The following is a 56108-nucleotide window of genomic DNA, read 5'->3' as shown; positions in this document are numbered from 1 at the left end:
CCCAAAGATTCAGCACGACCGGGCGGCCATTGCCTTTCGAGAGCGGCTGTCGCACGCCTTCCATGTTTAGCAATGAAACAACCGGGATCGTTCCCGATGAACGGACAACGCCCATCGCAACGGTAGCGCCACCCCACACGAACGAGCCCGAAATGACCGCCGCCAACAAAGGCACGCGCATCGCGCGTCGACGCGCCGCGAAAAAAATCACCAGGCACGCTCCGGCCATCAGCCCCGGAACAGAATCGAATCCCTGGTCGCGGTAGTCGAGAATTTTCCACAAGTCGTCTTTGTACGCGGGCAAATAACGCCACGCGAATGACAATCGCGCCACGATCAGTGCAATGAAAACGCTCGTGAAAATCGCGCCATCCACATCCGTGTGGCCTTTGCGAAAAATCCATCCGGCGAGAAGTGCAACAACCACGCTGACAAGGAAAACAAGCGGTGCAATGGGCAAGGTGAAAAGACCGACGTTCATCTGAATGCTGCCTGCTGTTCTGGAAACGACTCAATGAAACGGTGCGGGGAGACCGGACCGGCTCGCATGTGCAAGGCGGCAGTCTACGCGAGCTTATTACCGGCTAATCCCTTGCGCTCGATCATTCACCGCGACGCAGGCGAGATATAGTATTGCCGGTTCAATTTTCATATTTGTTATGGATGACAAAACAATGACATCAGGCGCTTGCAGATTTTTCAATGTAGCCGCGCTATGCGTGCTCATGGCGTTGCCCGCGACGTCCTTGAACGCAGCGCCTTTGATAGTCGCTCATCGTGGCGGCACGGGCGACACGCCGGAAAACACGTTGCAGGCATTCCGTACGGCGCTCGATAACGGCGCCGACGCGCTCTGGATGACGGTTCAAGTGACCAAGGATGGTGTTCCTGTGCTTTATCGCCCGGGTGATCTTGATGCGCTGACTGAAGGGCATGGCCGTATCGACGACATCACGCTAAGCGACATTAAGAAGCTCAATGCGGGATATTCATTCGAAGTGAAGGACGCATCGGGACAAGTCACGTTCCCGTATCGCGGCAAGCCGCTGCGCATTCCCACGCTGAGCGAGGCGTTGCAAGCCGTGCCCTCCAATGTGCCCATCATGCTGGATATGAAACAAACGCCGGCAGCACCGCTCGTGGCTGCCGTTGCTCGCGTTCTAGACGACTCGAATGCATGGTCGCGGGTGCGCCTGTATTCCACCGATGCCGAAGCCATCCACTTGATAGCGTCCTACCCGAAGGCGCAAGTGTTTGAAACCCGCGACGCCACGCGCGACCGCCTGGTGGATTTATCGCTTGGAGGCGCATGCGAAAACCCGCCGCCCGCTGGAAGCTGGGTCGGCATCGAGTTGCATCGTCAGGTCGAGGTTATTGAACGCTTCACGCTCGGGACAGGCGTATCGAAAGTGGATGCACGATGGTGGACGCCCGCCGCCGTGAAATGCTTCAAGACAAACGGGGACGTGAAGATCGTCGCGTTCGGCGTGGATTCCGCCGAAGCCTACGCAAGCGCGGCAAGGCTCGGAATCGATGCTGTCATGACTGACTCGCCGCGCGCGATGCGTATGGAAAAGACGCCATCGCCATAACAACGTCAAAAGAAGATGAAGTCGTCGTTGCTGTCGGGAATGGAGTCGATCGTGCGTTGCAGCGCACGGCCTCCGATCCATCCGGCAAGCAACAAGACAATGGTGAGGGATATGCGCGCAGGCACGGATTGCGTACGCATTCAACGCTCCGCCGTTGCATTCGATGGCAGCATCGACGCCAGCACCTCGGACAACTGCGTCGTGCCGAAGCGCCGTTCGCCAAACACCTGAGCGTCGATGAGACCTGCATTGTGCGTGTCGTAAAGATCCGTGATGAGCTTCGCATGCTCCGCGCTCAGGCCCGCGCGCAACAGCGTGGGCGCCCATGCATCACGCGGCAGCGCATGCGCCGCGATCTCGCGGCCGCTGAGTTCGCTCAAGGTGCGGGCGACATCGGGCGCACTCACGCGTTGTGGGCCTTCCACGCTGACCGTGCGCAGCGCATTGGCGTGACCGCTGTCGAGCAGCAGTTCGGCTGCAACCCGGCCGACATCTTGCGCGGCGACGGTAGGAAAGCGTTTGCTCAGCGGATGATGCAGGCTAGGCAAAATCCCGGTCGATAACGCCGCCGGCAGTACCCGCGCCCAGTTCTGCATATGCTCGGCGGCACGCAACAGCGTCAGGTTTTGCACCGCCGGCTTCAGTTGCATTTCGAGCGCATGAAAAAGCATGGTGATGCCCGTGCCGCTTTCCAGCTCCGCGCCATAGTCGGACAACGCGAGGACCCGCGCAGGCGGATTGGCGCGCAAGGCCGCGACAGTCACGTCGATCATGCGATGCATCGTGTTCGCCGGATGTGCGTCGGCTATGGGCACCGGGCAGAGGATCTGAACCGCGTCGGCACCGCGCATGGCGCTCGCCACCGAAGCTTCGTCCAGCAAATCGGCGATGGCCATTTCGCATCCCAGTTGCATCAAACCGGAACCCTGCTGCGCGTTCCTGACCACCGCACGGACAGCCTGACCGCTGCTGCGCAAGGCAGCCGCCGTTGCCCTTCCCACTTTTCCTGAAGCGCCGAATATCACGATCATGTTCCGCTCCTTTGTATCGATTGAATGTCGACATCGTAGGAAAGAACGCGGCTCACGGCGCGCAGGCGTGGATAACAATGCGCAGATCCGGATGATGGTTTTGTGCCTTGCGTCACGGCTCCGATCCATCAAGCAAGCCCGCGAAAAACCCCGCACAATGCACGCTGCTGCCGACCTTGCGAGGAACCGCCATGAACGCCGTTACGCCTTTACCGCCGCCCGCCTCCGGATCACGCGTCAATCTGCGCTCGAGCAAGGGCCGTGGCTGGAATGGCTTCGGCGCAGCGCTGCTTGGCGTATCCGCGGGCGTGCACCGGATTCCCGCAATGCCGCATCACGTGGTCGGCGTGCACGTCGGGCCGCCAGTCATGGCGCGCTGCGTGACGAGCGAGTACCGGCTCTCGCGCATCCAGGCGCATGGCGACGCCGATGTCATACCGGCAGGGCTCGAAGGCCAGTGGACCGATGAATCCGACTGCACGATCCTGAGCATCTGGATAAGCGAACCGTTCGCGAGCGAGACGCTCGAGCAACTCGACGTTCGGCCGGGTCATGCACGGATCCGTCCACAGCTTCAGATGCGCGATCCCCGCTTCCAGCATCTCGCCTGGGCGTTGCGCGCGGAACTCGAATCCGACGATATCTCGGACCCGTTGTACGCCGAAAGCCTTTGCACCGCGATGGTCGTGCGGCTTATCGATGGCGGCGCGACCAGCGCCGCGCTGGAAAGCCGTCGCCGCAAACTGGCACCGAGAACGACAGCGAGGCTTGTCGAGTTCATCGAGGGCAATCTGGATCAGCGCCTGACGCTCGATGAACTCGCGGCGCTCGCACAACTCAGCGTGCCGCACTTCAAGGTGCTGTTTCGCGAAACGCTCGGCATGCCGGTGCATCGATACGTGGTGCAGCGGCGCGTGGAACGTGCGAAGGCGCTGCTCCTGCAGGGCAAGCTCAGCACGAGCCAGGTCGCGCTCGAAACAGGTTTCTCGCATCAAAGCCACATGGCGCACTGGATGAACCGGCTGCTTGGACTCACGCCACGCGAGATTGCGAAAGCGCGTGGAGACGATGCAATGCGCATCGGCGTCTGACGTTTTTTCAGTGACCGATATCCTGGAGACATCGCCCGCATCGGCTCGCCCGCGCAGCGCGGACTTCGGCTTGTGGGCGCTCACTTTCAGCTATGTGTTAAGCCAGTTCTTTCGCAGCTACGTGGCAGTGATATCGACCCAGCTCATTGGCGATTTCCATTTTACGCCGCAGATGTTCGGCTGGTTTTCGGGCGCATTCTTTCTCGTCTTCGCCGCTGCGCAAATCCCGGTCGGCGTGCTCTTTGACCGCTTCGGCGTGCGTTATCCCACAGCCGTGCTCATGAGCATTGGCACGGTGAGCGCGGGACTGTTATCGATGACGACAGTCCCCGCATTGGCAATCATCGCGCAGGCGGGAATCGGACTGGGATGCGCACCGGTGTTCATGGGCCTGCTCAACCATGTGCTGCGCGAGACCGATGGCGGCAGTCCGCGCAGTGTCCGGTCCATCACTACGGCGAGCGCTATTGGCATGATCGGCGGCTTGCTGGCGGCGTTCCCGCTTAGCCGGGCGACATCCGTTTTCGGCTGGCGGCCGGTGCTTGGGCTATCGGGCGCGTTCATGCTGATCGCGACGCTCGGCATTGTGTTTTTCGTGCGCCGTCGCAACGATAACCCTTCCCACGAGGCGCATCACGCGGCAGTGGAAGCGTCGCCGGGGCGGCGTGGCATGTGGACCTTGATGCCCGTCTGCCTCGCCATGTCGGTGGGCGGAACGTTTCGCACGTCGTGGGGCGGCCCTTATCTCGCCGATGTATTCGGCTTCGATGTCATCGCGCGCGGCAATGCAATGACCGTCACGAGCATCGCGGGGATCGCAGCGTCATTCGTCATTCCGTTGCTCGTGCGGCGCTGGGCGCCGAAAGCCCTCGCGCTCGGCTGGCTCGCCAGCGGCATCCTCGCTGCATTCGTGCTCGCGCTGAGCCCGGCGGGGAGCCCGGTTGTGAGCATCGGCGCGATCTGCCTGCTGCTGTCGGTCGGCGCGATTCACCCGCTCGTGATGTCACAGGCGCGCGCCATCATCGCGCCTGCGAAGCTCGGACTTGGACTCGGGCTGCTCAATAGCCTCGTGTTTCTTGGTATCGCGCTCGCAAGCAGCGTCTTCGGCTTGATCGCAGAGCATGCCCGTTATGCGGGTGTCCCGAATGCGGAGCTTTATTCGCGCTTGTTCCTCGTGACCGCAGCGCCGCTCATGATCGGCGCGGTTGCCTACTGTTTCAGCCCTGCGGGCGTGATGCAAAAGTGACCCTGCGGCGCAGCTTTGCTAACTCCCCTCGCGCGCCATCGCAGCGTTCCGGCCCAGGCCGCTCGCGACCACGGTCATCGCGGCCAGCACGACGAGCGAAATGCCGTACACGTCAGTGGTCAACCGCAGGCCGACCGCATGCGCCATCGTTCCCGCGAGGATCGCCGGGATGCTGAATGCGAGATAGCTCAGCACGTACAGCGCCGCCATCAGCCCTGCCCGTTCATGCGCTTGTGCGAGCGGCAGGACCGAGCGCAGTGCGCCCTGGAACGCCGAGCCAAAACCCATCCCCGCGATAACCGTCCCGGCGAAAAAAATTCCCGCGCTGCCCGCATGCACGCCGGCAAGCGTGATCAGCAAGCCGACTGCGAGCACGATCGCGCCGGTCAGAAGCAGGCGCAATGTGCTCAACGCACGCAACAGCAGAACGGCGACGAGACCGCCAGTCGTCAGCGCGAAAACGACCCAGCCGCCCATGGTGGCGTTGTTGGTGCCGGTGACGGCGCGCGCAAGCGAAGGCCCGAGCGACAGATAGAAACCGCCCAACGCCCACACCGCGACGTTGACCGGCGCGATGCGCAACAATGCGCCGCGCGCCGCCACGGGAACGCGTACGCGCGGAACCAGCGAGGCGAGCGTACCGGGAAGCCGGCTCACGGTTTCGGGCAGCGCCATGACCCAGACGGCCTGCAGCACGAACAAGGCAATCAACACCAGATACACGAGACGCATGGGCGCGGGCGCATATTCCACCAGCATGCTCGATCCAAGCGCGCCCACGCCCATGCCGAATAGCGGCGAAAGCGTATTGACCAGGGAACCCCGTGTGCGGCTTGTATCGAGGATCGCGGCGCCCAATGCACTGGTCGCCGCGCCGGTCGCAAAACCCTGCAGCACGCGCGCCGCGATCAGGACGCCGACGCTGTTTGCATCGGCGAAAACGAGCATGGCGACGACCTCCAGCACGATTGCGCCCACAATCGCCGGACGCCGCCCAATGTGATCGGAAAGCGAGCCGGTCGTCAGCAGCGCCACCAGCAAACTGAACGCGTAGCTCGCGAACACGAGCGTCACCATGGCCGACGAAAATCCCCACGCATCCTGATACACGCGATAAAGCGGCGTAGGCGCGCTGGACGCCGCGAAGAACGTCGACGCGGCAAGCGCATAAAGCCAGAGCGCCTGCGAAGAACGCGGGCGGGACGAACTGGTATTGGTATCGATAGCCATTGCACACTCCGGCGATTAAACGCAAAATAATTGCTTTAGCGGATTGTGCGCGTTATTTAGCGTTAACGCAACTTTTTAGCTTTAGTGGTTTTGATTCGGTATGGCGCAGTACGGCAGGGAAAACGGGCAGGAGTGAAACATATGGCAGCACGAGAAGGTTTGCGGCCCGGTGGCAGAAGCGCGCGGGTTCAGGAGTCGGTCCATCAGGCGGTCAATGGCTTGCTGGCCGAAATGCCGCGCGACGCGATCACCGTGCCGCAGGTCGCGGCGCGGGCAGGCGTGACGCCATCGACGATTTACCGGCGTTGGGGCGATCTGCAGACCCTTCTCGCCGATGTCGCCGTGCAGCGGTTTTATCCGGATAACGGCCCCGCCGACACCGGATCGCTGCAAGGCGATCTGGCGACCTGGGCGCAGGGTTACCAGGATGAAATGTCGTCGGCGCCCGGCCGCGCGCTGACACGCGACGTGCTCGCGGGCATGAATGCCGACGGCAGCGGACCCGCCTGCCAGTGCGCGGCGATTACGCGTTCGCAGGTGCGCATGATCCTGGAACGCGCCGCGGAGCGCGGTGAATCGCCGCCGGATCTGCACGATGTGATGGACTGCGTGGTTGCGCCGATCATGTATCGCCTGCTTTTTGACGACGAACCCATCGATCCCGCCTTCGCCCGCACGCGCGTTTCATTGCTGCTGGACGCGCGCGCCGAGGCTTGAGCCCTTAAAACAAGGGACTTTGGAGGACGTCCGGGCTTATTCCGGCATCTTGCGAAACGCGATTGCAAAACGGTTCCAGCTATTGATCGACGTCACGAGCAGTGTCAGATCGGTCAATTCCTTGTCGTCGAAATGTGGGCGGACGGCTTCCCAGACCGAATCCGGCACGTGCCCTTGCGAGACCAGCGTCAGCGCTTCGGTCCATTCCAGCGCAGCGCGTTCGCGCTCGCTGAAAAAAGGCGTTTCGCGCCATGCGGACACTGTCGCGAGACGCCGTTCCGTGTCGCCGGCCTTGCGTGCGTCGGCCACGTGCATGTCGAGGCAAAACGCGCAGCCGTTGATCTGCGAGGCGCGCAGCCTGACGAGTTCCTTCAGGATCTGATCGAGCGGGCTTTTGCTGATCTGCTCCTCAACGCCCATCATGGCCTTCACGACAGCGGGATTGGCTTTGAGAAAATCAAGGCGTTTTTTCATGAAAAGCTCCTTACAGGGTCGGTGGTGAGTTGGCGTCGGGTTTCGAGCCACGCAAGCAGTATGCGAAAATCATGGCCTGCCCAGAAGAGCCAAGAATCATCACAATGACTGGTCCATGAAGCCTGCCTTGCCGAATATCGATCTGGGTATCGACCGTGCGCTTTCCGTGCCGGTTTATCTGCAGATATGCCAGCGCTTCAAGACGGCGATTGCGCAAGGGCATTTGCGCTCAGGCGATCGCGTGCCGGCGGTGCGCGGCCTTGCCATGGAACTGAGCGTGGCGCGTGGAACGGTTGAGATGGCTTATCGCATCCTCACCGACGAAGGGTATCTGCAGGTTCGTGGCGCGGCGGGAACAATCGTGTCGCCCGCGCTTCCGGTCTCGGTAAGCGGAGTCACGCGGGCGGGACAAGCCAGGCCGGGAACACCGGGCGCACCAGGCGCGCCCGCTTCGCCGCAGCACGGCGGCGGCACGCCGAAGCCGTTTCAACTGGGCCTGCCCGCAATCGATGCATTCCCGCGCAAGGTCTGGAACCGGCTGGTCGCGCACCGGTTGCGCAGCGGCGACGCCAGCGCGTTCGCCTATCCGGATCCCGCTGGCTACTGGCCATTGCGCGAGCGGATCGCGACCTACCTTGGCTTGTCCCGCGGCGTGGAGTGCGTGCCCGAGCAGGTATTTGTCACGACAGGTTATCGCGCGACGCTCGAGCTCGTGCTGCGCAGCCTCGCCACGCCCGACGATGCCTTCTGGTTCGAGGACCCCGGCTACATCCTCGCCCGGCGTTTCCTGCTCGAAGTGAACGCGCGGCTGGTGCCCGTTCCCATCGATAAACATGGCATCTGCGTCGAACACGGACTCGCGCTGAAGGCGGACGCACGCTTCGCGGTCGTTACGCCATCGCATCAGAGTCCGATGGGCGTGACCTTGTCGCTTGAACGCCGGATGGCCCTGCTCCACTGGGCGGCGGCGAACGGCAGTTGGGTTATCGAGGACGACTACGACAGCGAGTTCCGCTATGCAGGGCGTCCTCTCCCCGCGCTCAAAAGCCTGGACCGGCACGACCGCGTGATCTACAGCGGCACATTCAGCAAGGTGATGTTTCCGGGATTGCGGCTTGCTTACGTGGTCGCGCCGGTCAACGCAACGCAGCGCTTTCACGAGGTCTGCGCCAGCATGAACGCGGGGTCGCCCTATTTGCTGCAGGCAAGCGTGACGGACTTCATGGCGGAAGGCCACTTCGCGCGGCATCTCAAGAAGATGCGTCTGCTTTACGCACAACGGCGCGACGTGACCGCGCGTGCGCTCGCCGAGGTATTTGGTGAGCGTCTCGCGATCGACCTTCCGCCCGGCGGCTTGCAGATGGCGGCGCGATTTGTCGATGGCACGGATGACACTGCCGTTGCGGACCACGCCCGCGCGAGCGGCTTTGGCGAGCAGGCGTTATCGCGCTGGTATATGAACGCGCCGCCGCAAAGCGGATTGGTGCTGGGCTTTGCAAACGTAGCCAGCGAAGATCAGGCAATGCGCCGCGCGCTCGAACTCAGGCGTGCGGCCGATGCATAGGGCAACCCATAGGACTACGCGGAAACCGTGGTGAAAGGAGCATGCATCGACAGCGCGTTGCGTGCCTCCAGCAACGCAGCGGACACTGCGGCATCGCCGCCGACCAGCCCTTGCATCAGCACGAAATGCACGTTCAGTATGCCTATGGATTCGAGTGCGTAGCGAAGATACGGCGTCAGGAAATCGGGCTGCCGCGCTCGCTCGCCGCTGTGAAAACCACCCGATCCAACCAGCACGAAGGTTGGCCGGTCCTGCATCATGCCGACCTTGCCGCCCGGCGTGGACTTGAAGGTTCGATCGATCCGCAGGACGTGATCTATCCAGAGTTTCAGCGCGGCAGGGACCGTGAAGTTGTGCATCGGCGTGGCGATGATCAGCAGATCCGTGTCCTCGACTTCCCGAATCAACCGTTCTGACCAGCCAAAGGCATCGGCTTGCGGGTTTCCCGAGGTCACCGCCGCCGCATAGCCGCGGCTGATCGGCGGCAGCGGATCGGCGGCCAGATCCCGCTCGATGACTTCTGCATCGAGCGCCCCGGTCATGTTCCGCGCTAACCGGTACGCGTGGCTCGCTTCGCCATGTGGGCTGCTGTTCAACAAGAGAGCGCGCATCAGGTTTTCCTTGCGTTCGATGATGACAATGCCGGCGACAACGACTCGACGAAATGCATGCCTTTCGCCAACAAGCCTTGTCGATAATAAAAGCGCTGGGCAAGCGCCATGTGCAGGCCGGTGTCGAGCACGAAATGATCGCAACCCGCTTCCTGTGCGATCCGGCGAACCTGCGCGAGCAGTTCGCCGCCAACGCCCGAGCGCTGCAGACGCGCGGTCACGACGAGGTCATCGACGTACACAAAGCGGCCATAGATCAGGTTTTCCAGGAAGCGATAACCGCCCAACCCGATTGGCGCATCACCGGAGGCATTCCCTTCGCAAGCCGCCAGGAGCCGATACCCCTGCGCAAACTGACGATGAACCTGCCGGGCGAAAGCGTCGGCTGTGGTGAGATGCGGACGCAATTCGCGCATCACGCCGAAGGCCGTCGCAATCCCGGCGGGATCTTCGAGGTGCCTGAAGACAGTGCTTGGGTTCATGTGATTCCTTCCTGAAGAAGGAGCCACGATAGCGCGTCGCGACGAAGCCTTACAGAGCCAAGAAGCCGCAAAGGCACTAGGCCATCAGCGAACGGCTCAAGCTCGGCTCGCCCAGCGCACTAATGCGCCGGTTCGTGCGCCGCGCCGCCCAAATGCATCCGCACAAAACCGACGTGCTCTCGCAGCACATAGAACGCATCGGCATAAGCGAGCGGCATTCGTAGCGTGTTGAGCGACGCTTCGATTTCATCGAGTTCCGCCAGCAGCGCATGGCGCTGCTCCTCGGTCGATGCAGCCAGCGCGCCGCGTTCGATCGCAATCAACGCGCCATAATATCGATAGATCCGCGAGCGCACGCGCCAGCCGTAAAGCGCCGGGATTAATCGCAACGCCGGAAACAGCAGCACGGCCACGGGCAGCAACAGCACGAGAATCCGGTCCGTAATGCTCGCGACCCAGAACGGCAACACGCGATAAAGAAAGCTCTTCCCCGACTTGTAGTAGCGCGTGGCGTCTTCACTGATCCTGTATTCGCGGGCCGTGGTGTTCGGAAAATCCCCCGCGCGCTGCAACAGACCGGCCGCGCCATGCATCTCCTGCGCCGCCTCGATCAGCAGGTCCGATATGGCCGGATGCAAATTCGGCCGCGCCACTATTTCAACTGTCGGACCAATCATGTGCAAGGTTTCGCGCGGCACCTTTCTTCGAAGATCGAGAACGCCGGGTGGCAAGTCGATTTCATCAAGGTAGGGAAACAGGCGCGTATAGGCGCTCGCTTCCGCGAAATCCATAACGGAGATTCCCGGTATGCCGAGAAGCCGCAGCATCAGCGAACGCGTGGTCGAGTCGCCGCTGAGCATGGCGGCATCGATATTGCCCGCCACCAGTTGCTCCGCCGCCTGCATGCCGTCGAAGGGCATGAGTTGCGTGTCGCCGCCCGTGGAAATGCCGTTTGCCTCCAGCAGGTTGAGTGACAGCCTGCGCGTTCCGCTGCCTTCGCGTCCTATCGCAATGCGCTTGCCCTCGAGTTGCGAAAGCTGCGTCAATCCCTTGCCGCGATAAAACACCACGATGGGAATATAAAAGATGCTCCCGAGCGACATCAGCGAAGCCCTCGCCGCTTCGTTCGACACACCGCCCTGAACCAGCGCGATATCGACATGCTGCTTGGGATCCATCAAGCGCTGCAGGTTCTGCACGGACCCATCGGATTCCAGCACCTTGAGCGTGATGCCGTTGCGCGCCAGGATCTTTTTATAAGCGTTGGCGGTGTTGAGCAGCGAACTATCCTGCGGCCCTGCGCTGATGGTGATGATCTTCGGCGGCGCGGGATCGGCCAGCCAGACGACCAAGCCGACCAACGCGACAAACACGAGCGCAATGGGTAACGACGTCAGCGAAAGCTCACGCCATGCCACATGCGAATGGTCTTGCGGAAGACGCGGGCGATATTTTTTCATGAGAACCCATCAGGGATGCTTCTGCTTTACTGTGTTCGCCGGGACTTTCGTTTGTGACCGCCTGATGGCAGCTACGCACGATTCTCACTGAATTCGTTCGCGGAAAGCAATCGTGCTTTCCAGTGCAACCGAATGGGCATCGGTCTGGGAAGAGAGTTCGGCGCATGCTCTTGCCGTATGTTCAAAATCCCGGCACAATGCATTGCAATTGCGATGCATGGAGCAGATCATGAAAACAGCGACTTTTCCGTCGGTGCGAGTTGAACCCGAATTACGTGAAGCAGCGGAAAGCGTCTTGCAGGAAGGCGAAAGCCTGTCCGGCTTCGTGGAACAGGCGATCCGTGAAAATATCGTGCGCCGCCAGAATCACAGTGAATTCGTGGCGCGCGGACTCGTTTCGCGTGCCCAGGCAAAACAAAGCGGCGACTATGTTCCGGCTGAAGAAGTGCTGGCCCGGTTAAGCAAGCGGCTCGACGCCGCAAAGGCGCGAGGCAAGACGCGCCGATGACGTTCGAAATACGCTTTACCGGTAGCGCCGCAGACGATCTTGACCGACTTTACGATTTTCTCCTCACTCGCGATCCCCAGGACCTTGCATTAGCCGAGCGCGCACTTCGCGCAGTGCGCGCTGGTATCGCAACCCTGCGTACCTCTCCCTTCACCTGCCGCAAGGCGCAATCGCATCTCCCATTCTTGCGTGAGCTGATCATTCCTTTTGGCAGTTCAGGATATGTGGCGCTTTTCGAAATCGACGACGCCGATACCGTGACAATCTTGGCGGTGCGTCATCAACGTGAAGACGACTACCACTGACCAAAGCGAACGGCAGAAAGTACGTAATCTGATAGCGCTTACGCTGCCCTTACCATTGTCCAGAAATCGTCGACATCGGAACGCTTATTGCTCTTCTGCTTCCGGGAAACATCGAATCAAAGGAGAAAGCGATGCGTAAGGAAACGTTATCCTCGTCGACGGATACACTCGACACGGTGCCTGACACATCGAGTCCCGCCTATGCGGCAAGCAACCCCATCACCCGTACCTTCGATATCTTTGCAAGCGCGGTCACCCGATGGGCGGGTTCGCCCGTCGCCTTTGGCCTGGCTGTCATCAGCATTGTTGTGTGGGCCGTGACCGGTCCCGTCTTTCACTATTCAGAAGACTGGCAACTAGTCATCAATACGGGAACGACCATCGTGACGTTCGTCATGGTGTTCCTGATTCAGCAAAGTCAGAACAAGGACAGCGTGGCGCTGCATCTCAAGCTCAATGAGTTGCTGGCTTCTCATCGGCCGGCCGACAATCATCTGATCGGGATCGAGGATGCATCGGAAGACGAGCTCAGACGTCTCGCGGCGGTCTACCTGAAAATGACCGCCGAAAAAAACGGTGAGGCCGTGGCAGGTACGTCGTCCAAGGCAGCTTAGGGTTCGGTCATTCAACGCACGCCGCCGCGATCACGCCATCGCTCGGATTTTGAAGCGCTGTCCGGCGTTGCGCCCTGACCCGGCGATGACTCTTGATGGATGTTTGAATCAGGTGGCGCTCCACTCGCCGTCTGCACCGCGCGTGGAGCGCCCTCTTTCGACGCCTGAGCGACAACGCTTGTCTTGGGTCTTTGTTTGACACGCGGCTCACGCGTCGCAACATGCGCTTTTTTGCTCGCCGCTGATTTTCGCGCGCCGGCCTTTGACGCCGTCACTTTCCCCTTCGATACCTTCGTGTTCGCGACAACCGCCGCCTTTGCCGAAGTTCGCCCCGCATGTCCATGCGCGCCCTGCTTGCCTGTCTGCTTGCGCGGGGTTGCAACCACGACGGCCGATGTTCGCCGCGTGTCAGCCGCACGCGTGGGCGTAACCGGCGTATCCGGCGTATCCGTCGAAGCAGGCGTAACCACCTTGTCTTGACGCTCGTTCGCCTTCACTTCGTCGCGCAATGCGAGTGCATCAGGATTGTCCCGATGCAATGCAAGGATGGCCGCAAGCAGCACCTTCGCGGACTGCATGTCGTGACGCTGGATGCTTTCGCGTACCGCGTCGAGCGCAGCGGACGTGCTTGCATCGCTACGGCTGTCCGATACCACTTCGCGAGGCCGGCTGCGCTCGGCCTCCACTGCGCGGGCAACGTCGCTGGCGTTCGTATCGGCGGGAGCGCTGTGCATTGAGCCCGGCGTCAACGTGTAACCCGCCAGGCCCAGCACACAGACAAACGCGATTGCGATCAGCCCCTTGGTCGTGCCGGACATGGTCGAATACGCGGACGTGCGTATGGCCGTAGGCGAGGAAATCGACCCGCAAGACGGGCAGATTCCGGCATCCGGATCGACCGGCTCGCCGCAGCGGCGGCACATCGGGCTTATATTCACGCTTGCGTTCATGGCACCTTCCCGGACGATGTTCCGAGAGGCTACGTGGAGAACGATAGCGTCGACGCGCCTAAGTATCAGCTTTATCCGCCAAAATCTGGCGGCTTTAGCAGGATAGGCTCACAAATGGCAAACCTTCTCTAAGGAGGGTGTACTGAACATGAAAGACGGCCGAAAGCGCTGCGGCAATGGCCGAGGTCAGCCTCATAGTTCAGCGGCGAGTTCCCGGAATCGATCCCTCTAATCAGACTTCCTGAGCCGCCGCAAGATTGCTTCAATGCTGACCGTATCGTAGGGCTTGGTCAGGAACATGGCGCCTGGCACGCTGGACACATGATTATGGTCGCCGGTCGCGAAAATCACATCCAGTTCACTTCGCATCGCACGCACGCGCAACGCAAGTTCCTCGCCGGACATACCCGGAAGTCCTACATCCGTGATCAGCAAGTCGACATGTTCCTTCTGCAGCAACGCGAGAGCGGCCGTCCCGTCACCCGCTTGGTGAACGACGTGTCCGAGCGCCTCGAACAGTTCGCCGGTGATCGAGCGAACGAGTTCGTCGTCTTCAACGAACAGGATATGGCGCACGCGCACGGGCTGCGAACTTGCGTCAGCCGTCAGACCCGTCGTCGACAGCGCCCGGGGCAATCCCGGCGCATGCGCCGCAGCGCTGGATACACGCTGCCGTTGATTCGACAACACATGCCGGAGCTTTCTCGCCAGTGCCTCGCGCGTATAAGGCTTGCTCAGCAATTCGACACCCGCATCCAGCCGGCCGCCATGCACGATGGCATTCTCCGTGTAGCCGGAGGTAAACAGCACGGCGATACCGGGCACGCGCTCACGCGCTTTGCGTGCGAGTTCCGGACTGCGCAGCGGGCCGGGCATGACTACGTCGGTGAACAACAGGTCGATAGGCATGCCGCTATCGATGATGGCGAGGGCGCTGCTGGCGTCGTTGGCCTTGAGCACGCGATACCCAAGCTCCGAAAGCATCTCCACGACCGTCGCGCGGACCTGTTCGTCGTCCTCGGCGACGAGGATGGTCTCTTCGCCTCCAAGCACCGGCGCCATCTCCGCGGTGATGCCTACGTCCACCTTGTCGTGCGTGCGCGGCAAATAGAGCTTCACTGTCGTGCCATGGCCGGGTTCGCTGTAGATCTTCACATGGCCGCCGGACTGCTTGACGAAGCCATAGACCATCGAAAGTCCGAGTCCCGATCCCTTGCCTTCAGGTTTCGTCGAGAAGAAAGGTTCGTAGGCTTGCGACAGGACTTCAGGCGTCATGCCACAACCGGTATCGGTGACGGCGAGCATCACATACTGGCCCGGCGTCACTTCGGCGTGATCCCGGGCGTAGGCGTCGTCGAGCAGCGCGTTGCCGACTTCAAGCGTCAGCTTGCCCGAATTGTCCATGGCGTCGCGCGCGTTGATCGCAAGATTGAGAAGCGCGTTTTCGACTTGCGCAGGATCGACGAACGTATTCCATAGCCCTGCCGAAACCACCGTTTCTATTTCGATCGCTTCGCCAAGGCTGCGCCGCAGCATGTCCTCCATTCCCGCGATCAGCCGCCCGATCTTGATCGTCCTGGGTTCAAGCGCCTGGCGCCGTCCGAACGCCAGCAGATGGCTTGCGAGCTTCGCTCCGCGATTCACGCCCGCGATCGCGTTGGACAAGCGCCGTTCGGCCCTTTCGCTGCCCGCGACATCCGCTGCAAGCAACTGGAGATTGCCGGAAATGACCTGCAGCAAGTTGTTGAAGTCGTGCGCCACGCCACCCGTCAGCTTGCCGATGGTCTCCATTTTCTGCGATTGCTGGAGCGCGAGTTCGGTGCGTCGCAGCGCTTCTGCCGCCTCGCGATCCGCGGTGATATCGCGGCCGACCGCATGAATGAAACGCTCGTCCGGCACGGCCGTCCACGAAAGCGTGACGTACGAGCCATCGTGCCGCTGGTATCGGTTGACGAACTTGAATGTGCGCACTCCCTCGCTCAACTCGGCCACTTCCCTGAGCGTGCCGGCCCGGTCCTCGGGATGCACGAAGTCGAGGAACGAACGGCCAAGCATGGCCTTTTCGTCCCAGCCGAGAAGCTGCGTCCATGCGGGATTCACGGAGACAATGTTCGCCTCGAAATCCGCGACGAGCATGATGTCGGTCGAGAGCCGCCACATGCGGTCGCGATCTGCGATGCTTTCCGCCACTTGCTGCTCGAGCGCCTTGTTCAGGCGCTCGAGCGCGCGGGCCGCGGATTTCTGGTCTTCGATATCCGTGTTCGTCCCGACCCAGCGCGCAATATAGCCGGCGTTGTCGTGAATGGGCAGCGCTCGGGCGAGATGCCACCGGTACACGCCGTCAGCCTGACGGATGCGGAACTCGCACTCGTAGGTCGTGCCCGACGCCACCGCCTCGCGCCACTGGCCCGCGGCGGCCCGCAGGTCGTCGGGATGGATGATCGCCGTCCACGCCTCCCCGTCCAGGCTGTTGCGCGCTACGCCGCTGTATTCGTAGACGCGGTCGTTGAACCACTCGAATTCGCCATTGCTGCGAGCCGCCCAGACCTGGTTGGGCATTGCCTGTGCAAAGGTGCGGAATTTCTCTTCGCTTTCATGGACCGCGCGTTCCGCGATCAGCCGGTCCGTGACATCGGTTCCCTGAATGAAGATACCGATCACCTCGCCCGCTTCGTTGCGTACCGGCTGATAAACAAAGTCGACGTAACGCTGTTCGGCAGGCGCCTGGGGCAGCCGGTTCAGCATGATGGCTTGCGCCGTACCCGAGATCGGACTGCCGGAGGCATAGACCCGATCCAGTATCTCGACGAAACCCTGCTTCTCGAGTTCCGGCAATCCTTCCTGGACGGCTTTCCCGAGGATAGTCCGATCGCCCACCAGTTGCGTGAAGGCGGCGTTCGTCAGCTCGAAGACGTGAGCCGGCCCCGTCAACATGGCCATGAAACCGGGTGCCTGCTCGAACATCCGGCGCAGGCGTTCACGCTCGCCGCTAAGCCAGCGCTCCGCGCGCACCTTCGCGGTTGTCTCCACCACGATTGCGATCACGCCGGCCGGAACACCGTCTTCCCCAAGTATGGGCGAGTAGTCCAGGTTCATCCACACCTGTTCGCCACGGCCATGCCGGTGCAGCGTAAGTTCCTGGTCCTCGTAGCGCAGCGTCCGGCCGGACAGTCCGACTTTCATGACGTTGTCGTTGAAATCCGCGATCTCCGACCAGCCTTCACGCACGTTCGACCCAAGCAGTTGCGGATGACGGCCGCCGGCGAACACGGAATACGCGTCGTTATAGAGCATGACGCCTTCTTCGCCCCACAAGGTCACGATAGGCACAGGCGATTGCAGAATCAGCGAGACGGTGCTCGTGAGCGTCTTCGACCAAGCGGAGATAGGGCCCAGCGGGGAATGCGTCCAATCCTTCGATGCAATGATTCTTGCAACTTCGCCGCCTCCGGCGAGGAAGGTGTGAAGGGGGCTGTCGGTGGATTGTCTGTCGTTCATGAGGCGGCGTGTTTAGTAACGGAGCAGTGTTGGTCACGGAGCAAGTTACTGAATTCGAAAGGTCTGAAGGACCGTTATCGCGCCTCATTCTACCTGCGCCAATCTCAGCGTTCCTATTGTCGCGCGGCTGTAAAAATGCCCGACTCGCCGTAATGCAGAGACTAAATCAGCAACGCCAGCAAGTCCATGAATTGTGCCGGGAGCGGCCTGACGATTGCTATAGCAAGACTGCCACGCGACTGGATCCCGCATTGTAATGTCAGACAAAAACTGCTGGAAACGAAGCTACCACGATGAAGAAACCGAAACTCGTTTTATCAGTGAACCAGCTCAGGAGCAGACCTCCGGGCGCCGCCATGAGCGCCGAGGATTTTGCCATTTATGCGTCGTATCAGATCAATGCGGGGGGCTTGTTCGTCGGCACGCTGAAGGTCATCCGGAAGACCGACGGCCGCATGCTGTTTCCGTTTCAGGGCGCGCCTGTTCTTGGGCCTTATCCTTCCCGGCAGGAAGCGCGGGAGGCAGCGGTTCGTCATGGCGAACTTATTGTGAGGAGCGATATTGCCAATCCGGAGTCCTGAGCACAGGTAATAAAAAAAGCCGGGCGAACCCGGCAAGTTTGATCAGGCGATGGCCTGCGTCGCGACTTCGTCTACCGCCTGTCTTACGATCCCCACGATCTCATCGACATCCGCCCGCGTGGTGACCAACGGCGGCGCAAAGCCGAGAATGTCGCCGTGCGGCATCGCGCGTGCAATCACGCCACGCTTCAAAGCGGCCGCGGATACTTTCGGGCCGATTTTCAGCGCTGCATCGAAAGGCTTGCAGCCTTCCTTGTCCGCCATGAATTCCAGCGCCGCCAGCATGCCGGTATTGCGCACTTCGCCAACCAGCGGATGCTGGTCGAACGCCGCATGCAACTGAGCACCGAGATACGCGCCGACGTCCGCCGCATTCTTCGTCAGGTTTTCCCGCTCCAGGATGTTCAGGTTCGCAATTGCCGCCGCCGCGCAGATGGGGTGGCCCGAATAAGTCCAGCCATGTCCCATCGGACCATGTTCCTGTGAGCCCTTGTCGATCACATCCCATACGCGCTCGCCCACGATCACACCCGAGAGCGGTGCATACGCGCTCGTCAAACCCTTGGCGATGGTAATCAGATCCGGCTCCATGCCGTAGTGCTGCGCGCCCATCTTCGAGCCCAGCCGGCCGAAGCCGCATACCACTTCGTCGGAGATCAGCAGGATGTCATGCTTCTTCAGCACCTGCTGGATCGCGGCCCAATACCCTTCTGGCGGTGTAATGATCCCGCCTGTTCCCATGACCGGCTCACCGATAAACGCCGCAATGGTGTCCGCGCCTTCACGCGCGATCAGCTTTTCAAGTTCATCGGCGCAATACGCAACGAACTGCGTTTCGCTCATGCCCGCAGGCGCTTGACGATACCAATGCGGACACACGGTATGTTTCACACGGTCGATGGGGAGGTCGAAATGCTGGTGGAAGCTCGGCAAGCCGGTAAGGCTGCCCGTGACGATGCCCGAACCATGATAGCCACGCTCGCGCGAGATGATCTTCTTCTTGTTCGGACGCCCGAGTACGTTGTTGTAATACCAGACAATCTTGATCTGCGTTTCGTTCGCGTCCGAACCGGACATGCCGTAGTAGACCTTCTTCATGCCCGCCGGCGACCAGTCGATAATCCGCGACGACAACTCGATGATCGTGTCGGTCGAATGACCTACGTAGGTATGGTAATAGGCGAGCTTTTTCGCCTGTTCGTAGATGGCGTCCGCCACCTCCGTGCGCCCGTAGCCAATGTTCACGCAGTAGAGACCGGCGAAGGCGTCGATGTAGCTTTTGCCCTCGTGGTCCTCGATTCGAATACCGTTAGCACCCTTGATGATCTTGCCCGGAAGCGCGCCGCTTGCGTGATCGTGCGCGTGGGTCGAAGGGTGCATGAAGTGCGCGCGGTCTTCGGTGAAAAGTTGTTCTAGTTGCTGCATGGGAATACTCCTTTTCTGTTGATTCAATCAAGCCGTTGCCGCGGCTGTAACCGGCAGCCCGAGATTGCCCAGGCAAAAATATTTGGTTTCCACAAAAGGCTCGAAACCTTCCGCGCCACCTTCACGGCCGAGCCCTGATGCCTTCATCCCGCCGAAGGGAACGGGCGCGCCCGTGAATTTCACGCCGTTCACCGAGACCATTGCAAAGTCAAGCCGGCGCACCAGTTGAAAGATGGTGTCCATACGCGTCGCGCAAATGTAGGCGGCAAGGCCATGCTCGGTATCGTTGGCTTTCGCGACTACTTCATCAAGCGTGTCGAAGGAGCAGACCGCCGATATGGGCGCGAAGTTTTCTTCGTCGTAAATGCGCATGCCCGGCGCCGCGTCCGCAATGACCGTGGGTTCATAAAACCAGCCGCCCCGCGCATGAGCGTAACCACCCGCCGTTACGCGCGCGCCTTTGGATACGGCGTCGGCTACGCGCTCGGCAGTGGCATTGAAGGCAGCCTGATGCATGAGCGGACCGACCTGTACGTCCGCGTCAAAAGCCGCGCCGACTTTCAGCGCGCGCACGGCGTTGCTGTACTGATCGATAAAGCGCTCATACAGCGGCGCGGCCACGAAAATACGGTTCGCCGCGCAGCAGTCCTGCCCCGAAGTCTGGAACTTCGCACCGGTCGCCACGCGAACAGCCTGGTCCAGATCGGCATCTTCCGTCACGATAAACGGCGCGTTGCCGCCCAGTTCCAGCGCAAGTTTCTTTATGCCGGACTCGGTGGCCGCCCGCGCGACCAGCCCACCAACGCGTGTCGATCCAGTGAAACTCACGGCGCGCACGCGGACATCGCGTACCAGGGTTTCCATCGCCATTTGCGGTTCGCCCAGCACAACGTTGAAAACGCCTGCGGGGAAGCCCGCTTCTTCCGCGAGTTGTGCGAGCGCAAGTGCCGAGTAAGGCGTCTCGTGCGCAGGCTTGACGATCGCCGTGCATCCCGCGGCAAGGGCGGCGGCGGCCTTGCGCGTGATCATCGCGACCGGGAAATTCCACGGCGTGATCAGCGCCGCGACACCGACAGGTTCCATGACGGTGCCGAGGAACGCGCCGTTGATATGCGATGGAATCGTGCGGCCGGCGAGCCGTTTGGCATCGTTCGCATACCATTCCACAAAACTCGCCGCATACGCGATTTCACCCTTCGATTCCGCCAGCGGCTTGCCCTGCTCCAGCGACAAGATGCCTGCAAGGTCGTTCTGGTGGCGCAGGATCAGCTCATGCCAGCGCAGCAGGATTGCACTGCGTCGCTCTTGCGGCACCCATCGCCAGGATTCGAACGCGCGCTGCGCAGCGGCCACAGCGGCTTCTATTTGCGGGCGATCAAGCATGGGCACATGGCCGATCACTTCCTGATCCGCGGAATTTTGCACGGCCACGGTCGACGCGCTGTCGCTGTGGACCCAGCGGCCATCGACATAGCACAGCGATTTGAAAAGTACCGGATGACCCAGCATCATGAAAAGCTCCTGATTGCACTGAACTGCCTTCATTGTCACTCCCGCCGCCATAGGATTTTTTTGAGTGCGCGACTTCCGGTTGGTGTTTTTTCTGTTCTTCAATGCGTTGCCGCGAGATTTTCCTGTCGCTGTTTTTTGACCGCTTTCGAGACGCTAGACACCTGCAGGAATATTCTCTTCGATGACATCCGCCACCACGGCCACCGTATCGCCAATTTGCACGAGTCCGGGAAAATGCCTTGCGGCCAGCAAGCCACAACGGCGCGCGATGTATTCGACGGGCGCCGCGCCGGTACGCGTGGCATCGTAGACACGCGCGAGCACGTCGCCTTCTTTCACAAAATCCCCTAATTCATGGCACATTTCGAGCAAACCGCTGTGTTCGCTGGTGGTGTAGCACGTGCCGTCGGGCATATCGAGCAGTGTCGTCGTGCGGCGAACGTTCCCGGAATCACCATGAGCGATCACCCCGGCATGCGCGAGAAAGCCATGCACGCCGCGCTCGGCAATCGCGATACTCGCCGCCGTCGCCGTACCGCCGCCGCCGAGTTCGGTCGAAACAAATACCTTGCCCGCTTCCTCCACCGCCGAGTCGAACAAGCCAACGCTGTCCAGTTCGAGCATGTGCATGGAATACGGTGCGCCGAATGCACGCATGGCGGCTTCGCAACGCGACTGCTGCTGGGCGTCGGGCAAGACGTGAATGGCGGCGAACGGCAGGAAATCGAGCGTGCGGCCACCGGCGTGAATATCGAGCACGTAGTCGGCGAGCGGCAGCAAGTGACGCTGAAAATAGTCGGCGATCTTCTCTGTCACAGTGCCATCGGGCTTGCCGGGGAAGCTCCGGTTCAGGTTCCCGGAATCCACCGATGACGTGCGCTTGCCTGCCGCAAACGCCGGATAGTTCATGAAGGGCACAATGATCACGCGTCCTGTCACATCGCTATCCTTGAGCGTGGATGCAAGCTTGGACAGCGCAATCGGGCCTTCGTATTCATCGCCATGATTGCCGCCGGTCAGCAGTACGGTCGGCCCCTCGCCGCGCTTGACGACCGTCATTGGAATCATGATCGCGCCCCACGCGGAGTCATCGCGGGAATACGGCAGCTTGAGAAAACCGTGCTGCTCGCCATCAGCGGAAAGATCCACGGTCGGCGTAATGGGTGACGCACGCATTGCTACTCCTTCACGAACAATTGACGAGGCGTATTGCAGAAGGTCTCGACGCCCGAGTGCGTAATCAGGATGCTTTCCGTGATTTCCAGCCCCCAGTCGTCGAGCCACAACCCGGGCATGAAGTGAAATGTCATGCCCGGTTCGAGGACCGTCTTGTCCCCCGGACGCAGGCTCATGGTGCGCTCGCCCCAGTCCGGCGGATAACTTGCGCCGATGGGATAACCGCAGCGGCTGTCCTTCTCGATTCCCGATTTACGCAACACCGCAAAAAACGCATGGGCGATGTCTTCACAAAGGTTGCCGGGCTTCGCCGCCGCAAGGCCCGCTTCAATGCCTTCGACCACGGCCTTCTCAGCTTCAATGAAGTGCCGTGGCGGCCGCCCGAGATAGACTGTGCGCGACTGGGGACAGTGATAGCGCCTGAAGCAGCCGGCAATCTCGAAGAACGTGCCTGCGTTCGTGGTGAACTTCGAATCGTCCCACGTAAGATGCGGCGCGGCGGCGTCGGAACCGGTCGGCAGCAAGGGCACGATGGCGGGATAATCACCGCCATGTCCTTCTATTCCCGTAATGCCCGCCGAATAGATCTCCGCAACCAGATCGCTCTTGCGCATGCCTGGCTCGACCTTGTCCAGAATACGCGCATGCATTTTCTCGACAATCCGCGCGGCCACGCGCATGTACTCGATTTCCCGCGACGACTTGACCGCGCGTTGCCAGTTCACAAGTCCCGTTGCATCGACCCAGTTCGCGTGAGGCAAGTGCCGCACGAGCGATGCATAAGCGGCCGCGCTGAAATAGTAGTTGTCCAGTTCCACGCCAATACGGCGGTTCTCCCAACCGCGCGCCCTGATCACTTCGCTCGCAAGAAAGTCCATTGGATGACGGACTTGCGACTGAACGTAATGGTCAGGATATCCAACTATCTGGTCGTGCTGCATGAACGTGGTGCGCTTCGCTCCATTCGCGTCCTGTCCGCGCCCGAACCACACAGGCTCGCCTTCCATTGCAAGCAGCACACATTGGTGCACGTAGAACGACCAGCCGTCGTAACCCGTGAGCCAGCCCATGTTGGTCGGGTCGGAAACGATCAGAAGATCGACCCCGGCCTTTTGCATTGCGTGCCGCGTCTTGGCAATGCGTGCGTCATATTCGCTTCGCTCGAACGACAGGCGAGGGGTAACCTCTCGTGTCGGTTCTTGCACGTTCGTCGTTGTTGACATCGTCCTCTTCCTTCTCAGAGCGCCAAATCGTTGCCAAAGATGGTTCCTGCATTCAACGCACGGGCGCGTTGCAGCGCCAGGACCGCGATGGCGGTGTCCTGCGCGCCCGTGCCGGTAAGGTCGCAGACGGTGATCTGCGCATCGTGCGTACGTCCTTCATGCGTACCCGCGATGACTTGTCCCAGTTCGGCAAAAACCGCGTCGCCGCTAACAACGCCCGTCTCGATTGCGTGATGCAGTTCGCCAAGCACACGCGTCTGCCGCAGCCGGTCGCAAACGTAGGTAGCGGCCGCAATGACGCCGGGCGTGAGCTCGTTCTTGTGCTCGGCGTCCGATCCCATCGCGGTGATGTGCAGACCTGGATGCAGGTCCTCGGCGCCAATGAGCGGCGTGCGGCTCGGCGTAGTGGTGATCGCTATATCCGCTTGCGCGAGTGCTTCGTGCACAGTCGCCGAGACCTCGCAAGGAACGTCTCGAACCGCTTCAGCAAGGCTTCGTGCACGCGACGGATCTCTTGCCCAGACATTCACATGATTGATGTCGCGCACCATCCGCAGCGCCTGTAACTGAAGGCGCGCCTGTTCGCCTGCCCCGATGATGGCGACGCGCCGTGCGTCCTTGCGGGCAAGCCAGCGGGCAGCGACCGCCCCTGCCGCCGCCGTTCTCACAGCGGTGAGATAACCGTTGTCGAGCAGCACAGCCTCGGTCAATCCGGTACGCGCCGACAACACCAGCATCAGGCCGTTAAGACTCGGCAAACCAAGCGACGGATTGTTGAAAAAGCCGGGACTGACCTTGATCGCGAAACTGTCGAAGCGTGGCAGCCAGGCAGTCTTCACGTCCACTTCGCCGGCGTGCGCGGGCAGGTCGAGACGCAGCACCGGCGGCATTGCCACAGCTTCGGTTGCAAGCGAAAGAAACGCGGCTTCGATCTGGTCGACAGCAGCAAGATCCAGCGGCACGAGCGTGCGCAACTGCGCTTCGCCAAGCAGCGTGATGGCGGACATTCAAGCCTCCTGGATCAACCGGCGATGCAGGTTCATATCGATGTTCGCCCCGCTGATGACCAGCACAACGGGGCCGCGTTTAACATCGATACGTCCGTCGAGCATCGCCGCAATGCCAACCGCCGCCGCGCCTTCCATCACCAGACGCTCCTCGCGATACGCAAATACAATGCCCCGCGCAATGGATGCTTCGTCGAGCAGCACGACGTTGTCCGCGAGCGATTGCGTCAATGCAAACGTGTGCCGGTTGTCCAGGCCAATACCGCCGCCCAGCGAGTCAGCGAGGGTCTCGACTTCATCGACGAGAACCGGGCGGCCCGCTGCAAGACTTGCATGCATCGTGGCGCCCCGTTCCATGGTGACGCCGATCATCGCAATGTCGTCGCGGATTCGCTTGGCGGCAAACGCGACGCCGCTGAACAGACCGCCACCCGACAACGGCACGACGATAGCCGCGGTATCCGGCAGCGATTCCATGATCTCCACGCCAATGGTCGCCTGTCCCGCGATGACGTCCATGTCATCGAAAGGCGGCACGAACACGAACCCTTCTTCGCGAACCAGACGCAGTGCCTCGACCTGCGCGTCGTCCTGACTGTTGCCCACAATGACAACGCGTGCGCCGAGTGCATCGATCGCCTCGACCTTGTTGCGTGGCACCAGCGCGGACATGCACACCACCGCCTGCATTCCGAGTGCGCGCGCGGCATGCGCCACGGCGCGGCCGTGGTTTCCAGTCGATGCAGTCACAACCCGGCCGTGGCCGCGCTCAGCAAGTCCGACCAATGCATTGGTCGCGCCGCGCAGCTTGAAGCTGCCGGTCGGCTGCATGGTTTCGAGTTTCAAATAAACGGAGGTGCCCGCGATTCGGGAAAGCGCCGCCGACTCGATGAGCGGCGTGCGCGTTACCCGGCCTTCAATGCGGCGGCGTGCGGCATAGACATCGGCAAGCGTGAGAGAAGACATATGAACGAACGCATCCGGAAGTTGATGCGACCGAGTCTAATGTCCTAAAAATGCGTTTTTAATGTCCTAGTTCAATGCACGGAAAAGCCGCGCGTCTAGCTGAAATCATGCACATGCGGATACTGCTCGAAGACCTCGCCGATGGTTTCAAGCGCGGTGCGGAACGTGTGATCGCTCACCTCCGCGCCCACGCACAGGCGCACCGCGTTCGGCCGGTCCGCGCCGCGAACCAGAAACGGATCCGGCGTCGTCACCGCTATCTCGCGCTTGCGCAACTCCCGCGTCACGCGATCGGCCTGCCAGTAGTCAGGCACCTTGAGCCATGCCGACAATGCCTGCGGATGACTGCCCAGCAAATAGGCGCCCAGCACTTCACGCACCATGGCCTGGCGTGTGCCCAGACGCTCGCGCTGCACGGCCACCAGATGCTGCGCCGTACCGTCCATGATCCAGCGCGTGGCGACTTCGGCCATGGGCGACGTCGCCATCCAGCTACTCACGCGCAGCACGCTTTCCGCGCGTAGCGCGAGCCGCCGCGGCATGGTGAGATAACCGATACGCAGGCCGGTCAGCACGGACTTGGTCATGCTCGTGCAATAGAACGACAGCTCAGGAATCAGGCTGGAAATAGGTGTCTGCGTCTTCGCGGGCAGCGCGCCATAGACATCGTCCTCGATAACGTACACGCCGTAGCGCTCGGCAATGCGCGCAATCGCGCGACGCCGCGAGTCGGGCATCATGGCGACCGTCGGATTGTTCAATGTGGGCGTGCAGACCAGCGCGCTCACGCGCTCGCTGTCGCACATTTCTTCGAAATGTTCGGGACGTATGCCGTGTTCATCGTTTTCGAGCCCTTTCAGCGTGAAGCCGAGCACGTTCGCCGAGCCGATCACGCCGTGATCCGTCAAGCTCTCGCAGAGCACAGTGTCGCCGGGTCCCACGAACGACGCAAGCGCGAGGAAGATACCGTGCGCGGCGCCATTAGTGACCAGGAGTGTCTCCGGATTCGCCGGCATGCCAAGCGACGCGAGCCACGCGGCACCGGCCTGCCTGTGATGCTCAAAGCCCGCAATCGGCCTGAACGCGCGAATCCACGGCTGGTCCTCGACCGTGGCGAGCGTTGCGCATACCTTGCGCCACATGGCGTCATGCTCGGGCGTATGCACGATCCGCGCGATGGAAAAATCGATCACCTCGCGCTCGGCGGTGTCGAGCATGTAGTTCGACATGGTCTCGGTCACGCGTGCCGCGACAAAGCTGCCCCGTCCGACCTCGCAGCGGATCAGTCCTTGCCGCTCCAGTTCCTTGTAGGCGTTCGTCACGGTCTGCACGCTGATGGCAAGATCCGCCGCCACCTCTCGCTGCGGCGGCAGCCGCGTACCGGAAACCAGCACCGCGCTTTCTATATCCGTCGCGATTGCCTTGACCAGACGTTTGTATTTCGACTCGACGCCATGCACCGTGCGCACCGCGTCACGCCATCGCTCATTCACGTTTCGCCCTCCTCCAATGCACTACATGGTGGCGCAAAAGCGGCCGCGAAAATTATTGTCCTAGAGCAATTCGAACAAAAATATGGCTTTGTATGCTGCGTTCATGGCGGTGCGGCGAGACCCGGTCTTTCATTTGGGACCAAGGGTTTAGGAGCATCCTCTCAACCACGCGAGCACAACGGGAAACCATCGACATGAAACTCAGAAGAATGTCAGCAATGCTGGGAGCGCTGTCCCTCGTGGCGGCGGGTCTGGCCGCTCACGCCTCCAACGCCAGCGCCGAAACAACGTTGCAGCGCATTCAGCGCACGGGCGAAGTGCGCATTGGGTATGCCAACGAAACACCATTCGCCTATACGACGCCGGACGGCACGGTCACGGGTGAATCGCCGGAGATCGCGAAGAAGATCTTCGCCAAGCTCGGCGTGAAGAAAGTCGATGCCGTCCTGACCGAGTGGGGTTCGCTCATTCCCGGCCTGCGCGCGGGACGCTTCGACGTGATTGCAGCGGGCATGTACGTCACGCCCGAACGCTGCAAGCAGGTCGCGTTCGCCGATCCGCAATATCAGATCCAGGATACGCTGCTGACCACGAAGGGAAACCCCAAGAAGCTGCAAAGTTATGCGGACATCGGCAAGAACCCTGATACGAAACTCGCCGTGATGGCTGGATCGGTGGAACTCGGTTATGCCCGTGACTCGGGCGTAAAGGACACACAGTTGCTGCAGGTACCCGACACAACCGCGCAACTGCAGGCTGTGCACGCCGGCCGTGCCGACGCCGCAGCGGGCACCGCGTTGACCATGAAGGGACTTGCTGCGAAGGCGGGACCCAGCGTCGAGGCCATTCCCAAATTCACCGACGACCCCAAGCACACGGGTTACGGCGCGCTCGCGTTTCGCCCCGACGATACGGATCTGCGCGACGCCGTCAACAAGCAGCTGCACGCATGGCTCGGTACGCCCGATCATTTGAAAACCGTCGAGCCATTCGGTTTCGACAAGAGCAACCTGCCGGACAAGACGACCGCGCAGTTGTGCGGCGGCTGATTGCCTGAACCATGCAGGATGGATCCTCTGACTGAAACTGTTTGCTTCTGATCGACGGGCCGGCACGCGCCGGCTCGCACCGCTTTCAAGCCTAGCGAGGTACACCATGGGCGATTTGCACGAACTGCTGCCGCTGCTGATGAAAGGCACGCTCGTCACCATCCGGATTGCCGTCTTTGCCATCCTGCTGGCGATCCTGATGGCGGGTGTCGCCACCATCTTCCGGACATCGGCATGGCGGGTCTTGCGCTGGATCGGGAACGCCTACGTGGAAGTGTTTCGCGGCACTTCCTTGCTCGTGCAGCTTTTCTGGTTGTTCTTCGTGTTGCCGCTGCCGCCGTTCAATCTTGCGTTGACGCCCTTCACCGTGGCCATAGTCGGACTCGGACTGCATTACGGCGCCTACGGCTCCGAGATCCTGCGCGGCGCCCTGCGCTCCGTGCCCGGCGGTCAATTCGAAGCGGCAATCGCATTGAACATGACGGCCGTCACCCGGATGCGCCGCATTGTCCTGCCACAAGCCATGATCAATGCGCTGCCGCCCGCGACCAACCTGATGATCGAGCTGTTGAAGGGCACGTCGCTGGTTTCGCTGATCACGCTTTCCGACCTCACCTTCCGCGCGCGGCAACTCGATGAAGCCACCTTCAAGACCGCGGAAATCTTTGCGCTGACGCTCGTGATCTATTTCGTCATGGCGCAAGTGGTCGTAGCCATCATGCGGCATTTCGAACGGCGGGTCAGTCATGGCATTGCGCTGAGGACGGCGAAATGAACTCATTCTTCGACGTCAACTATGCGCTGCATATCCTGCCTGAACTACTGCGCGCGTCGATGTACACCATCGGCATCACACTCGTGGGATTCGCCATTGCACTGGTGCTCGGGCTCGTGCTTGCCATACTGAGGCGCAGTCCCGTCGCAACCGTCTCGCGGGTGACCGGGTTTATTGTCGAGTTCATTCGCAGCACGCCGCTCCTGATCCAGGTCTACGTCCTCTTCTATGTCGCGCCGCTTTACGGCTTCACCATGTCGGCGCTCACCGCGGGCACCATCGGCATAGCGATCCACTACGCGTGCTATGTGTCCGAGGTGTATCGCGCGGGGTTGAATGGCGTCGCGCGCGGACAGTGGGAGGCGGCGTGCGCGTTATCGTTGTCGCCATGGCGCACGTATGGCGGCGTGATCCTGCCGCAAGCCATTCGTCCTGTGATACCCGCGCTGGGCAATTATCTGGTCGCGATGTTCAAGGACACGCCCGTGCTCTCGGCCATCGCAGTGGTCGAACTCATGCAGCAGGCGAAGAACATCGGCTCGGAAACGTTCAGGTATCTCGAACCGATCACCATGACCGGCCTGTTCTTTTTATTGATCAGCGTGACATTCGCCTCGGGCGTGCGTCATCTCGAACGCCGGGTGAGACTGCCATGACGTGCCAGACACTCGATCACCACGCAGGAGCACGCTGATGGAACTTCAGGAGAAGCAGATGAAACGGGATCTCGACCCTGCGCTCAGCGCCGGCTCCGTTGCAAAAGACACCCAGCCGATGGTTCGCTTTGCCGGCGTCACGAAGCGTTATGGCGCGCTCACCGTGCTGGACGCGCTCGACCTGGAGGTGGCGCGCAACGAGAAGGTCGCGATCATAGGACCGAGCGGTTCCGGCAAGTCCACGCTGCTGCGTGTCTTGATGACGCTCGATCCGCTGACCGATGGCCTGATAGAAGTGGAAGGCGAGCCGCTGACCCACATGCGCCGCAACGGCGCACTGGTTCCCGCATCCGGGCGGCACGTGCGTGAAGTGCGCCGGAAGATTGGCATGGTGTTCCAGAGCTTTAATTTGTTTCCACACATGACCGCCTTGCAGAACACGATTGAAGCGCCGTTGAGTGTGCTTGGCATGTCCAGACGGGATGCCACCGAGCGCGGACGGGAGTTGCTCTCCATGGTCGGCCTCGATGACAAATGCAATCATTACCCATCGCAACTATCCGGCGGCCAGCAGCAGCGCGTGGCGATCGCTCGCGCGCTGGCCATGCGTCCGAATGTCATGCTGTTCGACGAAGTGACCTCGGCGCTCGATCCCGAGTTATGCGGCGAAGTGCTGAATGTGATTCGCAGGCTTGGGCATGAACACGATCTGACAATGCTGATGGTGACGCATCAGATGGGGTTCGCCAAGGAATTCGCCGACCGGGTATGCTTTTTCTCGCAGGGAAAGATCATCGAGCAGGCGCCGCCGCAGCAGTTTTTCGCCTCGCCGCAGCACGAACGCACGCAGCAGTTCTTGCGCGCGGTCCGAGAGGCGACCTAGCGCGGGGACGCGTGAATGCAACGCGTGTCATGCGGTTCAATGCCACCCGCTTACGCTCAAGCTGACGCAGAAAAGAAACCAAGATATTGAAACGACGAAGTCTCCTGCGCGGTGCACAGCACACCAAGCGCCCCGATCGACACCAGCGTGTCGATCGTCTCCCGGCGATTCGACGCCACCTTCCATTCGGGTACGCGGTCACTCGCGCCGCCCGCTTCACGGGCGAGTCTCAACGCAGCAATCGACTGTTCGCGCGGCGGCGAATGGATTGCGAGGCCTTCATTGGAGAGTGCGGCTGTATCGATTCCCAGATGCTTGCAGGCAAGCGCCTTCGCGCCGGTATCATTTGCGTCGGCCGCGCGTGATTTCTCTATCAACGCCGCGGTCTGAACATCCACTATGCGATGCGCGCTCATCAGAAGCGGCTTGTCCGGCGACCACGCTTCTGGCGGGCACGCCTTCTGCTGCGGATTCAATTCAATAAACGGATTCATTTCAGCCGGATAAATACGGCAGACGGTCGGGCGCTGGTCATACACGCCGCAACTCAGATTCGCCTGCAAATGAGGACATGCTCCCTCAAACGCAGCGGCGAGCACAACCACAATGCGAGCCGGCAATTCGCCACTGGATGCGGCAAACGACCTGCGGCGTTTGTGTTGCGCGAGCAGATTGTCTTCGGCAGGTTCATCAGGCCATGGAACTGCTTCGCACAGGAACTGAACGTCGCCTCCGCGTTCAAGCCAGACCAGCGCTTCATCCACGCTCAGCGGCAGCTTGAGGTCGTGGCAGCACTTGCCGCACATCGTGCATTCGAAGTTTATATCCATGTTTTATTTCCGCTCGCGCAAGGCATCTGTAAATAGAATGTCAGGCTGCCCGTCTCCGATTTAAAGGGCGCTCCCGCTAATTCGGCCGCTCAAGGAAAGCGGTTACAACGCAACGGAAATTTCAGCGCGAGCAGATTCTATTCTTTTTGCGAGCATTTGCACGGACCACGGACCGTGACGGACAATGCCGCATGAATACACGGTCATTGCGTGACACACGACATACACGGCGCTTCGGAAAACAGATCTCCGATTGTTCGTGGCATCAGAAGAATCAATTCGCGGCAGGCATATTTATCCCCAGCGATGTTTTGATTAAGGTGATGCCTGCGGGTGGTGCCAAACTCCTTCACATCTTTTACCGTGGAGATCACTCCTCTCCTTGTCTCTTCGCGGTCGGCCCTGGATCTGCCCAAGAGATCCAGGGCCTTTTTCATGGCGAGCCGTTCCTTCATTGGTTAAATAAAAAATGCCTCGTGTTTTATCCACGAGGCATTCGAGGCTTTCTTCACGCGCTGCCACTCTCGCTGGCGGCGCGTCGAAAGCTTTCGCGCGCAACTTCCACGGCTAACAACTGCTTTGCTTCCTATTGCCCCGTATATCCCACTGGCACCGTGGAGTTAGCCTTGGCAACCGTCGCATTACTGGACACGATGTATTGCGGAACCTCGGTCAATGTCAGCGTCGCTTTGCCATCGGTATAGGGAACCGTGCTCACGTTGCCGTAGCCATCTATCTTGGTCACATTGCCCGACGTTCCCGCATTGTCGACTTGCAGCGAATAACCCGTCGAATAGGTCTGGCTGTACTGGCCACCGCTTGCCGGCCATTGCGCGTTGCTATGCGCCCACGCCGCGGTCACGATCTTGCCATTGCCGAGCTGCTGGAACGCATAGGCAAAAGTGCCCGACGGCGTGCCGTTGACGCGGCCTAGCGTGTTCGTGCCGTCCAGTGCTCGCGTCATCGCGGCGAATGCCATTGCTTCAGGCTTCGGCGACAGGTTCGTTGCACCAAATGAACCCTGTGCGTTGTTCAGGTCGAAGAACGAACCGTATCCCACTTCGCCCGGATAGTCGGGACCGAAGAACAGCGTGGTGACCTGCGCCCCGCCGCCCAGCGTGATGATGTGAGCACGCACGCCGACTGCGGCATGAGCGAACAACTGGTTCGCCGACGGCACTGTGGGTCCGTAGTTGAGACCCGGATCGTAGCTCGTGCCGGCTTCGGTGAAGAACAGCTTCATGTTGGGCTTGCCTGCCTGCATGACCGCGCGCAACTGCGTCATCTGATTGTCGAGCGCGTTGGCCTGGTTCGCGGGATTCGGATCCGAGTCCTGCAACTCAGGCGGATGCGCCGGATAGGTTCCAGCGTTCCAGTAGCCATGGGTCGACACCGCATCGATGTAATTCCACAGCCCCAGAGCGCCGAATTTCTTCAGATAGCCCGTCGTGCAGGTGTCGCAATTTGCCGCGAACGGATTACCCGTGCCCATCACCACGGCATTCGGATCGGTCGAGTGAATGCTTTCATAAGCAGCCTTGTACATGGCCACGAAGTTGGCGTCGCTGTCTGCCCAGCCAAGGCTCGGCTCCCACGTCACCTGATAGTAGTTCTTTTGCTGATTCGGATAGTTTGCCGCACGGATCAGGCTGGTATCCGTACCAACCTTGGCCATGAACCGCTGGAACTCCGGCATGTTCGACGGAGCGTAGTAACTGTCGTTGAACTGGCCCGTCTTCGAATCCCACGCAGGCAGTCCGTCGAGACGCACAATGCGCATCTGATCGGGATTGGCTTTGTAGAACGGGTCGAGATCATTGACGCTCGGCGTATAGGTGTCCGGACCATTCGGTTCCATTGCCGATACCTGGCGGTCGTCGATAGTCCACGAAATACCCAGTGCGTGCAACGCGGCAATATTGCCATTAAAGCCTTGCATGCCAAACCGGTGCTGATCCTGATGCGCATACGTGACCGTGCCGAGCACCGAGCTCAGGTTCGGCAACACGCCGAATGTAGCGATGCCCATTGGACGCGTGCCGCTGCTCGGCAACGTGCCCCCATGGGATTGCAGCGTCGCGGTAAGCGCGCCATAGCCGGACCATGTCGACGCGCACGAAATGGTGTTCGTCTGCGCACCGGCCTTGACCGGGAAACTACCCTGCGTCTTGATCGAGCCATTCGAGTCCGCAACGGACCATACAACCGTATCCGCTGCCGGCGAGTTTGTCGTGATGGCGAGCTTGAATGGTGCGTTGTTCTGGAATATACGCAGTCCGTCGGTCGTCGGCGTATCGGCGCTGATCAATCCGTTGGATGTGCCGCCTGCTGTTTGCGCCGGCGAGCCGCATGTGATCGCAGACGTAGTCGGCGTCGGGGTCGACGTAGCCGGTGTGGACGTGGCCGGCGATGTAGTTGCGGGCGTCGTGGGTGCGGGCGTCGCCACTACGGGTGTGGTTGCTGTGGGAGGTGTGGGAGCAGGCGCGGGCGCGGAGGGTGCCGGCGCGGCGGCGGGCGTCGTTGCCGGCGGCGTGCTGGCCGCAGCCAGGCTGACCCAGCAAGACTTGCCATAACCGTAAGCAGGATCCGATTGCGAGACCGCTCCTACATAGCATCCCACTCCATTGCTGAAGGTGCGAGGGCTCGTCAACATGCTGGACGGCGCATTAGGCGGAACTGCGCCAAATACCACGGATCCTGTTCCCGAGAACGTGCAGTTGTCATTTTCCTGCCCGCACAACTTGTATTGCGTTCCAGATACCGTGATGCTGGCTTGCGCGTGCGCGTTCTGGACACCAAACGCCGCCATCATTGTTGCGGCTGCAACCGGAAGTAGTCTTAAATATCTCATCATTATCCGTATTTGTCGCTAAAAGCAGGTTTCCCCGAGGAGTCAGCAAGATCGATCTAAGCCGTCCAGCATATGCGTTGTTGAGGTACTGAAAGAGGTGAAGCCGAAAACGCGGTGATCGCGTTCATTGCTGATACAACAGAAACCCTTCAATGCACTGCCATTGAAATTGACATGGCAAGCAAGCCACGTCATTGCGCCGATATCAGTAAACGCATAAATCCTATGTCATCCTAAATAAACGAAAACGTCGAATGGATTCATGCGACACATCGCTAACCACTAAAGCTTGATGCACAAGAAGCCGCAAAGGCCGCAACACATCTCAACCACTTGCATCCGGAAAACACAACGGCCGGAGCATCCGCACAAAAAATTAGAACCCCTGATTGATCGATCGATACACGTTTTATCGAGTCATCAAAGCGGTACCGTCCCGAACGCATACACAGGCCGCTCCGGCATCAAACGACGTGTCATGCCGGTTCAAAGCAGCTTTCCCGGCCAGCTGTTGAGGCTTCAAACGACAAAACCGTCCGTGACCGCGCGCATCAGTGCGAACGTAATTCCTTCTGCGTTCACGGACGTTCCACAGTGACGGCAGGTATTACTTACAGATCAATCGAGGCAGACGAATTATATTCGCAAAAAAACGTTTCATCCGTGTAACGCGACGGAAAGAGTTGGAAATAAGTAATAGTTCCTCAGTCCTCACATGCTGCATTGCGTCTTTCCCCGAGAAAGCCACACCTGAGAATTTTATTCTCCTTTGAAACAAAATCAACGCAGCTTTCATTGTTTAACTGAACTTAAATAGTATGAAGTTACTTTTTGTTAATATTCAGAGTAAATAATACTGATACGATGATTTCGTATGAATATTAAATTGGTTTTAGTTAAGCGTGAATCAAGCGACGGAGAATAAATTGTGTCTCGCACCGATTCGCAAAATGGCTGCCCGTGATTTCTCGTTAAGTTCGTCGGTTGTGAATTGCACGCGCACTGCGCTCATGACTTATCAAGCGAACCGCAGTGACCCTCAAGCCAGCTTTACCGACAGCTAGCCCCGCGTGTTTTTCATCCAGCGGACAATGCCGTCGACGACTTGTTCTTCCATGCCGTAATAACCATGCGGCGATAGCGATCCACAGCCATCCTGCGAGCGCTGGACTCCGCCTTTCACTTTCAACACGGAAGCGCGCGCGTGGCGGATGGACTGCGCGATTGCGTCTGCCATGGACGGCGGCGCGACCTTGCATTGATCGTTGTCGTTCGCGACGATCAGCGAAGGAACATGAACGTCTTCGGGATGCGCGTAGAACACGGTTTCATGAGAGCCGCCAAGAATGGACACCGACTCCGTCAGGATCAAGCCTGCAATATCACCCTTTCCTGCATGCGACGCGGCATTCATTGCCGCAATGGACCCCTGGCTCGTGCCCAACACCCACAACGGGGCGCGGCTGATCTCATGCGCGAACGCAATGATCTTTGCGGTGACTTCGGCATAAGCGCCGCTGCTTCGCTGCCCTCGCAGGGAACGATGATCTAGAGCGTCGACCAGCAATACGCCATATCCCCGATCACGCCAGAGATCACTTGAACGCACTACGAAGTTATTCGCATTCCTTATGGATCCGTTCTTGCCAATATCCAGTTCTCCCGTGCCTCCTGCAAACATGATCATCAAGCCGTTGAGATTGCGCGCCGGCGGCAGATACAACACACGTTGAAAGCTGCCATCCTGCAACGGCAAGTCGCTTACAACGCCGTTTCCACCTTGAGGCGCGTCGTCGGTCCTGATGTTTATCGATAGCGTGCGATCAGGGAACATGTTGCGGGCTATCGCGGGAGTTATAGATAGACAGCACATCGTCGTCAGAAAAACGCACGCGTAGCGATGTCGAAGCATTGACCCCTCCTTGGGCACTTGAAGGACCGTCTGATGGTCGGGGCGTGAGCCGGGCCCGTAGGATATGAAGCCCGGATTCAAATGTACAATATATTTTTTACGCATCCGTCATATGTACAGCGTATGTGACGTGGAACCAAGCCGATAGTTTTTAACCACTTCGTTATTCTCAGGAAATTGATTTCCAGTCCAAACTAACCCGCTATTTCCAGCTCGGTTGAGATCACGAAACGCTCATTTTTGTAGTGAACGCCTAGTTAGCTGCAATTCCAATTCATAGCGCAAACGTTTGCCTTCTTTTTGTCCACGTTGTTGCCTGAAGAGCCTTTCTCCTCGGGCGTTCCGCAGCCTCCTCTCATTTCCAGCTATCCGGCGCGCCGGCGTTTTCCTGACGCCTTCATCGGTTTATTTTTTTCAACAACAGACGTAAATTGAACGGATTATTACTATATATTACCGTCCAATACAGCTCAGTTACATACTGCAAAAAGCGGGAAAGCGGACCATGAAGGCATTACGCGTACTACACAGCGAGTCATCCACGGGATGGGGCGGCCAGGAGCATAGAACGCTCAAGGAAATGATCATCTTGCGCACGCGAGGACACACGGTCGAGGTGGTCTGTCCCAAGGAAGCACGGCTGGGCGTACGCGCCAAAGCAGAAGGCTTCGCCGTTCATCACGCACGCATGAAAGGCGGCGCGGACGTGAAGTCGATGCTGACCATCAAGTCACTGCTTTCGCGCCGAAGATTCGACGTGCTCAATACGCATAGCGGTCATGACAGCATTGTGGCCGGCACCGCCGGCCGTCTTGCTGGTACACCTCTGGTCGTGCGCACACGTCATCTCGCCTTGCCGATCAGTTCGCTCGCGACCTATACATGGATACCGCATCGCGTGATTGCCGTGAGCCGGCATGTGCGTGAATATCTGATCTCCGCCGGCGTGGCGAAAGGCCGTGTCGAAACCATTTACGACGGCATCGTCAGGCCCGAAGCGCTGTCGCATTCCACCTTGCGCGCGGAGCTGGGACTCGGTGCGAACGCGATCATCGCCGGCATGGTCGCAATCGTGCGCGACAAGAAAGGCCACGAAGATCTCATCGATGCGGTCCGCCCGATGCTCGCCGAGCGCCCACATTTGCACGTCGTGATGGCGGGCGATGGCCCATGGTTCGGCAAGATCAAGAATATCGTCGATGGTATGGGCCTTTCAGAGCGTATTCATCTGCTGGGGTTTCGCACCGACATTCCAAACGTGCTGCGAGGCTGCGACTTTTTCGTGCTGCCCACGCACCAGGAAGCGTTGGGCCAGTCGTATATAGAAGCCATGGCCGCGGGCTTGCCGGTCATTGGCACGGACGTGGATGGCGTGCCCGAATTGATCACCCACGGCGTGAACGGCCTGCTCGTGGCGCCCCACGACATCCCGGCGTTGCGGGCGGCAATAGCACGTCTTATCGATCACCCGCGGCTGCGGGTGCAGCTCGGCGTGGCGGGCCGCCTTCTCACGGATGCGAGCTTCACGGTCGACGGCATGGCCGACGAAACCATCGACTTCTACCGGCGCGGCATTCGCGAACGCCGGCCCAACGCGTGACGCAGCGGGCGCGAGCGGTGCCCGTGCTGATGTATCACCACATCAGCACGTCGCCGGGAATGATCACGGTTTCGCCTGCTCATTTTGCAGCGCAGATGGCGTACCTCGCGCGAGCGGGCTACAACACCGTGGGCGCGGCGCGCCTGGGCGCATTCCTCGCGGGAGAGCCGCTGCCGCCGAAATCCGTGGTTCTAACTTTCGACGATGGTTATCTCGACAATTGGGTCCACGCGCACCCGATCCTGCAAGAGCACGGTTTCACTGCCTTGTGCTTTGTGGTGACGAGCTGGCCGGGCGAAGGCGTGCCGCGGCCGAACGCGCGCACGGGCGGCGCGTTACCCGAGCTGCTGGGGCATCGTGAAGGAGATTTGGCCATAGAAGGTGGCGAAGCTGATCGCACCATTCTGCGATGGTCTGAAATCGAGGCAATGCGTCGTGCAGGGACCTTTGAATTTCACAGCCACACGCATGGTCACGTGCGGTGGGACAAGGTCGCCCGTAATCAGGAAGAAAAATGCGCGGGACTCAGACGCGATCTTCTCGATGCGCGCGCGGCATTCAGGACTCGTCTGGGCGAGGTATCGGATCACCTGTGCTGGCCGCAAGGTTTCTACGACGACGACTATCGGCGAATTGCACGCGAAGCGGGATTCAAGCACTTCTATACGTGCGAGATGGCGCCGAACGTCGGCAACAAGAACGCTGCCGGCGAGCACTCCATCTATAGACTCGAAGTGCGTGACAGGCCAGCGTCGTGGCTCGCATCCAGACTGTGGGTGCACAGCCGGCCGTGGTTGAGCCGCGCCTATCTGAAACTCAAGCGCTGATACGCACGCGCCATGTGACGCAGCCGCTGATGAATCGGGTACGCGGCCGCGTCAATTGCCTTTCTGCGATGCCCCCTGACGCATCGATCCACCGCCCACGCTTTGCCCTGCATCGCGCGCAACCTTCAAGTATCCCCAGATGGAGACCAGCGTCAGGATGCCAGCAAAGAGGAACGCGAGCCTGAAGTCATCGAGTGAAAAATGCAGGCCCTCGGCGCCTGTGGTTTCGCCATTGATCGCGGCCGCCGCGCGCAGCGCCACCGCGCCGCAGGCAATCCCCAGCCCGATGGTCATCTGCGCTGCCGCGCTCCACAGGGTGCTTGCGGCGCTCATCTGAGGCGCGCCCACGTCGGCGTAAGCCAGCGTGGCAAGCAGGGAAAACTGCATGGAACGCGCAACGCCGTATACGAACACCACAAGCAGGACCCACGCGAGCGGCGAGTCAGGCGTGAGAACGCCGCACGCGATCGTAAAGATGCCGGCGGTTGCGACCGCGACAATAGATACGTTCTTGAACCCGTAGCGTCGCAGGATTCGCGTTGTCAGCGCCTTCATGCCCAGGTTGCCCACCGCACTCGCAAGCAACAACAGCCCGGACTTGAACGCGGAAAGCCCGAAGCCGATCTGAAACAGCAACGGCATCAGGTAAGGTACCGCGCCAATGCCGATACGCGTGATCGACCCCGTCAGAACCGTTACCGAATAGGTTGGAATCTTGAGCGTCGAGAAATCGATCAACGGATGCGGGTGATCCGCTGCGTGGCGAACGGCAATGAAGCCGATCACAAAACCAGCAAGAACGATCCCGCCCGCGAGCCACGGGTTGCTGGCAGGCTGGCTGGCGAGTTCCGCGCCATACAGCACAGCCGTCAACGCGGCGCCGCTCAGCACGAGGCCAACCACATCCAGCGGCTTGCGCTCGGTGCCTTTCAGGTTCGGCACGAGCATGGCGACGGCGGCCAGCGCGCACAGGCCGAACGGGACGTTAAGCAGGAAGATCCAGCGCCACGATGCGTAAGTGGTAATAAAGCCGCCGACCGGTGGACCGACGACCGGCGCCACGATCGCGGGCCACGTAATGGTCGAGATGGCCTGCATGAGGCGGCTTTTCTCGGTACTTCGCACTACGATCAGCCGGCCGACCGGAACCATCATCGCGCCGCCCGCGCCCTGCAGTACGCGTGCTGCGGTGAACTCGGCGACGGAGTTCGACATGCCGCACAGCACCGAAGCCACGATAAAAACAACAATCGCGCCGAAGAATACCGTGCGTGATCCGAAGCGATCCGCAACCCAGCCGCTCACCGGAATGAAGATTGCCAGCGCGAGCATGTAGGCGGTCATGCCGAGGCTCAATGCATTGGGCCCGACGCCGAATGACCGGGCCATTTGCGGCAATGCCGTTGCAATGACTGTCGTGTCGAGATATTCCATGAAGAATGTTGCCGCCACAATATACGGCAGCCAGCGAACGGCGGATGGTGCAGGCAACGCGTTGTTGCTCATCTGGAACCCCGGGTTGTGCGGCGCGATATTGGCCGCCGCGCCGCCTTCGCGACACGTGATAGTTGACGATCAAAGTACCGCGCATCGGCTCGGGCAGGCTCACGTGCGCGCACCGCATTATTACGTATCGCAAAGCCATGTGTCATCCGGCTCCGGAAGGCTTGCTGGAACACGCTACGCGGGTTTGCCTTTAAAGAACGCCACCCGATGAGCCGAAAGTCGCTCCGCTATAATCGTCCGCACCGCCGCGCGCGTTCTTCATTCTTCATTCGCCCGCGGGCCGTCCAGTTCTTTCGAAGCCATGCCAAAACCATCCCCGAACGCCATCGATCCGCTGGCTACGCCCAACGTTCCGGAAGACGCCAAGCCGACCGGCACCGCCGCATTCTCGAAGTTCCTGGCGGTCCTTCAATGCATCGCCGATGCGCAAACACCTCCAGGCATCGCGCAACTCACCGCGCTCGCGGGTTATCCGCGGCCAACCGTTTACCGGATTGTCGGCGCGCTGGTTGCAGAAGGTCTCGTTGTTGAAAGCCCCCATGGCGGCACATATTCACTTGGGCCGCGGCTGTTGTCGCTGGCGAGCCGTAGCTGGGAGCGATCGGACTTGCGTGTGGCCGCAAGCGAGCCGCTTCAGGTATTGCGCGATGCAACCCAGGAAACCGTGCATCTCGCCGTGCGAAGCGGTTCCGAAATGGTCTACATAGAAAAACTCGAAAGCCCTCACGCCGTGCGCATGGCGTCGCGCATCGGCACCCGCGTCACGCTCTATTCGAGTTCGGTGGGCAAGGCCTATTTGTCAGCGCTCAAGCGCGAAGAACGCGACGCGTTGCTCGCGCCGCTGCGCTTCGAACGCTTTACGCCGAACACCATCGTGGATCGCTCCGCGCTCGACGCGGAACTGGATGAGACGCAAGCCCGTGGCTATTCGGAAGACCGCGAAGAAAACGAAGAGCAGATCTTCTGCTATGGCAGCGCGATTCTCGGCACGAACGGCGAGCCGCTCGCGTGCGTGAGCATCAGCATTCCCCTCTATAGAAAAAGCGGGTCACCGCTTGCCACCTACATTGCGCCTCTGAAGGAAGCGTGCCGCGCCATTGCCGAAGGCATGGGTCCTGGATCACGCTAGGCTCACCGGGAACTACAGGGCCGGGTCTATCGCCCGGTTACTTTCACCGCTTTCAATCTAGAACCGGTGCCGCAGTCCCGCCGCGACCACCACCTGCTCGTTCTTCGTCGATGGAGATTGCCCGCTGACGTCAGCGGTCAATCCCGAGCCATCGCTGGCAATGTGTTGGTACGTCGCCTGGATATAGACGTCAGTACGCTTGGAGAGGAGATAATCGGCCTGCACCGATACATCCTGCCATGCCGGTTCATGCTCGCCTGTGGCGTTCGATATCACGCCTTTCGTATAGGTGTATGCGCCGTTAAGAGCGACCGATGGCGTCAGCAGATAACTCGCATTGGCCTCGAAATTGTTGAAGCTCGCGCCCTGCCCGTTCTGCTTGAGACCCAGACTGTTCGCACCGTTGATGGTCGCCAGGCCGCCGAGTTGAGTGCGCGTCCAGACGAAGCCGACTCTGCCCGCGCCGATCGTATAGTTGAGACCCGCGCCGTAAGTCCGCTGCAAGGAAGCGATGAATGTGCGGTCGGTCAGCGTGATGGCGCCGCCGGTTCCCACGCCGGGATTGTTCGCCTGCAGGTAACCCGCGGCGAGCGTGAACGGACCGGTTTCATACGATGCACCCGCGCTGTAGAGGCGGTTGTCGTCAAAACCGCCTGCTTCATTCGAGAACCCGTAAAGCGCGCCGAACTTCAGGCCAGCATACGGCACGCTCGCAAATTTCACGGCGTTATCGACACGGAACGAATTGTTCAGGTTGTCGTTATCGTAGGGATGCGGAGAAAGATTGTTGCCGCCGGGATGGCGTCCGGTGAAACTCAGCGGCGCAACGTAATCGACGATCGAATCGTACTGGCGTCCGACAGTCACGGTGCCCAGGCGGTTGTTGCTCAAGCCCACGTAAGACTGGTAACCGAACTCGCGGCCACCCTGGCGCAGGGTGCCGTTCATGATGCTGAAGCCGTTTTCTATCTGGAAGATCGCCTGGTTGCCCGCGCCCAGGTCCTCGCGCCCAAGCAAGCCCCAATGACTGCCGGTTACCGATCCGCTCGCGGCCTGAATGTCCGAGTGGCCCTGCGCATTGTTTGTATAAACCAGGCTTGCATCGATCACGCCGTAAAGCGTGACGCTCGATTGCGCATGCGCTGCCTGACTGCCCAGGCCGGCCGCGAGAAGCGCTGCAACACATGCGTGGGAGAGACCTGGCCGCATCGCCCGTACCATGGCGCGCGAGCGTGAAATCGATAAGGGAGAGAGGCGCAAGGAAGGTCCGAAAATCGTCATGTTATAGTTGATAACCACGTGATAAATGCGAATCAATGTCATTACGCGGCATCACTTTAGTGGCGAAATGTAATGGCGATGTGTTGAAACCACGGCCATTTGTAATGGAATGTGTTGGCTCTCGGCGAGCGCGCAAACCGCTTGTGCTCGCGCCCGACGCGCTCCAGTCGCCCGCTCCTTTTGCGCCTGAACGTACCCGAACAGATGGACCACATACTCGTAGTCGACGACGACCCGAACATCCGCGACTTGTTGCGCGACTATCTTCAAAGCATGGGATATGGCGTCTTCGTTGCAGCGGGCAGCGCGCAGATGAAGCAGATCATCGGCACGTCGCGCATCGACATGATCGTGCTCGACCTCACGCTTGCCGGAGAAGACGGGCTCGATGTCGCGCGGGACCTGCGCCGGCGCAATACGGTGCCGATCATCATGCTGAGCGCGCGCGGCGCCCTGCTCGACCGGATCATCGGGCTGGAGATGGGCGCCGACGACTACCTGCCCAAGCCATTCGATCCGCGCGAACTGCTGGCGAAAATCAGGAGCGTATTGCGCCGCACGCGCAGCGCCCCTGCTCTGCGCGCGACGGAACCATCGGCTCGTGTGAGCTTCGCGGGCTGGCGGCTCGACACAGCCACGAAGCAGATGCTGTCGCCCGAAGGCGTGATGATCACGCTCGGCGGTTCGGACTACCGCACGTTGCGAACGCTGCTCGACAATCCCAACCGGCCGCTATCGCGCGACTATTTGCTCGATGAAGTATTCGGCAAGGAAGGGACGCCGCTCGACCGGTCTATCGATGTTTGCATCAGCCGCTTGCGCCAGCACCTGAAGGACACTGCCCGCCAGCCGAAACTGATCCGCACCGTGCGTCACGAGGGTTACATGCTGACGGCGAACGTGGTGCATGAGTCTCATGAATGAGCCACGGCCAATCACAAGCATGAAAAACCCCGCATGAAACTGCGACTCTGGCCCGACGCGCTGTTCGGACGCCTCGCGTTGATCCTTGTGATCGGCATGTTCGGCGGACAGTTGCTGACCAGCACGATCTGGTTCGAGACACACGACCACCGCACGCTGGAAATTCCTTCGCGGATCTTCGCGAGCCGTCTCGCCGATACGCTGCGCCTCATGCAGGATGCTCCCGACGACGCAGCGCGTCGCGAATTGGCCGCGCAACTCGGCGACGACCATTACACGCTTCGATGGATCGACGGCCCCGGCGTCGCCAAAGCCCCTTCTGTTGCACAGCGCACGGTGGAAAACCTGCTTGGCGACGTACTCGCGCGGCGGCTGCATCGGCAAGCTCCGCTGCATCTTATGGATGCCGAACTAATCGATGATTCGGGCCGGCATCGCGGAATCTTCAGCCTGTTCGACTCCCGCATGCCATCTGGCGACTTTCATGTGCAGGTGCAGACGCCGGGCGGCGCTTGGCTCGATGTCACCGGGCAAGAAGGGCAAGCCGGCAGACAAAGCGAACCGCGCGCGCTCGTGATCGAATACCTGCTGCGCATCTATGCGATCCGTTTCGTCGCCGCGCTGCTGTTCGCGCTGGTCGCCGTGCGCATTGCGGTGCAGCCTTTGCGCCGGCTGGCGGTTGCCGCCGAGGCCTTGGGCAAGAATGTGTACAGGCCGTCGCTGGAGCTTTCGGGACCGCGCGAAGTGCGCGTCGCTGCGCAGTCGTTCAACGCCATGCAGCAGCAGTTGATCCGCAGTATCGAGGAACGCACGCGCCTGCTTGCGTCCATTTCGCACGACTTGCGCTCGCCGCTCACGCGGCTGCGCTTGCGCACGGAGATGCTGTCCGACGCGGCCTCGCGCGAGCGCCTGAGCGCGGACCTCGACGAGATGGACGCCATGGTGCACACCACGCTCGACTTCGTGCAGGGCGTGGAGATCACGGAGCCGCGCCATCAGATCGATATCGATTCCATGCTCGGCGGACTCTGCGACGACCTCGCCGAAACGGGGGCGAAGGTCGCACTCGAAGGTCATGCGGGCGCTCCGGTCAGCGGCTATCCGCGCAACCTGAAACGTTGCCTGCAGAACCTGCTCGATAACGCGATCCGCCACGGCGGCAGCGCGTCGGTGCGTGTTCAGGATGAGCGCGAGAGCGTGAGCATCATCATCAGCGACGAAGGCCCGGGCATTGAAGGCAAGGACATGCTGGAGCGCGTGTTCGAGCCTTATTTCAGGGCGCAGCCGGGCAAGACACACGGCTCGGGACTCGGGTTGACCATTGCGAAGAGCATTGCGATGGCGCATGGCGGAACGCTCGTACTTCGCAACCGCCCAGCGCGCGGACTCGACGCCGTCTTGAGCCTGCCGCGCGGTTAAAAGCTGTGAAATCATGGCGCGATTGACTATGCTGTCCGCCGGAAGACATCGAACGGCACGGATCACCACGGCGGAAGCAAACATGAGCACAGGAATTCACGGCGTACATCACACCGCGGCAGGCGGCTACGCAAACACGGCGGGCACTTACGCGCGCGGGCGGCCGGACTATCCGGCGGAAGTCGCGGGATGGCTGCATGACCAGCTAGGACTCGAAGCGGGAAAAACGGTGGTCGATCTCGGCGCGGGAACGGGGAAATTCACGCCGCGCCTGATCGAAACCGGCGCGCACGTCATCGCCATCGAACCGGTTGCGGGCATGCTCGAAAAACTGATCGCAACTCTCCCTCAAGTCGATGCCCGCATGGGCTCCGCCGACGCCATTCCGTTACCCGATGCATCCGTGGACGCCGTCGTGTGCGCGCAGTCGTTTCATTGGTTCGCGACGCATGCGGCATTGGCGGAGATTCATCGCGTATTGAAACCGGGTGGCACACTCGGCCTGATCTGGAATCTGCGCGATGCACGCGTTCCCTGGGTTGCAAAGCTCGATGCAATCGTGAATCGCGTGGAAGGCGACACGCCGCGCTATTACACCGGCGCGTGGCGCTCCGCATTTCCGTTCAGCGGACTGGGACCGTTCGAGGAACATCATTTCAAGCACGGCCACACCGGTTCGCCCAACGGCGTGATCCTTGATCGCGTGCGCTCGATGAGTTTTGTCGCCGCGTTAGGGGCCGACGAACGTGCGAACATCGAGCGGGAAATCACTGCGCTGATTGCGTTGGAGCCGGAGCTTGCTGGCCATGACGTGGTGACGGTTCCCTATGAAACCGCCGCGTTTTCAGCGCGGAAAATCGGCTGACGCAAGCTTATTGCGCCACGAACCCGCGCCCTCGGCGCAGCCTGATCGGACCATGGTCGATCTCACCGGCTGAAAGCGTATCTTCGCCGCGCGTGATGCGCACGACGCCCGCTTCGGCAAGCCGCGCCGCGACCTTGCGCACGGCGGGCATCAAGGCGCGCCACGCGTCTTCATCGGCGGCAAGCGCGCGCGCCACGTCCGATGGGCAAATGGACGACCCGGCGTCACGCTCGGCAAGCAGCTTCATCATGCAACGTTCGATGGTCGTATCGTCCATGGGCATAAGCCAAGGGAAACCGCGGCCGTACGCGCGCGGCCGTTCTCTGTCACAGTAATGGTCCGCAGCACAGTTCATACCGGCGCCAATCTGTTCCAAATGACCATCAGCAATAATGACACCCCGCCCGCGCTCGAATGCCGGGGCTTGAGCAAGGCTTACGGCACCGGCAGCATCGTGCTGGCAAATCTGGATTTCTCGCTCGATCCCGGCGAGTTCGTGGCAATCATGGGCGATTCGGGCGTCGGCAAGTCGACGTTGCTCAACCTGATCGCGGGTCTCGATTCGGCGGACAGCGGCGAAGTGCTGATCGACGGGGCGCCAATCTCCCAGCTCGACGACGATGCCGCCACGCGTTTGCGTCGACAAAAACTGGGCTTTGTCTTCCAGGCGTTTCATGTGCTGCCGCACCTCACGCTGGCGCAAAATGTCGCACTGCCGCTGCTGCTCAATAACACGCCGCCCTCGCGCGCGCTGGACATGCTGGCCGCCGTGGGTCTCGGCGGACGCGGCAAGGACTTCCCGCGTCAACTGTCCGGCGGCGAGTTGCAGCGCGTTGCGATTGCGCGCGCGCTTGTGCATCGTCCGAGCCTGATTCTCGCCGACGAACCCACCGGCAACCTCGACCCCGATACCGCGCACGAAGTGCTGGGCCTGTTTCGCGCCGAGATCAAGGCGAATGGCGCGGCGGCGATCATGGTCACGCATTCAACGGCGGCCGCCGCGAGCGCCGACCGCATCCTGATCCTGAGCAATGGCGGCCTGCATGGCGCAAGGCAGGCAGACCGCCTCGCGCGCACCGCCAATGAATGATCGCGCAACGCCGCCCGCTGGACGCATTGCGGGAAGCCGGCTGCTTGCGCGCTGGCTGCTGGGCGCTGAATGGCGCAGTCATCCCGCCCGCGCCGTGGTTGCCATTGCCACAATAGCGCTTGGCGTGGCGCTCGGTTATGCGGTCCAGTTGATCAATAGCGCGGCGTTCAACGAGTTCTCGGCGGCGGCCAGGAGCCTTTCCGGCCAGGCAGACCTGCAAGTGCGCGGCGCGCAACCCACGTTCGATGAAACCTGGTATCCGCGTCTCGCCCGCGAACCCGGCGTGGCGCTCGCGAGTCCCGTCCTCGACCTCGATGTCACCGTGCCCGGCGAAACGGCCGCGCTGAAAGTGCTCGGCATCGATGTGTTCCGGGCGAGCCGCATTGCGCCCGAACTGATCGGCGTGCCTTCCGCGCAGCGCCCGCTCGATTCGCTTTCCAGCGACGCAATCTTCCTCTCGCCGGCCGCGCAAACGTGGCTCAAGGCAGCGCCGGGCGCTCACGTCGCGTTACGCAGCGGCACATCGACGCTCGAGTTTCGCGTAGCCGGCGGGATCGTAAGGACGCGGCCGGGGCAACGCATCGCGATCATGGATATCGCCGCCGCGCAGTGGCGCTTTAATCTGCAAGGAAAAGTGTCGCGCGTCGATCTTCAGCTTGAACGCGGCATGGATCGCGAAAGCTTCAAACGGCGGCTTCAAGCGCGGCTTGGCAATCAGCTTGTGGTGGCCGAAACCCGCGACGACGAAAACCGTACCGACCGGCTTTCGCGCGCGTACCGGATCAACATGAACGTGCTTGCGCTGGTCGCGCTTTTTACCGGCGCGTTCCTCGTCTTTTCGACGCAAGCGCTGGCTGTCGTGCGCCGGCGTTCGCAATTCGCCATGCTGCGCGTGGTGGGCGTGACGCGTGCTCAATTGCTTCGGCAGATCCTGATGGAAGGCGCATTGCTCGGGGTGATCGGCTCCGTGCTCGGGCTCGCGCTGGGATATGCGCTGTCCAGCATCGCGCTGCGATTTTTCGGCAGCGACCTGGGCGGCGGCTACTTTCCCGGCGTCCAGCCACATGTGAGTTTCGAACCGGTTGCAACGACGGTTTTTCTGGCGTTGGGTATCGGCGTGTCGGTGCTGGGCAGTCTGGTTCCGGCGCTCGAAGCGGCGCGCGCACGTCCGGCGGCAGCGCTCAAGGCCGGCAGCGAGGAAGGCGCGCTAGCAAAACTCGCGACGCCGTGGCCCGCGCTGGGCTGCATCGCCGTCGCATTGGTGCTGACACTGTTGCCGCCGCTCTTCGATGTCCCCGTCCTCGGCTATCTGGCCGTCGCGCTGCTGCTGATCGGCGGCATTGCATTGATGCCGCGATGCACCGCGATCGTATTCACCGCGCTCAGCCAATGGCGCGCGAAACGCCGCACGAACGCCGCCGCGACACTCGCGCTCGCCCGGCTCGCCAATGCGCCAGGACAGGCGTCCATCGCCATGGGCGGCGTTTTGTCGAGCTTCGCGCTGATCGTGGCCATGGCCATCATGGTGGCGAGCTTTCGCGTGTCCGTGGACGAATGGCTCACGCATCTTTTGAGCGCCGACCTGTACGTGCGCGTCACGCCAAACGGCGATACCGGGAGTCTCGCGCCTGCCGAACAAGCGGCGCTCGCGGCCGTGCCCGGCATCAAGACCGCCGCGTTCACGCGCACCTCGCACCTGACGCTCGATCCCGCGCGGCCGGCCATTGCACTGCTTGCACGCGAGATCGATGCAAACGATCCGGGCGCAACGCTCCAGATGACCGGCCCCGTCCTGCCGATGAGTTCCGTGCATGAAGGCGAGACGCCGATATGGGTATCGGAGGCAATGGTCGACTTGTATGGGTATCGGCTGGGCGAACGGGTCCGGCTGTCGGTCGGCGCGCATGAATCGAACTTCGTCGTGGCGGGTGTCTGGCGCGATTACGTGCGGCAGACCGGTGCCATCCAGTTGCGGCTTGCGGACTACCGCAGACTCACCGGCGATACGGGCGCAACCGATGTCGCCGTGAGCATTCAACGCGGCACAAGCGTTAATGAAGTCATAGCGGGATTGCGCAAACTGCCCTTCGGCCCGGCGCTGGAATTTGCCCAGCCCGGCGAGATCCGCGCGAAGACGCTGACCATTTTCGACCGCAGTTTCGCGGTCACCTATCTGCTCGAGGCCGTGGCGATCGTGAGTGGTTTATTCGGCGTCGCCGCGACGTTTTCCGCGCAGACGCTCGCACGCGCACGCGAATTCGGCATGTTGCGGCACGTGGGCGTCACGCGCCGCCAGGTGCTCGCCATACTCGCCGCGGAGGGCGGCATGCTGACCGCGCTCGGCATTGCCGTGGGCTTCGTTCTTGGCTGGGCGATCAGCCTGATCCTCGTGTTTGTCGTCAATCCTCAGTCGTTCCACTGGAGCATGTCGATGCACATTCCATGGTCCGTGCTCGGCACGGTCGCGGCGGTGATGCTGGTTGCATCGTGCGCGACGGCCGTAGTCGCAGGCCGCAAGGCGATATCGCTCGATGCGGTCCGGGCCGTCAAGGAGGACTGGTAATGCGCGTCCTCAAGCGGCTGCTGGCCTTCACGCTATGCCTGTGCGCCGTGACAACCGCGCCTTCGATGGCAGCCGATTCTGCTGGAGAGTTTGCAACCGTCGAGCCCGGCCACCGGCTCGCGTTCCCGCAAGACACGGGCGCGCATCCGGCGTTTCGCACTGAATGGTGGTACGCAACGGGCTGGCTGAATCAGCCCGATGGCAAACCGCTCGGTTTCCAGATCACCTTCTTTCGCTCGGCGACCGGCCACAATCCCGCCGATCCCAGCGCGTTCGCGCCGTCGCAGTTGATCATCGCGCACGCCGCGCTCAGCGATCCTTCCTTGGGACGACTCGCGCACGATCAAAAAATCGCGCGGCAAGGTTTCGGTCTCGCTTACGCGAAGACGGGAAACACCGAAGTCAAGCTTGATGCATGGCAACTGGTTCGCGCAGCCGACGGCCATTACACGGTGACGGTAAAAGCCAACGATTTCACGTTGAATCTCACGCTGACGCCAAGCGGAACGCCGCTGTTGCAGGGCGATAACGGCTACTCGCGCAAAGGTCCGTTGCCCGCGCAAGCAAGCTATTACTACAGCGAGCCGCAATTGCGCGTGAGCGGCAAGGTTACGCGCGCTTCCGCCTCGAATGAAAAACCCGCACTCGATACAACGGTCGCAGGTTCCGCGTGGCTCGATCATGAATGGTCGAGTACCGTGCTCAGCGCCGACGCACTCGGCTGGGACTGGCTCGGCGCGAACCTCGCGGACGGCTCGGCGCTGATGGCGTTCAAGGTTCGCGGCCGCGACGGCAACGCGGTCTGGACACACGCGACGCTTCGCGACGCTCAAGGCCGTGTGAGTTCGTTCGAAGGCAAGCAGGTTGACTTCACGCCGCTTCGCACGTGGCGATCGCCTCGCACGGGGACGGCTTATCCGGTAACGGAGACGGTAAGAACCGGCGATATGACGTGGCGGCTCGATCCGTTAATGGACGATCAGGAACTCGATTCCAGCCAGTCCACGGGCGCGGTGTATTGGGAAGGTGCGGTATCGGTGAGCCGCGACAACAAGAACGTTGGCCGCGGGTATCTTGAACTTACCGGCTACAACAAGGCGTTGAAACTCGCGCGGTAGTTACGAAATCCAGTCGCGTGAAACAACCGCACGCATTCGCGTGCGGTTACAAGCGCAGCGCCTGATTAAAAGCGCCTGAGTCAAAAGCACAATCCTCAGTTCTTCAAACTATCCGGCACTTTTCCGCCGTTGGCAGCGAGCTGGTTCATGACGGCCTTGTGCAACCAGATGTTCATGGATGCCGAATCGTTCGTGTCGCCCGGGAAATGCAGTTCGCCAGCGAGTTCCTTGCGCGCGGCAAGGCTGCTGTCGAGACCCAGCAGCTTCATCAGGTCGACAATCGATGTCTTCCAGTTCAATTGTTCCGATGTTTTGGATTGCAGGTCGGTCAGTACTGCTTCCACATCGACCGGCGGCGCTGCGGCGACTTCAGGTGCGGGGGCAGGCGCTGCTGCGGCCGGCGTGCCCGGTGCCGCGACGGGTGCGGGCGCCGCGACGGCGGGGTGACTCGACGGGAAAATCTTGCTCAGGATCGTGCCGAAGATGCTCATGATGTGTATCCCTTATTCGACGTTGGAAGCAACATGATTGCGGCTTCACGCAGCCTGCCGCAAGCGGCATTCCTTGAAACGTTAAGGAGTGCAAGCGGGGGCGGCTGCAGGGACATTGTAGGCGAGCATGAATGCATTCAAGCGCCATCGGCATGTGAAAAAACGTCTTTCCATGTAACGGCATGCACCTTGATTTTGGCCCTTGCAACGAAATCGTCACGCGGGTATCACCACGAATCGCGCATCATCCATGCGATGATTCGCGCACTGCAACTGCGCGCCTTGCCATGACATCCAGACGACAGGCTGACCCCGCACGCTCATCCGGGCACGCCTCTTCCCACTCGTCTGCCCGGTTCGTACATGGTTCGACCTTGCGCCACGTCGTCGTGATGGCGGGCACGGGCGCTATCGGACTGATGGCGGTGTTCGCCGTCGATCTCGCCAACCTTTTCTACATCTCCCTTCTCGGCGACACCGCCATTGCCGCCGCGGTCGGTTTCGCCGGCACGATCAACTTTTTTCACACGGCAATTTCCATCGGCATGACCATAGGCGTGAGCGCCACCGTCGCGCGGCTTCTCGGCGCCGGCCAGCGCATGAAAGCGCGGCAGGTGGCATCCGCCAGCCTTGTATTGATGATCGGCGTCACGCTCGTGCTGAGCGCGGCGACGCTGTTGTTCCTCGATCCCATCCTCAGTGCGCTCGGCGCGGCCGGCGAGACCCGTACGCTCGCGCGCAGCTTCCTGATGATCACCGCGCCCACGTATGTGTTCCTTGCAATCGGCATGTGCACGGCCGCGCTGATGCGCTCTGTCGGCGATGCGCGGCGCGCAATGGCCGTCACGCTCACGGCGGCGGTCGTGACCGCCCTGCTCGATCCGATCCTCATATTCGGCTTTCACCTCGGGCTGACGGGCGCGGCGATATCGAACGATATTGCGCGTCTCGCGCTCGCGGCAGTCGGCTTGCACGGCGCAATGCGGGTCAACAACCTGATCGGCCCCGTGCGTCTTTCACGGCTATGGGCGAACAGCCAGCCGGTCATGAAAGTGGCGCTGCCCGCCGTGGCGACCAATCTCGCCACGCCTGTTGCAAGCGCTTATGTCACGCATGCAATGGCCCGCTTCGGCGCGGCGGCGGTCGCGGGCCAGGCGACCGTCGACCGGATCACGCCCGTGGCCTTTGCGCTGATCTTCGCGCTCACCGGCGCGGTGGGGCCGATCATTGCGCAGAATCTCGGCGCGGGCCGCGCGGACCGGATTCGCGAGACGATCCGCAATAGCCTCGTGTTCGTGCTGCTGACGGTCGCGGTGGCGTGGCTCGTGCTCGCGCTGGTCCAGAACGGCCTGATCCGCGCGTTTTCCGCACGCGGCGACACCGCCATGATCATCCGCGTCTTTTGTTCCTGGCTGGTTGCGAGTTATGCGTTCGTCGGTTGTCTGTTCGTGGCGAACGCGACGTTCAACAATCTGGACCGGCCGTTGTTGTCGACGCTGTTCAACTGGGGACGCGCGACGCTCGGCACGTTGCCTTTCGTCGCGGCCGGCTCGCGATATGGGCCTATCGGCGTATTGATCGGCATAGCCCTGAGCAATGCGGTCTTCGGCACCATGGCGATGTTCGTCGCGTTTCTGGTCGTGAAACGCCTGCCCATGGGCGATTGCGCGGCCATGGCGCGCAAGGACAGCAACCGGCTGGAGCAATCCTCAATCAGTGTCCCGGGCGCAGCGGTCGGCAATACGGTCGCACCGGACGTCGAATTGAAAGAACTTCCCGTGCAAGGACGCTGACGCCTGGGCGTTGGCACAAGTCAAAATCACGCTCCGATTATTCGTCGTCGGCGGATTCAGTTATCGGCTCTATCGGAACAATATTTCGATAGTGCTCGCATATACTGATTTCCATCGACGCAGCTCACTGAGCAATTCCGCTGCGTACCTCATGGACGAAGTACCTGACACGCATCGGAGCACATCATGAACAAGACCCTTATTGCATCGTTGTTGATCGCGGTTTCCGCGGCCGTTGCAGCACCCGCTTTTGCAAGCAGCGGTTATGGCCCGGCGCCATCGTACAACCCGCTGGTCGGCGCACCCGATTCGCAACGCGGTCAAAGCGCGCAAACCATTGCTGCGCAGAACGCAGCCCAAAATGCGGATTCCCGCGCTTACGGCGGCGTGAAAAGCACGAACACGGAATCGGGAAAACGCGTTCAGATAAACGATACCCGCTCGATCTACTCGCATAACTGAGCCGTCTGATAAACGCGCAGTATCTGCAAAACGTAAGACCCACTTCAATGCCCGGCGAACGAACGTTCGCCGGGCATTGCCGTTTTCAAGCCTCAACCGCTTTCGTGCGTCGTTTCGTGCATCGTATAAAGTCAATGGCTCCAGCCTTCTTCTCCGATGCAACCCACCCGAAAGGAAACACGACATGCCCGAACAAGCGCAATTCGAACTCTTCGCATTCTGGCGCTCGTCCGCCGCGTTTCGCGTGCGCGTCGCGCTCAACCTGAAAGGCCTGAGCGCGCACGAACAGAACATCGATCTCGACGCCGGCGAACAACGCAGCGACGCATTTTTGAAGGTCAGTCCGCTCGGATCGATTCCCGCGCTCGTGCAAGAAGGACACGAGCCGCTCACGCAATCGCTCGCGATCCTCGAGTTCCTCGATGAACTTCAGCCCTCGCCGCCCTTGTTGCCCAACGACCTGTACGGCCGTGCCCGCGTGCGCTCCATTGCATCGATGTGCGCCGCCGATACCCATCCCATGGTCGTGCCGCGCGTGAAAAAGTATCTGCAGACAACCGGCGGATTCGACGACGCCGCGTGGCGCGCGTGGCAAATCAAGTGGCTGGGCACAGGCCTGGCGGCAATCGAGGCGCGGCTTGCCGGGTCGTCGGAGACGGGCGTTTATTGTCACGGCAATCAACCCACACTGGCCGATATCTGCCTCGCGAGCATTGTCGCCGTCACGCGCGTGTTCAAGATCACGGTCCCGGATATCCCGACTATCGACAGGATCATGAGCGTCTGCGACCAGCATCCTGCGTTCATGAAGGCGGACCCGAAAAAGCAGGCGGGCGCGCCGGTCTGATCGACCGGACCGCACAGGTCAGGCGGCTTGCAGGCGCAGCGCTTCGAGCGTCATGGTCTCGCGCGCGAGTTCGAGGAACGCGCTCACCAGCGGATTCGGATGCTGCAACTGCGGGCAGACGGTGAAGCCGCGAAACATCACGTCAGGCGAGAAAGGCCGGAACACGATGCGAGCGGGATTGGTATCGAACATGGCGAGCGGGTTCACCACGCCCACGCCCAAACCTCGAGCGACCATTGCGCAAATGGTCGCGCCGTACGGCGTCTCGATGGTCGGCACCTGCTTCACGCCGGCCTGCCGCAACGCACGGTCAAGCGCCGAACGGGTGTCGTCGGCATAGGACGGCAGGATCAGGCGTTCGTCTTTCAGGTCGCGCGCGTGGATGCGTTCGCGCGCCGCGAGCGGATGGCTCGCGGGCAGCGCGCACACGCCCGGCAGCCGGTACAACTCCGCGCTCGTCACGCCGAAGGCGTCCGGCGTGGTGGTCGCGAAACCCACGTCGCAATATGCCGATGACGCCCATCGCTGGATCGTGCCTTCGCTCCTCATTTCCAGCGATATCGCAATGCGCGGATACGCGGCCAGGAAGCGCTCGATCACGAGCGGCATGAACGACAACGCCACCACGGGCGCCGCGACCAGCCGCAGGCGGCCGCTACCGAACTGCCGGATTTCGCGCGCCGAATGCGCAAGCTTCTCGATCCCGACAAAGCTCCGGTCCACTTCGCGATAAAACGCGCTGCCCGCGTCGGTGGCTTGAATCCGGCCGCCGTTGCGCGTGAAAAGCGCGAGTCCTGTCGATGTTTCCAGCTCCGATATCAGCCGGCTGATGCTCGGTTGCGACGTGCCAAGTTCTTCGGCCGCGGCTGTCATCGACCCGCGCAGCATGACGAGCCTGAATGCCTCGATCTGTCTCTGGTTCATGGGCGTTCTTTTGCGCTTCCAAAGTGGTCACGATTGTCACGATGTCCAGCTTGCCATATCAAAAATGAATGGCAGCCGTTTTTGTCCGTATTTGACCGGATGATGAAGCCGCTTCTAGACTGAAAGCCGCCCGTCATTCGTTTGCGAGATCCATGCGAGCCGACTCACTGCTTTTCCACGATGACTTTCGCGTCGCGCCGTACTGGTGGGACGCAGCGCCACCGGAAACCGCGCGCGTGGCGCTGCCTTCGACCGTGGACGTGGCGATTGTCGGCAGCGGGTATTGCGGGTTATCGGCGGCGGCGGAAGCGGCGCAACACGGCGCGGCGGTCGCCGTCCTGGACGCCGCCGAGATTGGCGCGGGCGGCAGCACGCGCAGCGGCGGCATGGTGTCGAGCGGGCAGAAGCTTGCGCTGACGAACGCGATTCGCGGGGTATCGGCGGAACGGCTCGGCCGCCTGATGGCCGAATCCATGGCGAGTTTCGATTATCTGAAACGGCTGATCGCGCGTGAATCGCTCGATGCCGACCTGCAGATCACCGGCCGCTTTTTCGGTGCGTTCACGCCCGGCCATTTCGAGCGATTGCGCGAACAAGGCGAACTCTTGCGCGAGAAAACCGGCGTGACGGTGCATGTGGTTTCGCGTGCGGAACAGCGCGCGGTGGTGGGATCGGATTATTACTACGGCGGCATTCTCGTCGATGAATACGGCGGCCTGCATACGGCGAAATATCATCGTGCGCTGCGCGAACTTGCAAGACAACGCGGTGCGACCCTGCACTCGCACGCGGCGGTCGAGCGCATTGAAAAAGTCGGCTCGCGATTCGTCGTTCACACGGCGCGCGGCAAGATAAACGCAAATCACGTACTGGTCGCGACCAACGGCTATACGAGCCGCCTGACGCCGTTCTTCTCGCGGCGCGTGCTGCCCGTCGCGAGTTATCAGATAGCAACGGAACCATTGCCGCCCGGCCTGATGGACATATTGAACCCCGGCCGCCGCATGATCAGCGACTCGAAGCGCAACCTCTTTTATACGCGGCCATCGCCCGATGGAACCCGCATGCTGTTCGGCTCGCGGCCATCGTTCAGGGAAATCGGCGAGCGCGAAGCCGCCCGCATCCTGCACGCGAAAATGGCCGAACTCTGGCCCGCGTTACGCGACGTGCGCATCACGCATGCATGGAAAGGTTATGTCGCGATGACAGGCGACAAGCTCGCGCACATCGGCCAGCACGAAGGCGTGCATTACGCGCTCGGCTGCAACGGCAACGGTGTAGCGCTGATGAGCTATCTCGGGCAGCGCATTGCCAGCACCTTGCTGGGCCTCGCGCCCGCTCCCGGCGCGTTCGGCGAAGGTCCGTTCCCGTTGAGTCCCGGCGGCATTGCAAGCACGTTGAGCGTGCCCGTGGGCGCGGCGCTTTATCAACTCGACGACTGCTGGAATGGCCGTGTGCGCGGCGCGTTGTCGTGATCCCTGGGCGTTTTCAAGGTACAAGTGCAACACCTTTGAAATAGGATATGTTGCATGGGACAAAGCTATGAACAACTCAGTG

53 protein-coding genes and 1 pseudogene (1 of these 54 running past the window's edge) are annotated in these 56108 nt (G+C 61.0%); 27 read left to right on the top strand and 27 right to left on the bottom strand.

The genetic code is table 11. From position 1 onward, the window contains the following. Positions 1-481, bottom strand: partial view of a TlpA family protein disulfide reductase gene (locus AWB64_RS25010; RefSeq protein ID WP_060858126.1) — the 5' portion only. The gene continues 335 nt to the left of window position 1, outside the view; the window shows 481 of its 816 coding nt (coding positions 1-481); its start codon is at positions 479-481; its stop codon lies beyond the left edge, outside the window. Between the two features lie 193 nt (positions 482-674). Here AWB64_RS25010 and AWB64_RS25005 point away from each other — a divergent pair, with 193 nt between their 5' ends. Further along, complete coding sequence (locus tag AWB64_RS25005) at positions 675-1592, top strand: glycerophosphodiester phosphodiesterase family protein (protein WP_060858125.1); 918 nt, start codon at positions 675-677, stop codon at positions 1590-1592. Between the two features lie 5 nt (positions 1593-1597). Here AWB64_RS25005 and AWB64_RS32575 read toward each other — a convergent pair whose 3' ends face one another. Next, positions 1598-1732, bottom strand: a complete 135-nt coding sequence (locus AWB64_RS32575; RefSeq protein WP_279616272.1) for a hypothetical protein — start codon at positions 1730-1732, stop codon at positions 1598-1600. Then, positions 1733-2623, bottom strand: a complete 891-nt coding sequence (locus tag AWB64_RS25000; RefSeq protein WP_060858124.1) for an NAD(P)H-binding protein — start codon at positions 2621-2623, stop codon at positions 1733-1735. A gap of 191 nt (positions 2624-2814) precedes the next feature. On the opposite strand from AWB64_RS25000, the gene AWB64_RS24995 reads away from it, so the two are divergent. Both AWB64_RS24995 and AWB64_RS24990 read left to right on the top strand, forming a co-directional pair. Further along, positions 2815-3714, top strand: a complete 900-nt coding sequence (locus AWB64_RS24995) for a helix-turn-helix domain-containing protein (RefSeq protein ID WP_060858123.1) — start codon at positions 2815-2817, stop codon at positions 3712-3714. A gap of 10 nt (positions 3715-3724) precedes the next feature. After that, entirely contained in the window at positions 3725-4960 is a 1236-nt protein-coding gene (locus AWB64_RS24990; RefSeq protein ID WP_157766695.1) for an MFS transporter, read from the top strand. Positions 4961-4978: 18 nt separating this feature from the next. Here the strand turns inward: AWB64_RS24990 and AWB64_RS24985 are convergent, their stop codons facing one another. After that, complete coding sequence (locus AWB64_RS24985) at positions 4979-6190, bottom strand: MFS transporter (RefSeq protein WP_060858121.1); 1212 nt, start codon at positions 6188-6190, stop codon at positions 4979-4981. 141 nt (positions 6191-6331) lie between these two features. Between AWB64_RS24985 and AWB64_RS24980 the strand changes: the two genes are divergently transcribed. Further along, the gene (locus AWB64_RS24980; protein WP_060858120.1) at positions 6332-6907 is read left to right on the top strand and encodes a TetR/AcrR family transcriptional regulator; all 576 of its coding nucleotides are present in this window, start codon (positions 6332-6334) and stop codon (positions 6905-6907) included. 36 nt (positions 6908-6943) lie between these two features. Here AWB64_RS24980 and AWB64_RS24975 read toward each other — a convergent pair whose 3' ends face one another. Continuing rightward, entirely contained in the window at positions 6944-7381 is a 438-nt protein-coding gene (locus tag AWB64_RS24975) for a carboxymuconolactone decarboxylase family protein (RefSeq protein ID WP_060858119.1), read from the bottom strand. A gap of 115 nt (positions 7382-7496) precedes the next feature. Between AWB64_RS24975 and pdxR the strand changes: the two genes are divergently transcribed. Continuing rightward, positions 7497-8945 carry a MocR-like pyridoxine biosynthesis transcription factor PdxR gene (gene pdxR / locus AWB64_RS24970; protein WP_060858118.1) on the top strand — a complete coding sequence of 483 codons (1449 nt, stop codon included), beginning with the start codon at positions 7497-7499 and terminating at the stop codon, positions 8943-8945. A 14-nt stretch (positions 8946-8959) separates the two neighbouring features. Here pdxR and AWB64_RS24965 read toward each other — a convergent pair whose 3' ends face one another. The 3 genes from AWB64_RS24965 to AWB64_RS24955 form a co-directional block, all read right to left on the bottom strand. Further along, positions 8960-9556 carry an FMN-dependent NADH-azoreductase gene (locus AWB64_RS24965; protein ID WP_060858117.1) on the bottom strand — a complete coding sequence of 199 codons (597 nt, stop codon included), beginning with the start codon at positions 9554-9556 and terminating at the stop codon, positions 8960-8962. Further along, positions 9556-10038, bottom strand: coding sequence for a GNAT family N-acetyltransferase (locus tag AWB64_RS24960; protein ID WP_060858116.1), 483 nt, complete (start codon positions 10036-10038; stop codon positions 9556-9558). Before AWB64_RS24960 ends, AWB64_RS24965 begins: the two co-directional genes overlap by 1 nt. Before the next feature lie 119 nt (positions 10039-10157). Further along, positions 10158-11498: a TAXI family TRAP transporter solute-binding subunit gene (locus AWB64_RS24955; RefSeq protein WP_060858115.1), complete on the bottom strand. Its 1341-nt coding sequence runs from the start codon at positions 11496-11498 to the stop codon at positions 10158-10160. 229 nt (positions 11499-11727) lie between these two features. Between AWB64_RS24955 and AWB64_RS24950 the strand changes: the two genes are divergently transcribed. The 3 genes from AWB64_RS24950 to AWB64_RS24940 all read left to right on the top strand — a co-directional run bounded on the left by AWB64_RS24950 (position 11728) and on the right by AWB64_RS24940 (position 12925). Further along, positions 11728-12006: a YlcI/YnfO family protein gene (locus AWB64_RS24950; RefSeq protein WP_060858114.1), complete on the top strand. Its 279-nt coding sequence runs from the start codon at positions 11728-11730 to the stop codon at positions 12004-12006. Continuing rightward, positions 12003-12311 carry a type II toxin-antitoxin system RelE/ParE family toxin gene (locus tag AWB64_RS24945; RefSeq protein WP_060858113.1) on the top strand — a complete coding sequence of 103 codons (309 nt, stop codon included), beginning with the start codon at positions 12003-12005 and terminating at the stop codon, positions 12309-12311. Before AWB64_RS24950 ends, AWB64_RS24945 begins: the two co-directional genes overlap by 4 nt. A gap of 131 nt (positions 12312-12442) precedes the next feature. Beyond that, complete coding sequence (locus tag AWB64_RS24940) at positions 12443-12925, top strand: low affinity iron permease family protein (protein WP_060858112.1); 483 nt, start codon at positions 12443-12445, stop codon at positions 12923-12925. An 11-nt stretch (positions 12926-12936) separates the two neighbouring features. Here AWB64_RS24940 and AWB64_RS24935 read toward each other — a convergent pair whose 3' ends face one another. Further along, positions 12937-13875 carry a zinc ribbon domain-containing protein gene (locus AWB64_RS24935; RefSeq protein ID WP_157766694.1) on the bottom strand — a complete coding sequence of 313 codons (939 nt, stop codon included), beginning with the start codon at positions 13873-13875 and terminating at the stop codon, positions 12937-12939. 228 nt (positions 13876-14103) lie between these two features. After that, complete coding sequence (locus AWB64_RS24925; protein WP_060858109.1) at positions 14104-17373, bottom strand: hybrid sensor histidine kinase/response regulator; 3270 nt, start codon at positions 17371-17373, stop codon at positions 14104-14106. Between the two features lie 293 nt (positions 17374-17666). On the opposite strand from AWB64_RS24925, the gene AWB64_RS24920 reads away from it, so the two are divergent. Beyond that, positions 17667-17954 carry a DUF6723 family protein gene (locus AWB64_RS24920; protein ID WP_060858108.1) on the top strand — a complete coding sequence of 96 codons (288 nt, stop codon included), beginning with the start codon at positions 17667-17669 and terminating at the stop codon, positions 17952-17954. Between the two features lie 42 nt (positions 17955-17996). On the opposite strand, the gene AWB64_RS24915 is transcribed toward AWB64_RS24920, so the two are convergent. From AWB64_RS24915 to ehuR, 7 genes are all read right to left on the bottom strand, one after another. Further along, a complete protein-coding gene (locus AWB64_RS24915) occupies positions 17997-19379 on the bottom strand; it encodes an aspartate aminotransferase family protein (RefSeq protein ID WP_060858107.1) in 1383 nt (460 codons plus the stop codon). A gap of 27 nt (positions 19380-19406) precedes the next feature. Next, the gene (locus AWB64_RS24910; RefSeq protein ID WP_060858172.1) at positions 19407-20891 is read right to left on the bottom strand and encodes an NAD-dependent succinate-semialdehyde dehydrogenase; all 1485 of its coding nucleotides are present in this window, start codon (positions 20889-20891) and stop codon (positions 19407-19409) included. Positions 20892-21044: 153 nt separating this feature from the next. Continuing rightward, entirely contained in the window at positions 21045-22067 is a 1023-nt protein-coding gene (gene doeB, locus AWB64_RS24905; RefSeq protein ID WP_060858106.1) for a N(2)-acetyl-L-2,4-diaminobutanoate deacetylase DoeB, read from the bottom strand. Positions 22068-22069: 2 nt separating this feature from the next. Continuing rightward, complete coding sequence (doeA, locus tag AWB64_RS24900; protein WP_060858105.1) at positions 22070-23290, bottom strand: ectoine hydrolase DoeA; 1221 nt, start codon at positions 23288-23290, stop codon at positions 22070-22072. 14 nt (positions 23291-23304) lie between these two features. Then, entirely contained in the window at positions 23305-24297 is a 993-nt protein-coding gene (locus tag AWB64_RS24895; protein WP_060858104.1) for a cyclodeaminase, read from the bottom strand. Continuing rightward, complete coding sequence (gene eutB, locus AWB64_RS24890; RefSeq protein WP_060858103.1) at positions 24298-25263, bottom strand: hydroxyectoine utilization dehydratase EutB; 966 nt, start codon at positions 25261-25263, stop codon at positions 24298-24300. Positions 25264-25358: 95 nt separating this feature from the next. Beyond that, a complete protein-coding gene (gene ehuR / locus AWB64_RS24885) occupies positions 25359-26756 on the bottom strand; it encodes a MocR-like ectoine utilization transcription factor EhuR (protein ID WP_060858102.1) in 1398 nt (465 codons plus the stop codon). Between the two features lie 194 nt (positions 26757-26950). Between ehuR and ehuB the strand changes: the two genes are divergently transcribed. The 4 genes from ehuB to ehuA all read left to right on the top strand — a co-directional run bounded on the left by ehuB (position 26951) and on the right by ehuA (position 30119). Next, positions 26951-27805, top strand: coding sequence for an ectoine/hydroxyectoine ABC transporter substrate-binding protein EhuB (ehuB, locus tag AWB64_RS24880; protein ID WP_082850625.1), 855 nt, complete (start codon positions 26951-26953; stop codon positions 27803-27805). A gap of 106 nt (positions 27806-27911) precedes the next feature. After that, entirely contained in the window at positions 27912-28580 is a 669-nt protein-coding gene (gene ehuC, locus AWB64_RS24875) for an ectoine/hydroxyectoine ABC transporter permease subunit EhuC (RefSeq protein ID WP_060858100.1), read from the top strand. Continuing rightward, positions 28577-29236: an ectoine/hydroxyectoine ABC transporter permease subunit EhuD gene (gene ehuD, locus AWB64_RS24870; RefSeq protein WP_060858099.1), complete on the top strand. Its 660-nt coding sequence runs from the start codon at positions 28577-28579 to the stop codon at positions 29234-29236. Before ehuC ends, ehuD begins: the two co-directional genes overlap by 4 nt. A gap of 37 nt (positions 29237-29273) precedes the next feature. Then, complete coding sequence (ehuA, locus tag AWB64_RS24865; RefSeq protein WP_060858098.1) at positions 29274-30119, top strand: ectoine/hydroxyectoine ABC transporter ATP-binding protein EhuA; 846 nt, start codon at positions 29274-29276, stop codon at positions 30117-30119. Between the two features lie 56 nt (positions 30120-30175). Here the strand turns inward: ehuA and AWB64_RS24860 are convergent, their stop codons facing one another. From AWB64_RS24860 to AWB64_RS24850, 3 genes are all read right to left on the bottom strand, one after another. Continuing rightward, complete coding sequence (locus AWB64_RS24860) at positions 30176-30949, bottom strand: YkgJ family cysteine cluster protein (protein WP_060858097.1); 774 nt, start codon at positions 30947-30949, stop codon at positions 30176-30178. A gap of 203 nt (positions 30950-31152) precedes the next feature. Continuing rightward, positions 31153-31386: a hypothetical protein gene (locus AWB64_RS24855; protein WP_157766693.1), complete on the bottom strand. Its 234-nt coding sequence runs from the start codon at positions 31384-31386 to the stop codon at positions 31153-31155. Positions 31387-31535: 149 nt separating this feature from the next. Then, a complete protein-coding gene (locus AWB64_RS24850) occupies positions 31536-33257 on the bottom strand; it encodes a hypothetical protein (RefSeq protein WP_244164201.1) in 1722 nt (573 codons plus the stop codon). A gap of 43 nt (positions 33258-33300) precedes the next feature. Between AWB64_RS24850 and AWB64_RS32390 the strand changes: the two genes are divergently transcribed. Further along, positions 33301-33522, top strand: a complete 222-nt coding sequence (locus tag AWB64_RS32390; RefSeq protein ID WP_244164200.1) for a hypothetical protein — start codon at positions 33301-33303, stop codon at positions 33520-33522. A 1209-nt stretch (positions 33523-34731) separates the two neighbouring features. Here AWB64_RS32390 and AWB64_RS31695 read toward each other — a convergent pair. Continuing rightward, positions 34732-34812: pseudogene (locus tag AWB64_RS31695) on the bottom strand (GNAT family N-acetyltransferase); the annotation flags it as partial. A gap of 48 nt (positions 34813-34860) precedes the next feature. Then, entirely contained in the window at positions 34861-35634 is a 774-nt protein-coding gene (locus tag AWB64_RS24845) for an alpha/beta hydrolase (RefSeq protein ID WP_208603314.1), read from the bottom strand. A gap of 583 nt (positions 35635-36217) precedes the next feature. Here AWB64_RS24845 and AWB64_RS24840 point away from each other — a divergent pair. Together AWB64_RS24840 and AWB64_RS24835 are read left to right on the top strand one after the other, a co-directional pair. Then, positions 36218-37312: a glycosyltransferase family 4 protein gene (locus AWB64_RS24840; protein WP_060858094.1), complete on the top strand. Its 1095-nt coding sequence runs from the start codon at positions 36218-36220 to the stop codon at positions 37310-37312. Between the two features lie 29 nt (positions 37313-37341). Further along, entirely contained in the window at positions 37342-38139 is a 798-nt protein-coding gene (locus AWB64_RS24835) for a polysaccharide deacetylase family protein (protein ID WP_060858170.1), read from the top strand. 51 nt (positions 38140-38190) lie between these two features. On the opposite strand, the gene AWB64_RS24830 is transcribed toward AWB64_RS24835, so the two are convergent. Next, on the bottom strand, positions 38191-39645 hold the full coding sequence (locus tag AWB64_RS24830) for an MFS transporter (RefSeq protein WP_060858093.1): 1455 nt from the start codon (positions 39643-39645) through the stop codon (positions 38191-38193). Between the two features lie 301 nt (positions 39646-39946). Here AWB64_RS24830 and AWB64_RS24825 point away from each other — a divergent pair, with 301 nt between their 5' ends. Continuing rightward, the gene (locus AWB64_RS24825; RefSeq protein WP_060858092.1) at positions 39947-40774 is read left to right on the top strand and encodes an IclR family transcriptional regulator; all 828 of its coding nucleotides are present in this window, start codon (positions 39947-39949) and stop codon (positions 40772-40774) included. A 57-nt stretch (positions 40775-40831) separates the two neighbouring features. On the opposite strand, the gene AWB64_RS24820 is transcribed toward AWB64_RS24825, so the two are convergent. Then, the gene (locus tag AWB64_RS24820; protein ID WP_060858169.1) at positions 40832-41983 is read right to left on the bottom strand and encodes a porin; all 1152 of its coding nucleotides are present in this window, start codon (positions 41981-41983) and stop codon (positions 40832-40834) included. Between the two features lie 276 nt (positions 41984-42259). Between AWB64_RS24820 and AWB64_RS24815 the strand changes: the two genes are divergently transcribed. The 3 genes from AWB64_RS24815 (at position 42260) to AWB64_RS24805 (ending at position 45263) form a co-directional block, all read left to right on the top strand. Further along, the gene (locus tag AWB64_RS24815) at positions 42260-42979 is read left to right on the top strand and encodes a response regulator (RefSeq protein WP_060858168.1); all 720 of its coding nucleotides are present in this window, start codon (positions 42260-42262) and stop codon (positions 42977-42979) included. 33 nt (positions 42980-43012) lie between these two features. Then, positions 43013-44398 carry an ATP-binding protein gene (locus AWB64_RS24810; RefSeq protein ID WP_060858091.1) on the top strand — a complete coding sequence of 462 codons (1386 nt, stop codon included), beginning with the start codon at positions 43013-43015 and terminating at the stop codon, positions 44396-44398. A gap of 82 nt (positions 44399-44480) precedes the next feature. Beyond that, positions 44481-45263 carry a class I SAM-dependent methyltransferase gene (locus AWB64_RS24805; RefSeq protein WP_060858167.1) on the top strand — a complete coding sequence of 261 codons (783 nt, stop codon included), beginning with the start codon at positions 44481-44483 and terminating at the stop codon, positions 45261-45263. A 7-nt stretch (positions 45264-45270) separates the two neighbouring features. Here AWB64_RS24805 and AWB64_RS24800 read toward each other — a convergent pair whose 3' ends face one another. Beyond that, entirely contained in the window at positions 45271-45540 is a 270-nt protein-coding gene (locus AWB64_RS24800; protein ID WP_060858090.1) for a DUF3253 domain-containing protein, read from the bottom strand. 99 nt (positions 45541-45639) lie between these two features. Between AWB64_RS24800 and AWB64_RS24795 the strand changes: the two genes are divergently transcribed. The 3 genes from AWB64_RS24795 to AWB64_RS24785 are packed head-to-tail and all read left to right on the top strand — an operon-like array spanning position 45640 to position 50034. Beyond that, a complete protein-coding gene (locus AWB64_RS24795) occupies positions 45640-46353 on the top strand; it encodes an ABC transporter ATP-binding protein (RefSeq protein WP_060858166.1) in 714 nt (237 codons plus the stop codon). Next, positions 46346-48916: an FtsX-like permease family protein gene (locus AWB64_RS24790; protein WP_060858165.1), complete on the top strand. Its 2571-nt coding sequence runs from the start codon at positions 46346-46348 to the stop codon at positions 48914-48916. The genes AWB64_RS24795 and AWB64_RS24790 overlap by 8 nt, the downstream gene beginning before the upstream one ends. After that, complete coding sequence (locus AWB64_RS24785; protein WP_208603313.1) at positions 48916-50034, top strand: lipocalin-like domain-containing protein; 1119 nt, start codon at positions 48916-48918, stop codon at positions 50032-50034. Before AWB64_RS24790 ends, AWB64_RS24785 begins: the two co-directional genes overlap by 1 nt. Positions 50035-50129: 95 nt before the next feature. Here AWB64_RS24785 and AWB64_RS24780 read toward each other — a convergent pair whose 3' ends face one another. After that, positions 50130-50525, bottom strand: a complete 396-nt coding sequence (locus AWB64_RS24780) for a DUF3597 domain-containing protein (RefSeq protein ID WP_060858089.1) — start codon at positions 50523-50525, stop codon at positions 50130-50132. Between the two features lie 374 nt (positions 50526-50899). Here AWB64_RS24780 and AWB64_RS24775 point away from each other — a divergent pair, with 374 nt between their 5' ends. The 3 genes from AWB64_RS24775 to maiA all read left to right on the top strand — a co-directional run bounded on the left by AWB64_RS24775 (position 50900) and on the right by maiA (position 53627). Further along, positions 50900-52318 carry an MATE family efflux transporter gene (locus tag AWB64_RS24775; RefSeq protein ID WP_244164199.1) on the top strand — a complete coding sequence of 473 codons (1419 nt, stop codon included), beginning with the start codon at positions 50900-50902 and terminating at the stop codon, positions 52316-52318. 186 nt (positions 52319-52504) lie between these two features. Further along, positions 52505-52780 carry a hypothetical protein gene (locus AWB64_RS24770; protein ID WP_060858087.1) on the top strand — a complete coding sequence of 92 codons (276 nt, stop codon included), beginning with the start codon at positions 52505-52507 and terminating at the stop codon, positions 52778-52780. Between the two features lie 184 nt (positions 52781-52964). Beyond that, complete coding sequence (gene maiA / locus AWB64_RS24765) at positions 52965-53627, top strand: maleylacetoacetate isomerase (protein WP_060858086.1); 663 nt, start codon at positions 52965-52967, stop codon at positions 53625-53627. Between the two features lie 18 nt (positions 53628-53645). Here the strand turns inward: maiA and AWB64_RS24760 are convergent, their stop codons facing one another. Further along, positions 53646-54551: a LysR substrate-binding domain-containing protein gene (locus AWB64_RS24760; protein WP_060858085.1), complete on the bottom strand. Its 906-nt coding sequence runs from the start codon at positions 54549-54551 to the stop codon at positions 53646-53648. A gap of 152 nt (positions 54552-54703) precedes the next feature. Between AWB64_RS24760 and AWB64_RS24755 the strand changes: the two genes are divergently transcribed. Then, a complete protein-coding gene (locus AWB64_RS24755) occupies positions 54704-56026 on the top strand; it encodes an NAD(P)/FAD-dependent oxidoreductase (RefSeq protein ID WP_060858084.1) in 1323 nt (440 codons plus the stop codon). Positions 56027-56108: the final 82 nt, after the last annotated feature.

Origin of the sequence: Caballeronia sordidicola, assembly GCF_001544455.2 — a bacterium.
GTDB classification, from domain to species: Bacteria; Pseudomonadota; Gammaproteobacteria; order Burkholderiales; family Burkholderiaceae; genus Caballeronia; species Caballeronia sordidicola.
The sequence above is the reverse complement of the archived record's forward strand: the minus strand, read 5'-3'. Positions and strand labels throughout refer to the sequence as shown.

What these genes read in the sequence shown, in the direction of transcription:
- AWB64_RS24845 (WP_208603314.1), bottom strand. Translation starts at nt 35,634, where the DNA reads ATGTTCCCTGATCGCACGCTATCGATAAACATCAGGACCGACGACGCG.
- AWB64_RS24795 (WP_060858166.1), top strand. Translation starts at nt 45,640, where the DNA reads ATGACCATCAGCAATAATGACACCCCGCCCGCGCTCGAATGCCGGGGC.
- AWB64_RS25000 (WP_060858124.1), bottom strand. Translation starts at nt 2,623, where the DNA reads ATGATCGTGATATTCGGCGCTTCAGGAAAAGTGGGAAGGGCAACGGCG.
- AWB64_RS24915 (WP_060858107.1), bottom strand. Translation starts at nt 19,379, where the DNA reads ATGCAGCAACTAGAACAACTTTTCACCGAAGACCGCGCGCACTTCATG.
- doeB (WP_060858106.1), bottom strand. Translation starts at nt 22,067, where the DNA reads ATGCGTGCGTCACCCATTACGCCGACCGTGGATCTTTCCGCTGATGGC.
- AWB64_RS24815 (WP_060858168.1), top strand. Translation starts at nt 42,260, where the DNA reads ATGGACCACATACTCGTAGTCGACGACGACCCGAACATCCGCGACTTG.
- AWB64_RS24790 (WP_060858165.1), top strand. Translation starts at nt 46,346, where the DNA reads ATGAATGATCGCGCAACGCCGCCCGCTGGACGCATTGCGGGAAGCCGG.
- AWB64_RS24910 (WP_060858172.1), bottom strand. Translation starts at nt 20,891, where the DNA reads ATGATGCTGGGTCATCCGGTACTTTTCAAATCGCTGTGCTATGTCGAT.
- eutB (WP_060858103.1), bottom strand. Translation starts at nt 25,263, where the DNA reads ATGTCTTCTCTCACGCTTGCCGATGTCTATGCCGCACGCCGCCGCATT.
- AWB64_RS24965 (WP_060858117.1), bottom strand. Translation starts at nt 9,556, where the DNA reads ATGCGCGCTCTCTTGTTGAACAGCAGCCCACATGGCGAAGCGAGCCAC.
- AWB64_RS24830 (WP_060858093.1), bottom strand. Translation starts at nt 39,645, where the DNA reads ATGAGCAACAACGCGTTGCCTGCACCATCCGCCGTTCGCTGGCTGCCG.
- AWB64_RS24935 (WP_157766694.1), bottom strand. Translation starts at nt 13,875, where the DNA reads ATGAACGCAAGCGTGAATATAAGCCCGATGTGCCGCCGCTGCGGCGAG.
- pdxR (WP_060858118.1), top strand. Translation starts at nt 7,497, where the DNA reads ATGAAGCCTGCCTTGCCGAATATCGATCTGGGTATCGACCGTGCGCTT.
- AWB64_RS24920 (WP_060858108.1), top strand. Translation starts at nt 17,667, where the DNA reads ATGAAGAAACCGAAACTCGTTTTATCAGTGAACCAGCTCAGGAGCAGA.
- AWB64_RS24895 (WP_060858104.1), bottom strand. Translation starts at nt 24,297, where the DNA reads ATGTCCGCCATCACGCTGCTTGGCGAAGCGCAGTTGCGCACGCTCGTG.
- ehuD (WP_060858099.1), top strand. Translation starts at nt 28,577, where the DNA reads ATGAACTCATTCTTCGACGTCAACTATGCGCTGCATATCCTGCCTGAA.
- AWB64_RS24825 (WP_060858092.1), top strand. Translation starts at nt 39,947, where the DNA reads ATGCCAAAACCATCCCCGAACGCCATCGATCCGCTGGCTACGCCCAAC.
- AWB64_RS24785 (WP_208603313.1), top strand. Translation starts at nt 48,916, where the DNA reads ATGCGCGTCCTCAAGCGGCTGCTGGCCTTCACGCTATGCCTGTGCGCC.
- AWB64_RS24760 (WP_060858085.1), bottom strand. Translation starts at nt 54,551, where the DNA reads ATGAACCAGAGACAGATCGAGGCATTCAGGCTCGTCATGCTGCGCGGG.
- AWB64_RS24805 (WP_060858167.1), top strand. Translation starts at nt 44,481, where the DNA reads ATGAGCACAGGAATTCACGGCGTACATCACACCGCGGCAGGCGGCTAC.
- AWB64_RS24980 (WP_060858120.1), top strand. Translation starts at nt 6,332, where the DNA reads ATGGCAGCACGAGAAGGTTTGCGGCCCGGTGGCAGAAGCGCGCGGGTT.
- AWB64_RS24950 (WP_060858114.1), top strand. Translation starts at nt 11,728, where the DNA reads ATGAAAACAGCGACTTTTCCGTCGGTGCGAGTTGAACCCGAATTACGT.
- AWB64_RS24995 (WP_060858123.1), top strand. Translation starts at nt 2,815, where the DNA reads ATGAACGCCGTTACGCCTTTACCGCCGCCCGCCTCCGGATCACGCGTC.
- AWB64_RS24820 (WP_060858169.1), bottom strand. Translation starts at nt 41,983, where the DNA reads ATGCGGCCAGGTCTCTCCCACGCATGTGTTGCAGCGCTTCTCGCGGCC.
- ehuC (WP_060858100.1), top strand. Translation starts at nt 27,912, where the DNA reads ATGGGCGATTTGCACGAACTGCTGCCGCTGCTGATGAAAGGCACGCTC.
- AWB64_RS24925 (WP_060858109.1), bottom strand. Translation starts at nt 17,373, where the DNA reads ATGAACGACAGACAATCCACCGACAGCCCCCTTCACACCTTCCTCGCC.
- AWB64_RS25005 (WP_060858125.1), top strand. Translation starts at nt 675, where the DNA reads ATGACATCAGGCGCTTGCAGATTTTTCAATGTAGCCGCGCTATGCGTG.
- AWB64_RS32575 (WP_279616272.1), bottom strand. Translation starts at nt 1,732, where the DNA reads ATGCGTACGCAATCCGTGCCTGCGCGCATATCCCTCACCATTGTCTTG.
- AWB64_RS24770 (WP_060858087.1), top strand. Translation starts at nt 52,505, where the DNA reads ATGAACAAGACCCTTATTGCATCGTTGTTGATCGCGGTTTCCGCGGCC.
- doeA (WP_060858105.1), bottom strand. Translation starts at nt 23,290, where the DNA reads ATGTCAACAACGACGAACGTGCAAGAACCGACACGAGAGGTTACCCCT.
- AWB64_RS24955 (WP_060858115.1), bottom strand. Translation starts at nt 11,498, where the DNA reads ATGAAAAAATATCGCCCGCGTCTTCCGCAAGACCATTCGCATGTGGCA.
- AWB64_RS24860 (WP_060858097.1), bottom strand. Translation starts at nt 30,949, where the DNA reads ATGGATATAAACTTCGAATGCACGATGTGCGGCAAGTGCTGCCACGAC.
- ehuA (WP_060858098.1), top strand. Translation starts at nt 29,274, where the DNA reads ATGGAACTTCAGGAGAAGCAGATGAAACGGGATCTCGACCCTGCGCTC.
- AWB64_RS24975 (WP_060858119.1), bottom strand. Translation starts at nt 7,381, where the DNA reads ATGAAAAAACGCCTTGATTTTCTCAAAGCCAATCCCGCTGTCGTGAAG.
- AWB64_RS24780 (WP_060858089.1), bottom strand. Translation starts at nt 50,525, where the DNA reads ATGAGCATCTTCGGCACGATCCTGAGCAAGATTTTCCCGTCGAGTCAC.
- AWB64_RS24940 (WP_060858112.1), top strand. Translation starts at nt 12,443, where the DNA reads ATGCGTAAGGAAACGTTATCCTCGTCGACGGATACACTCGACACGGTG.
- AWB64_RS24985 (WP_060858121.1), bottom strand. Translation starts at nt 6,190, where the DNA reads ATGGCTATCGATACCAATACCAGTTCGTCCCGCCCGCGTTCTTCGCAG.
- maiA (WP_060858086.1), top strand. Translation starts at nt 52,965, where the DNA reads ATGCCCGAACAAGCGCAATTCGAACTCTTCGCATTCTGGCGCTCGTCC.
- AWB64_RS24810 (WP_060858091.1), top strand. Translation starts at nt 43,013, where the DNA reads ATGAAACTGCGACTCTGGCCCGACGCGCTGTTCGGACGCCTCGCGTTG.
- AWB64_RS24800 (WP_060858090.1), bottom strand. Translation starts at nt 45,540, where the DNA reads ATGGACGATACGACCATCGAACGTTGCATGATGAAGCTGCTTGCCGAG.
- AWB64_RS24945 (WP_060858113.1), top strand. Translation starts at nt 12,003, where the DNA reads ATGACGTTCGAAATACGCTTTACCGGTAGCGCCGCAGACGATCTTGAC.
- AWB64_RS24835 (WP_060858170.1), top strand. Translation starts at nt 37,342, where the DNA reads ATGTATCACCACATCAGCACGTCGCCGGGAATGATCACGGTTTCGCCT.
- AWB64_RS24960 (WP_060858116.1), bottom strand. Translation starts at nt 10,038, where the DNA reads ATGAACCCAAGCACTGTCTTCAGGCACCTCGAAGATCCCGCCGGGATT.
- AWB64_RS24840 (WP_060858094.1), top strand. Translation starts at nt 36,218, where the DNA reads ATGAAGGCATTACGCGTACTACACAGCGAGTCATCCACGGGATGGGGC.
- AWB64_RS24855 (WP_157766693.1), bottom strand. Translation starts at nt 31,386, where the DNA reads ATGAAAAAGGCCCTGGATCTCTTGGGCAGATCCAGGGCCGACCGCGAA.
- AWB64_RS24755 (WP_060858084.1), top strand. Translation starts at nt 54,704, where the DNA reads ATGCGAGCCGACTCACTGCTTTTCCACGATGACTTTCGCGTCGCGCCG.
- ehuB (WP_082850625.1), top strand. Translation starts at nt 26,951, where the DNA reads ATGAAACTCAGAAGAATGTCAGCAATGCTGGGAGCGCTGTCCCTCGTG.